The 55,643-nt window shown below is 66.7% G+C and carries 54 protein-coding genes and 1 tRNA gene (2 of these 55 running past the window's edge); 19 read left to right on the top strand and 36 right to left on the bottom strand.

What is annotated here, in order from left to right:
• The 3 genes in view from yidC to rpmH are tightly spaced (at most 41 nt apart) and all read right to left on the bottom strand, a layout consistent with a single transcriptional unit that may run on beyond the window.
• Positions 1-145: the 5' end (the start) of a membrane protein insertase YidC gene (gene yidC / locus AC6HZP_RS02155; protein ID WP_497525206.1), read on the bottom strand. It extends 1,691 nt beyond the left edge of the window; only the first 145 of its 1,836 coding nucleotides appear in the window; the start codon lies at positions 143-145; its stop codon lies beyond the left edge, outside the window.
• Entirely contained in the window at positions 142-576 is a 435-nt protein-coding gene (gene rnpA, locus AC6HZP_RS02160) for a ribonuclease P protein component (RefSeq protein ID WP_244669732.1), read from the bottom strand. Before rnpA ends, yidC begins: the two co-directional genes overlap by 4 nt.
• Before the next feature lie 41 nt (positions 577-617).
• On the bottom strand, positions 618-752 hold the full coding sequence (rpmH, locus tag AC6HZP_RS02165) for a 50S ribosomal protein L34 (RefSeq protein WP_201401895.1): 135 nt from the start codon (positions 750-752) through the stop codon (positions 618-620).
• Positions 753-1,030: 278 nt separating this feature from the next.
• Here rpmH and AC6HZP_RS02170 point away from each other — a divergent pair, with 278 nt between their 5' ends.
• Positions 1,031-2,551: a sensor histidine kinase gene (locus AC6HZP_RS02170; RefSeq protein ID WP_201401896.1), complete on the top strand. Its 1,521-nt coding sequence runs from the start codon at positions 1,031-1,033 to the stop codon at positions 2,549-2,551.
• A gap of 141 nt (positions 2,552-2,692) precedes the next feature.
• Positions 2,693-2,769: transfer RNA gene (locus tag AC6HZP_RS02175), tRNA-Arg, on the top strand.
• Positions 2,770-2,852: 83 nt separating this feature from the next.
• Here AC6HZP_RS02175 and AC6HZP_RS02180 read toward each other — a convergent pair.
• A complete protein-coding gene (locus tag AC6HZP_RS02180; RefSeq protein ID WP_497525207.1) occupies positions 2,853-3,761 on the bottom strand; it encodes a LysR family transcriptional regulator in 909 nt (302 codons plus the stop codon).
• 157 nt (positions 3,762-3,918) lie between these two features.
• On the opposite strand from AC6HZP_RS02180, the gene AC6HZP_RS02185 reads away from it, so the two are divergent.
• From AC6HZP_RS02185 to AC6HZP_RS02220, 8 genes are all read left to right on the top strand, one after another.
• The gene (locus tag AC6HZP_RS02185; RefSeq protein WP_497525208.1) at positions 3,919-4,755 is read left to right on the top strand and encodes an MBL fold metallo-hydrolase; all 837 of its coding nucleotides are present in this window, start codon (positions 3,919-3,921) and stop codon (positions 4,753-4,755) included.
• A complete protein-coding gene (locus AC6HZP_RS02190) occupies positions 4,752-5,702 on the top strand; it encodes a carbohydrate ABC transporter permease (protein ID WP_497525209.1) in 951 nt (316 codons plus the stop codon). The genes AC6HZP_RS02185 and AC6HZP_RS02190 overlap by 4 nt, the downstream gene beginning before the upstream one ends.
• Entirely contained in the window at positions 5,699-6,544 is an 846-nt protein-coding gene (locus tag AC6HZP_RS02195; RefSeq protein ID WP_497525210.1) for a carbohydrate ABC transporter permease, read from the top strand. The genes AC6HZP_RS02190 and AC6HZP_RS02195 overlap by 4 nt, the downstream gene beginning before the upstream one ends.
• A 25-nt stretch (positions 6,545-6,569) precedes the next feature.
• A complete protein-coding gene (locus AC6HZP_RS02200) occupies positions 6,570-7,847 on the top strand; it encodes an extracellular solute-binding protein (protein ID WP_497525211.1) in 1,278 nt (425 codons plus the stop codon).
• Positions 7,848-7,857: 10 nt separating this feature from the next.
• Positions 7,858-8,985: an ABC transporter ATP-binding protein gene (locus tag AC6HZP_RS02205; RefSeq protein WP_497525212.1), complete on the top strand. Its 1,128-nt coding sequence runs from the start codon at positions 7,858-7,860 to the stop codon at positions 8,983-8,985.
• Positions 8,982-9,635, top strand: a complete 654-nt coding sequence (locus tag AC6HZP_RS02210) for an HAD family hydrolase (protein ID WP_497525213.1) — start codon at positions 8,982-8,984, stop codon at positions 9,633-9,635. The genes AC6HZP_RS02205 and AC6HZP_RS02210 overlap by 4 nt, the downstream gene beginning before the upstream one ends.
• A 26-nt stretch (positions 9,636-9,661) precedes the next feature.
• On the top strand, positions 9,662-10,327 hold the full coding sequence (locus AC6HZP_RS02215) for an HD domain-containing protein (RefSeq protein WP_497525214.1): 666 nt from the start codon (positions 9,662-9,664) through the stop codon (positions 10,325-10,327).
• Between the two features lie 75 nt (positions 10,328-10,402).
• Positions 10,403-12,670, top strand: a complete 2,268-nt coding sequence (locus AC6HZP_RS02220) for a glycosyl hydrolase 2 galactose-binding domain-containing protein (RefSeq protein ID WP_497525215.1) — start codon at positions 10,403-10,405, stop codon at positions 12,668-12,670.
• Here the strand turns inward: AC6HZP_RS02220 and AC6HZP_RS02225 are convergent.
• Positions 12,667-13,089: an Rrf2 family transcriptional regulator gene (locus tag AC6HZP_RS02225; protein WP_497525216.1), complete on the bottom strand. Its 423-nt coding sequence runs from the start codon at positions 13,087-13,089 to the stop codon at positions 12,667-12,669. The genes AC6HZP_RS02220 and AC6HZP_RS02225 overlap by 4 nt on opposite strands.
• A gap of 200 nt (positions 13,090-13,289) precedes the next feature.
• Here AC6HZP_RS02225 and AC6HZP_RS02230 point away from each other — a divergent pair, with 200 nt between their 5' ends.
• Positions 13,290-14,261 (top strand): alpha/beta fold hydrolase, encoded by a 972-nt coding sequence (locus AC6HZP_RS02230; RefSeq protein WP_497526720.1) that lies wholly within the window; start codon positions 13,290-13,292, stop codon positions 14,259-14,261.
• Between the two features lie 10 nt (positions 14,262-14,271).
• Here AC6HZP_RS02230 and AC6HZP_RS02235 read toward each other — a convergent pair whose 3' ends face one another.
• Positions 14,272-15,108: an N-acyl homoserine lactonase family protein gene (locus AC6HZP_RS02235; RefSeq protein ID WP_497525217.1), complete on the bottom strand. Its 837-nt coding sequence runs from the start codon at positions 15,106-15,108 to the stop codon at positions 14,272-14,274.
• Between the two features lie 84 nt (positions 15,109-15,192).
• Here AC6HZP_RS02235 and AC6HZP_RS02240 point away from each other — a divergent pair, with 84 nt between their 5' ends.
• Positions 15,193-15,774 carry a TetR/AcrR family transcriptional regulator gene (locus tag AC6HZP_RS02240; RefSeq protein ID WP_497525218.1) on the top strand — a complete coding sequence of 194 codons (582 nt, stop codon included), beginning with the start codon at positions 15,193-15,195 and terminating at the stop codon, positions 15,772-15,774.
• A 47-nt stretch (positions 15,775-15,821) separates the two neighbouring features.
• Here the strand turns inward: AC6HZP_RS02240 and AC6HZP_RS02245 are convergent, their stop codons facing one another.
• Positions 15,822-16,520, bottom strand: a complete 699-nt coding sequence (locus tag AC6HZP_RS02245; RefSeq protein ID WP_497525219.1) for a M15 family metallopeptidase — start codon at positions 16,518-16,520, stop codon at positions 15,822-15,824.
• 229 nt (positions 16,521-16,749) lie between these two features.
• Between AC6HZP_RS02245 and AC6HZP_RS02250 the strand changes: the two genes are divergently transcribed.
• On the top strand, positions 16,750-17,889 hold the full coding sequence (locus AC6HZP_RS02250; protein WP_497525220.1) for an acyltransferase family protein: 1,140 nt from the start codon (positions 16,750-16,752) through the stop codon (positions 17,887-17,889).
• 61 nt (positions 17,890-17,950) lie between these two features.
• Here the strand turns inward: AC6HZP_RS02250 and AC6HZP_RS02255 are convergent, their stop codons facing one another.
• A complete protein-coding gene (locus AC6HZP_RS02255) occupies positions 17,951-19,717 on the bottom strand; it encodes a thiamine pyrophosphate-dependent enzyme (protein WP_497525221.1) in 1,767 nt (588 codons plus the stop codon).
• A 336-nt stretch (positions 19,718-20,053) separates the two neighbouring features.
• Here AC6HZP_RS02255 and AC6HZP_RS02260 point away from each other — a divergent pair, with 336 nt between their 5' ends.
• Complete coding sequence (locus AC6HZP_RS02260) at positions 20,054-20,425, top strand: DoxX family protein (protein WP_497525222.1); 372 nt, start codon at positions 20,054-20,056, stop codon at positions 20,423-20,425.
• Between the two features lie 62 nt (positions 20,426-20,487).
• On the opposite strand, the gene AC6HZP_RS02265 is transcribed toward AC6HZP_RS02260, so the two are convergent.
• The 4 genes from AC6HZP_RS02265 to AC6HZP_RS02280 all read right to left on the bottom strand — a co-directional run bounded on the left by AC6HZP_RS02265 (position 20,488) and on the right by AC6HZP_RS02280 (position 23,171).
• A complete protein-coding gene (locus AC6HZP_RS02265; protein ID WP_201402030.1) occupies positions 20,488-20,832 on the bottom strand; it encodes a DMT family transporter in 345 nt (114 codons plus the stop codon).
• A complete protein-coding gene (locus AC6HZP_RS02270; RefSeq protein WP_497525223.1) occupies positions 20,829-21,398 on the bottom strand; it encodes a TetR/AcrR family transcriptional regulator in 570 nt (189 codons plus the stop codon). Before AC6HZP_RS02270 ends, AC6HZP_RS02265 begins: the two co-directional genes overlap by 4 nt.
• A gap of 164 nt (positions 21,399-21,562) precedes the next feature.
• Entirely contained in the window at positions 21,563-22,063 is a 501-nt protein-coding gene (locus AC6HZP_RS02275; protein ID WP_497525224.1) for a DUF2165 family protein, read from the bottom strand.
• Between the two features lie 184 nt (positions 22,064-22,247).
• Positions 22,248-23,171: an SDR family oxidoreductase gene (locus AC6HZP_RS02280; RefSeq protein ID WP_497525225.1), complete on the bottom strand. Its 924-nt coding sequence runs from the start codon at positions 23,169-23,171 to the stop codon at positions 22,248-22,250.
• 73 nt (positions 23,172-23,244) lie between these two features.
• Here AC6HZP_RS02280 and AC6HZP_RS02285 point away from each other — a divergent pair, with 73 nt between their 5' ends.
• Positions 23,245-23,817 carry a TetR/AcrR family transcriptional regulator gene (locus AC6HZP_RS02285; RefSeq protein WP_497525226.1) on the top strand — a complete coding sequence of 191 codons (573 nt, stop codon included), beginning with the start codon at positions 23,245-23,247 and terminating at the stop codon, positions 23,815-23,817.
• A 115-nt stretch (positions 23,818-23,932) separates the two neighbouring features.
• Positions 23,933-24,727, top strand: a complete 795-nt coding sequence (locus tag AC6HZP_RS02290) for an SDR family NAD(P)-dependent oxidoreductase (RefSeq protein WP_497525227.1) — start codon at positions 23,933-23,935, stop codon at positions 24,725-24,727.
• Between the two features lie 79 nt (positions 24,728-24,806).
• Here the strand turns inward: AC6HZP_RS02290 and AC6HZP_RS02295 are convergent, their stop codons facing one another.
• The gene (locus tag AC6HZP_RS02295; RefSeq protein WP_201402036.1) at positions 24,807-25,001 is read right to left on the bottom strand and encodes a hypothetical protein; all 195 of its coding nucleotides are present in this window, start codon (positions 24,999-25,001) and stop codon (positions 24,807-24,809) included.
• Positions 25,002-25,139: 138 nt separating this feature from the next.
• Positions 25,140-27,188 carry a M3 family metallopeptidase gene (locus AC6HZP_RS02300; RefSeq protein ID WP_497525228.1) on the bottom strand — a complete coding sequence of 683 codons (2,049 nt, stop codon included), beginning with the start codon at positions 27,186-27,188 and terminating at the stop codon, positions 25,140-25,142.
• Positions 27,189-27,329: 141 nt separating this feature from the next.
• Here AC6HZP_RS02300 and AC6HZP_RS02305 point away from each other — a divergent pair, with 141 nt between their 5' ends.
• Positions 27,330-28,265 (top strand): carbohydrate kinase family protein, encoded by a 936-nt coding sequence (locus tag AC6HZP_RS02305; RefSeq protein WP_497525229.1) that lies wholly within the window; start codon positions 27,330-27,332, stop codon positions 28,263-28,265.
• Between the two features lie 56 nt (positions 28,266-28,321).
• Here the strand turns inward: AC6HZP_RS02305 and AC6HZP_RS02310 are convergent, their stop codons facing one another.
• The 4 genes from AC6HZP_RS02310 to AC6HZP_RS02325 all read right to left on the bottom strand — a co-directional run bounded on the left by AC6HZP_RS02310 (position 28,322) and on the right by AC6HZP_RS02325 (position 34,864).
• Entirely contained in the window at positions 28,322-30,715 is a 2,394-nt protein-coding gene (locus AC6HZP_RS02310; protein WP_497525230.1) for an aldehyde dehydrogenase family protein, read from the bottom strand.
• An 11-nt stretch (positions 30,716-30,726) separates the two neighbouring features.
• On the bottom strand, positions 30,727-31,725 hold the full coding sequence (deoC, locus tag AC6HZP_RS02315; RefSeq protein ID WP_497525231.1) for a deoxyribose-phosphate aldolase: 999 nt from the start codon (positions 31,723-31,725) through the stop codon (positions 30,727-30,729).
• The gene (locus AC6HZP_RS02320) at positions 31,715-32,716 is read right to left on the bottom strand and encodes a sugar-binding transcriptional regulator (RefSeq protein WP_497525232.1); all 1,002 of its coding nucleotides are present in this window, start codon (positions 32,714-32,716) and stop codon (positions 31,715-31,717) included. Before AC6HZP_RS02320 ends, deoC begins: the two co-directional genes overlap by 11 nt.
• Before the next feature lie 1,149 nt (positions 32,717-33,865).
• Positions 33,866-34,864 carry a nucleoside hydrolase gene (locus tag AC6HZP_RS02325; RefSeq protein ID WP_497525233.1) on the bottom strand — a complete coding sequence of 333 codons (999 nt, stop codon included), beginning with the start codon at positions 34,862-34,864 and terminating at the stop codon, positions 33,866-33,868.
• 322 nt (positions 34,865-35,186) lie between these two features.
• On the opposite strand from AC6HZP_RS02325, the gene AC6HZP_RS02330 reads away from it, so the two are divergent.
• A complete protein-coding gene (locus AC6HZP_RS02330; RefSeq protein WP_497525234.1) occupies positions 35,187-36,296 on the top strand; it encodes a hypothetical protein in 1,110 nt (369 codons plus the stop codon).
• A 71-nt stretch (positions 36,297-36,367) separates the two neighbouring features.
• Here AC6HZP_RS02330 and AC6HZP_RS02335 read toward each other — a convergent pair whose 3' ends face one another.
• From AC6HZP_RS02335 to AC6HZP_RS02355, 5 genes are all read right to left on the bottom strand, one after another.
• The gene (locus tag AC6HZP_RS02335; protein WP_201402044.1) at positions 36,368-37,180 is read right to left on the bottom strand and encodes a carbohydrate ABC transporter permease; all 813 of its coding nucleotides are present in this window, start codon (positions 37,178-37,180) and stop codon (positions 36,368-36,370) included.
• A 9-nt stretch (positions 37,181-37,189) separates the two neighbouring features.
• Entirely contained in the window at positions 37,190-38,092 is a 903-nt protein-coding gene (locus AC6HZP_RS02340; protein WP_497525235.1) for a carbohydrate ABC transporter permease, read from the bottom strand.
• 103 nt (positions 38,093-38,195) lie between these two features.
• Positions 38,196-39,416 carry an ABC transporter substrate-binding protein gene (locus AC6HZP_RS02345; protein ID WP_497525236.1) on the bottom strand — a complete coding sequence of 407 codons (1,221 nt, stop codon included), beginning with the start codon at positions 39,414-39,416 and terminating at the stop codon, positions 38,196-38,198.
• Between the two features lie 115 nt (positions 39,417-39,531).
• Complete coding sequence (locus AC6HZP_RS02350) at positions 39,532-40,401, bottom strand: sugar phosphate isomerase/epimerase family protein (RefSeq protein ID WP_497526721.1); 870 nt, start codon at positions 40,399-40,401, stop codon at positions 39,532-39,534.
• A 91-nt stretch (positions 40,402-40,492) separates the two neighbouring features.
• A complete protein-coding gene (locus AC6HZP_RS02355; RefSeq protein WP_497525237.1) occupies positions 40,493-41,515 on the bottom strand; it encodes a Gfo/Idh/MocA family protein in 1,023 nt (340 codons plus the stop codon).
• Between the two features lie 229 nt (positions 41,516-41,744).
• On the opposite strand from AC6HZP_RS02355, the gene AC6HZP_RS02360 reads away from it, so the two are divergent.
• On the top strand, positions 41,745-42,782 hold the full coding sequence (locus tag AC6HZP_RS02360; RefSeq protein ID WP_497526722.1) for a substrate-binding domain-containing protein: 1,038 nt from the start codon (positions 41,745-41,747) through the stop codon (positions 42,780-42,782).
• Between the two features lie 58 nt (positions 42,783-42,840).
• Here the strand turns inward: AC6HZP_RS02360 and AC6HZP_RS02365 are convergent, their stop codons facing one another.
• From AC6HZP_RS02365 to AC6HZP_RS02425, 13 genes are all read right to left on the bottom strand, one after another.
• Positions 42,841-43,614: an SDR family NAD(P)-dependent oxidoreductase gene (locus tag AC6HZP_RS02365; protein ID WP_497525238.1), complete on the bottom strand. Its 774-nt coding sequence runs from the start codon at positions 43,612-43,614 to the stop codon at positions 42,841-42,843.
• A 63-nt stretch (positions 43,615-43,677) separates the two neighbouring features.
• Positions 43,678-44,682: an ABC transporter ATP-binding protein gene (locus AC6HZP_RS02370; RefSeq protein ID WP_497525239.1), complete on the bottom strand. Its 1,005-nt coding sequence runs from the start codon at positions 44,680-44,682 to the stop codon at positions 43,678-43,680.
• Positions 44,683-44,703: 21 nt separating this feature from the next.
• Positions 44,704-45,534 carry a carbohydrate ABC transporter permease gene (locus tag AC6HZP_RS02375; RefSeq protein ID WP_201402050.1) on the bottom strand — a complete coding sequence of 277 codons (831 nt, stop codon included), beginning with the start codon at positions 45,532-45,534 and terminating at the stop codon, positions 44,704-44,706.
• Positions 45,535-45,536: 2 nt separating this feature from the next.
• Complete coding sequence (locus AC6HZP_RS02380; protein ID WP_201402051.1) at positions 45,537-46,409, bottom strand: carbohydrate ABC transporter permease; 873 nt, start codon at positions 46,407-46,409, stop codon at positions 45,537-45,539.
• A 114-nt stretch (positions 46,410-46,523) separates the two neighbouring features.
• Complete coding sequence (locus AC6HZP_RS02385; RefSeq protein ID WP_497525240.1) at positions 46,524-47,837, bottom strand: ABC transporter substrate-binding protein; 1,314 nt, start codon at positions 47,835-47,837, stop codon at positions 46,524-46,526.
• Positions 47,838-48,111: 274 nt separating this feature from the next.
• Positions 48,112-49,068 carry a sugar-binding transcriptional regulator gene (locus AC6HZP_RS02390; protein ID WP_201402053.1) on the bottom strand — a complete coding sequence of 319 codons (957 nt, stop codon included), beginning with the start codon at positions 49,066-49,068 and terminating at the stop codon, positions 48,112-48,114.
• Entirely contained in the window at positions 49,065-49,739 is a 675-nt protein-coding gene (locus AC6HZP_RS02395) for an HAD family hydrolase (RefSeq protein ID WP_497525241.1), read from the bottom strand. Before AC6HZP_RS02395 ends, AC6HZP_RS02390 begins: the two co-directional genes overlap by 4 nt.
• Positions 49,740-49,909: 170 nt before the next feature.
• Positions 49,910-50,122 (bottom strand): hypothetical protein, encoded by a 213-nt coding sequence (locus tag AC6HZP_RS02400; RefSeq protein WP_497525242.1) that lies wholly within the window; start codon positions 50,120-50,122, stop codon positions 49,910-49,912.
• Positions 50,123-50,189: 67 nt separating this feature from the next.
• The gene (locus AC6HZP_RS02405) at positions 50,190-51,182 is read right to left on the bottom strand and encodes a GntR family transcriptional regulator (protein WP_497525243.1); all 993 of its coding nucleotides are present in this window, start codon (positions 51,180-51,182) and stop codon (positions 50,190-50,192) included.
• A gap of 135 nt (positions 51,183-51,317) precedes the next feature.
• Positions 51,318-52,847 carry a sugar ABC transporter ATP-binding protein gene (locus AC6HZP_RS02410; RefSeq protein WP_497525244.1) on the bottom strand — a complete coding sequence of 510 codons (1,530 nt, stop codon included), beginning with the start codon at positions 52,845-52,847 and terminating at the stop codon, positions 51,318-51,320.
• Between the two features lie 2 nt (positions 52,848-52,849).
• On the bottom strand, positions 52,850-53,815 hold the full coding sequence (locus AC6HZP_RS02415) for an ABC transporter permease (RefSeq protein ID WP_201402057.1): 966 nt from the start codon (positions 53,813-53,815) through the stop codon (positions 52,850-52,852).
• Positions 53,812-54,906, bottom strand: a complete 1,095-nt coding sequence (locus AC6HZP_RS02420; protein ID WP_497525245.1) for an ABC transporter permease — start codon at positions 54,904-54,906, stop codon at positions 53,812-53,814. The genes AC6HZP_RS02415 and AC6HZP_RS02420 overlap by 4 nt, the downstream gene beginning before the upstream one ends.
• Positions 54,907-55,079: 173 nt before the next feature.
• Positions 55,080-55,643 carry the 3' portion of a substrate-binding domain-containing protein gene (locus AC6HZP_RS02425; protein ID WP_201402058.1) on the bottom strand. 483 nt of this gene lie beyond the right edge of the window, so the window shows 564 of its 1,047 coding nt (coding positions 484-1,047); the start codon falls outside the window, past its right edge; its stop codon occupies positions 55,080-55,082.

The following is a 55,643-nucleotide window of genomic DNA, read 5'->3' on the forward strand; positions in this document are numbered from 1 at the left end:
CGTCATGACCGGCCTGCTGCTGCTGTTGTGTCAGCGCGGCCTGGTGGGTCTGTTCCAGCTTCGGCCCAGCGACGAAATACTGCCATCCGAAGACCACCGCCACGGACAGGACGACGGCTAGGATCAGATTGCGGTTGTCGGTCATCGTTCACGTCTTTCGGGTGAGGTCGCTTGGCCCGGCGGCCGGGCTTGTTCCTTGCCGCGCTCGTGCGGTCGCGGCGCGGACTTCGGGCGCTTCAGCGCGTCGAAGCCCGAGATAAGGTCTGACACGAGAAGATCGAAGGGCTGCGACAGAGCAGCGCGGCGGCCGATCAGGACATAGTCCGTGCCGGCGACGGCATGCTGGCCCGCGGCGCGGATCGCTTCGCGCAGTCGGCGCCGGATCCGGTTGCGCTCGGGCGAGTTGCCCATCTTCTTCGTGACGGTATAGCCGATGCGCGCCACGCAGTCCGGCGCATCGGCGGCCGGATCGCGTTTCTGCAAGACAAAACCGCGCCGGGAGGCGCGAGCCCCTCCGGCGACGGCGAGAAATTCGGCGCGTTTCTTGAGACGATCCATGGTCTTCATCCGATCCATGGGAAGCCTTTCCGGGCGCCGGCCGGCTATCCCTCCGCCAATCAGGCAGTGAGCTTCTTGCGGCCCTGGGCGCGACGGGCTGCGATGACCTTGCGGCCGCCGACAGTCGCCATACGGGAACGGAAGCCGTGGCGGCGGGCGCGAACGAGCTTGCTAGGTTGATAGGTGCGCTTCATGCGTCGTCACCGCGCGGGGCGGCCCCTCGAATTCAATGTTTATCGTTCGGATGAGCGAGCCGTCCCGGCGATAAAATCCTCATGTCCATGGCCGGAACCAAGGCATGACGGGAAGCGTGCTCTCGTGAGCCCGGCTTATACGGACTAGGTCCACCCAAGTCAACGCGAGTCCGCCACGTCGCGCGAACGGCATTGCGCGCCCCGGCCGGCCGTGGTTTGACGCAGCGGGGCGGGTCGGCGCATCATGGCCCCTGTCATCGGCCGTGAGGGAGCGCCGATTGAACGACAGCAATGTGACGAGCCTCAGTGCAAAGCGTGGTCGATCCGGCGTCATCGAGCAAGCCGCCGTGCCGGATGTCGCGCCCGCGCGCCCGGGTCGTCACGCCTTCGGACTTTCGCTCAAGCTCATCCTTCTGACGGCGATCTTCGTCATGGTGAGCGAAGTGGCGGTGTTTGTCCCGTCAATTTCCGGCTACCGCGTCAGCTTCCTGGAGGAGCGCCTCGCCACCGCCGAGGCGGCGAGCGTGCTGCTCGGCTCCTCGGCGTGGAGCGATGTGCCGCGCGGCGTCCAGGACGACCTTCTGGCTTCCGTGGGCGCGACGGCGATCGTGCTGCGGACCGGCGACGTCACCCGCCTGCTCGCGGCGGTCGAGATGCCGCCGACCGTCGACGAGGTCGCCGATCTGCGCCGCACCGACATGTTCGGATCCGCCGCCGCCGCGCTCTCGACGCTGGTTGCCGGCGAGCCCAGAACCTTGCGCGTCATCGGGCCGGTGAAGAATGGCCGAAGCCTCGAGCTGGTCATCAGCGACCGGCCGCTCCGCGCGGCGATGGTGCACTTCGCGACGAACACGATGATCATCTCCGCCTTGATCTCGATCCTGACGGCCTTCTTCATCTACATCAGCCTGCAATACATGCTGATCCGGCCGATGCGGCGCCTGGCCCAGGCCATGGTGCGCTATTCGGAGGATCCGGAGGACAAGGCGCGGATCATCGAGCCGAGCGGCCGCTCGGACGAGATCGGCATCGCCGAGGACAAGCTCGCGGCCATGCAGATGCATCTGACCGAGACGCTGGCGCAGAAGCGCCATCTGGCGGATCTCGGGCTCGCGGTGTCGAAGGTCAATCACGACCTGCGCAACCTTCTCGCCTCCGTCCAGCTCTTTTCCGATCGCATCGCGGCCTTGCCGGATCCGGCGGTGCAGCGCTTCGCGCCGAAGCTGATCGCCACCATCGGTCGCGCCATCGACTATTGCCAGACGACGCTGGCCTATGGGCGCGCCCGCGAGCGCGATCCGCAGCGGCGCCTCATCGCGCTGACGCGCATTGCGCATGATGTCGCAGAGGTGCTCGGCCTCGACCAGCACCCGACCATCCGCTTCGAGAGCCGGATCGAGCCGGGCTTCGAGGTCGACGCCGATCCGGACCAGCTGTTCCGGGTGATTCTCAATCTCTGCCGCAACGCCGTGCAGGCGATGGACGGCGAGACCGAGGCCGCCGTTGTGCGCCGGCTGTGGATCGAGGCGATCCGGCAGGGATCGGTGGTCACGATCCGGATCTGCGACACCGGGCCCGGCGTCTCGCCCAAGGCGCGCGAGCACCTTTTCCAGGCGTTTCAGGGCGGCGTTCGCTCGGGCGGAACGGGGCTCGGCCTCGCGATTGCCTCCGAGATTATCCGCGCCCATGGCGGCACCATCCTGCTGGTCGACCACGACGGTCCGGGCGCCGCGTTCGAGATCGCGGTTCCCGACCGGCCGATCGCCTTCGATCTCGCGGCGCGCGCCAGGGTCGGCTAGGCGAAAGAAACGATGTCCACAGGGACCTCGAAATCGACGCTTGCAATCGGAAGAACGAGGCTGTAGCAATCCCCTCGTCGACGGCCTCAGCGGCCGGCGCGGCTCCCCGGGGTGTTGCTCCGAGGCAGTCGAAATCGGCAGGCGCCCGTAGCTCAGCTGGATAGAGCACCAGACTACGAATCTGGGGGTCAGGAGTTCGAATCTCTTCGGGCGCGCCATTTTCCCAAACAAAAACAACATAATGCGGCCGAAGCCGCTTGGCGTCTGCCTAGCGAGATCGCGCTTGGCCGCGACCTGGACCCTATCCCGATCGCGCGCATTCCGTGGCGACGCGCTGGAAATTGCGCAGATAGGGATTCCGGTTTTCCGGCGACCAGAAGAGCGCGAGCGCATGCGTGCAGAGCTCGGGCTTCGTCGGTTTCAGGACGAGGTCCTCGGGAATGGGAACCGTGCCTTCCGACAGCAGGCAGGCGCCGAGGCCGGCCGACGTCAATCCCATCTGCGACTGAACCGTGCTGACATCGGTGCGCACCAGGCGGGGATCAAATCCGAACGACTTCAGCGATGCCAGCTGGTTGTCATAGTGCGAGCGATGATACTCGCGCGGGATCAGCACGAAATCGAGCTGGCGGAGATCGTCCGCGGTCAGATAGGGGCGCGCGGCCAGCGCGTCCTGCTTCTGCAGGCACACCAGCAGCGGCGCTTCCCAAATCGTCTGCGAGGCCATCGTTTCGTCGAGCCGCGTCGGCGTCGGCAGCGACAGGAAGCCGATGTCGATCTCGCCTTCGTTCAGCATCAGGCTCATTTCCTCCGCCGGCAATTCGGCGAGATAGGTGACGACGCCCGAATTGCTCTCGCGAAAGGCACGCAGGATGTCGCTGACGATGGGGTAGGACATGTAGCCGGGAATGCCGACGCGTAGCGTCGCCGTCTGCCGCTCGCCCGACAGCATGTCGATCGTGTCGCCGAGCAGGGTCAGTATCTTGCGGCTGCGCTCCAGCATCAGCCTGCCGTCGTCGGTCAACTTCAGCAGCCGCGGACCGCGCTCGACGAGCTCCACGCCGAGAATCTCCTCCATCTGCGCAATCTGCTGGCTCAGCGTCGGCTGGCTGATGGCGAGCGCGGTGGCGGCGCGGCTGAAACTGCCGTGCCGATGCAGTTCCTGCAGATAGAGGAAGTGCCGCAGCGTCAGCCGTCGCATCTTCCGCATGGCCGACAAGCTAAAAGTCGCATTGGCCATCTCGGATCCCGTCCAGGTTGCCGTTTCTATAGATGATGTCTATAGTTCTATCAGCAATATAATGAACCCGTCACGTTCATTATAAGAAACGGCAATATAAGCTCCCTCGTGAAACATCGAGGGCGCCATGTTCAATCGCTTGTCCATTCTCGGCTCGTCGGGCGGGTTTCCCGTGCTCGGCCTGCCCTGTTCGGGGTACCGGCTGCGGGCCGGCGGACGCGATATCCTGATCGATTGCGGCCCCGGCGTCGCCACCGCCTTGTTCGCCGAGCAGGAAACCTGCCCGCTCGACGCGGTGCTGATTTCCCACATGCATCCCGATCACGTGCTCGACCTCATGCCGCTCGCCTATGCACTGATGACGGAGTGGGCAACGGCAGGGCGTGCCACTCCCTTGCCGCTGCGTGTCCCCGAGGGTGGACGCGCCTTCCTCGAACGCTTTTCCGATCTCTTCGGCCATCGCCATTGGCGCTTCGGGCCGGCCGAGCGTGGCGCGGGCTATGCGCGGCTCCGCGAACGCGGCATGCAGGGCGAGGACTGGTTTTTCACGGTCTTCGACGTCCAGGAATTCCGCCCCGGCGACGGCTGGCGCGAGGGGGAGGGGCTGACGGTATCGACCGCGGCGGCCGACCACGCGATCCCGACGGCCGCCTTCCGCTTCGATTTCGACGGCGGCGCGATCGCCTATACCGGCGACACGCGCTGGAAGCCGGAGCTTGCCGATCTCGCCGCGGGCTCCCGGCTCCTTCTGGCCGACGCGCATCTTTCGGGCCCGAGCGCGCCCGGCGGCGCCCATATGACGCCGGCCGAGGCGGCGCGGCTGGCCGAGGCGGCGAACGTCGACGCGCTCGTCCTCTGTCATCTCGGCTCGCCTACCGACGGCGACAGCGCCCTTGCCGAGGCGCGCGCCGTCTTCGGCGGCCGGGTCCATCTGGCGGTCCGCGAGCGCGAGTATCGTCTATGAGCAACGCCGTCCTGGACGATCATCCCCATCGCGCGCAGGCGGTGCTGACGCCTCTGCCGCCATTTGCCCGCCCGTCCATCGGCCATCGCGCGGCGCCTTACGCGCTGGTCGGTCCGCTGATGCTCTTCCTCGCGGTCTTCACGCTGCTGCCGTCGGTGCTGACGCTGGTGCTTTCCTTCTTCAACATCGACATCCTGGCCGGGACCTACCGCTTCATCGGCCTGTCGAACTTCCGCAAGGCGATCAGCCACGGCGAGCTTCTCAACAGTATCAAGGTCACCTTCCTCTATATCCTTCTCACCGTGCCGCCTTCGATGGTGTTCGGCCTCCTGGCAGCGCTTGCCATCCATGCGCTGAAGCGAGGCGCCGGCTTCTGGCGCGCCGTCTACTTCCTGCCGGTCGCCGCCACGCTGGTCGCCATGTCGATCGTCTGGCGCTGGATGTTCCTCGCCAACAAGGGCGTCGTCGATCTGGCGCTCGAGCGCTGGACCGGGCTTTCCGACTGGCTGAACAGCCCGGCCTTGGCGCTGCCGGCAGTGGCGATCGTCGGCAACTGGCAGCAGATCGGCTTCGTCGCCATCCTCTACCTCGCCGGCCTCGCCAGCGTTCCGAAGCACGTGCTCGAAGCCGCCCGCGTCGACGGCGCCGGCGCCTGGAGCCGCTTCTGGCACGTCACCTGGCCGTCGCTCGGGCCGACGACGGTCTTCGCCGGCATCATCTCCAGCATCGGCGCGCTGCGCGTGTTCGACACGATCGCCACCATGACGGCCGGCGGCCCGTCGCAACGCACCGAAACGCTCGCCTATCTCATGTGGCAACGCGGCATCTACTTTTTCGACATCGGTGGCGGCGCCGTCGTCGCCCTCGTCCTCCTGGCGCTGGCGCTCGTCGCCACGGCCATCCAGCGCCGCATGACGGCAAGGCTCGAAAGAGCGGGATCTCGATGATGCGGAACGCCTCCAACCGCCGTCCCGCTGCCGGCCAGATCGCGCTGCATGGCGCGCTCGCCCTCGGCGCCGTCTTCATGCTCCTGCCGTTCTGGCTGATGCTGCGCACCTCGTTCACGGCGCCGGACGACATCTTCTCCGGCGGCATGCTGGCGCTGTCGCATCCGACGCTCGAGAACTACCTGCGCGTCTTTCAGGACGTGCCGGTGCTGCGCTACTACCTGAACGGCATCGTCGTCGTCGTCACCATTTTCCTCGGCCAGCTCGTGGTCTGCGTGCCGGCGGCCTACGCCCTGTCGCGGCTGCATTTCGCCGGCCGTTCGGCGAGCCTGTGGCTGGTGCTCGGCGCCATGATGGTGCCCTACCAGGTCACCGCCATCCCGGTTTACGTGATCCTGTCCGGCCTCGGCCTCATCAACGGCCTCGGCGCGTTGATCCTGCCTTTCGTCGGCTCGGCCTTCAGCGTCTTCCTGCTGCGGCAGTTCTTCCTGACGATCCCGGCCTCCGTCTTCGAATCGGCGCGGCTGGACGGCGCCTCGCCACTACGGGTGCTGACCTCGATCGTGCTGCCGATGGCCCGGCCGGCGATCACCACCTTCGGCATCTTCAGCTTCGTCTCGCACTGGAACGACTATTTCTGGCCGTCCTTCGTGCTGCGCACCGATGCCGCAGCCACCGTGCCCTTCGGCATCGTGCGCTTCCTCGACCAGGAGCTCGGCTCGGAATACGGGCCGCAGATGGCGGCGGCGACGCTGACCGTTCTGCCGCTGCTGATCGGTTTCCTGCTTGCCCAACGACAGTTCATCAACGGCATGGCCATGAATTCCGGCCAGGTCGACTGACAATGACAACCCTTTGGAGAGTCACATGAAAAGTTCCGTTTCGAACCTTTCTGCGCTGCTGTCGGCCCTGCTGTGCGCCACCGTCGCCTCGACGCTTTCGCAGCCCGTCCGTGCCGCCGAGCCGATCCGCATCGTGTCGGGCCAGGAAAAGCAGAACGGCGACGTGCTGAAGACGATCTTCGGCGAGTTCAACGCGCAGAACCCGAACGCCCCGGTCAATCTGGAGCTGGACAACAAGTCGGACGTCGACACCACCCAGAAGGTGCTGGCCGACATCGTCGCCGGCAGCGCCCCGGACGCCGTGCGCGTCACCGGCGCGGTGCTGCGCGCCTATGTCGACTCCGGCCGCGCCCAGCCGCTCGATTCTTGCCTCGCCTCCCGGCCGGAACTCGCCGCCGAGCTCGACAAGAACCTGCTGGAAGGCTTCAAGGTCGGCGGCAAGCTCTCGGCCATGCCCTGGTACACCACGCTGCCGGCGCTCTTCATCAATGCCGACGCCTTCCGCGCCGCCGGCCTCGATCCCTCCAGGCCGCCGCAGACATGGTCGGAGCTGGAGGCGGCCGCGGCCAAGCTCACCAGCAAGGACGCCCATAAATACGGCGTGCTGATGTATATGCCGAACACCTATGTCTACGAGGCGCAGGTCAAGTCGGCCGGCGGCCAGATCGTCGGCGCCGACGGCAAATCGGCCGTCGCCGGCCCGGAAAGCGTCGCGGTCATGGCCTTCGAACGCGGTCTGGTGGAAAAGGGCTACATGCCGGCGATCGCTCCCGGCGCCTTCTGGGGCCAGTTTGGCGCCATGTTCCAGTCCGGCAACGTGGCGATGCTGCTGGTCGCCTCTTCCGCCTATCCGCAACTGACCAAGAATGCCAAGTTCGACGTTGAGCTCGCGCCGATGCCGGTGCGTGACGGCGGCACGCGCATCACCGCCGCTTCCAGCAACGGCTTTGTCATGCTGGCGACCGATCCGGACCGTCAGATGGCCACCTGCAAGGCGCTGCTGTCGCTGGTGACGCCCGAAGCCGTCGCCCTGACCGTGAAGGCGACCGCCTCCTCGCCGCACAACACGGCCGCCGCGACCAACCCGGCGCTCCTCGGCGACTACTACAAGGCCCACCCCTCGCTGCTGTCGATCAACGCCCAGCCGAGCGCGCCCTGGTACTCGGTGCCGGGCAAGGCCAATTCCGAGTTCCAGTCGAACTTCGGCGACATCCAGTACGAGATCCTGACCGGCGTCGCCACGCCGCAGGAAGGACTTGCCAGGCTCGCAGACAGCATGAACGCCCTCCTCGAAGCCAATTGAGGGCGGTTCGGTGAACATCCAAGCGAACATCGCCTCCGCGCCGCCGGCCGCCGCTCTCGCACCGCCGCGGGTCGTCGTCGACAGGGTCTTGAAGACGCATCCGGGCGCGACGCGCCCGGTGCTGAACAACCTCAGCATCGAATGCCCTGCCGGCAAGGTGACGATCATCGTCGGCCCGTCGGGCTGCGGCAAGACCACGCTGCTGCGCAGCCTCTGCGGCCTGGAGACGATCGACAGCGGCGCGATCCGCTTCGACCAGACCGAGGTCACGCATGTCGACGCCCAGAGGCGCGGCGTCGCCATGGTGTTCCAGAACTACGCCCTCTATCCGGCCAAGACGGTGGCGGAGAACATCGCCTTCCCCTTGCGTATGGCCGGTGTCGACGCCGCCGAACGAGCCAGGCGGGTGAAGGCGGCGGCGAGCCTCGTCCGGATCGAGGCGCTGCTGGAGCGCATGCCGGCGCAGCTTTCCGGCGGCCAGCGCCAGCGCGTCGGCATCGCCCGGGCGATCGTGCGCGGTCCGCGCGTGCTCCTGATGGACGAGCCGCTATCCAACCTGGACACGAAGCTGCGCACGGAAATGCGCATCGAGCTGGCGACGCTGCAACGCCAGCTCGGCGCGACCACCGTCTACGTCACCCATGACCAGTCGGAAGCGCTGGCGCTCGCCGATCATCTGGTCGTGCTGCGCGAAGGCGTGGTAGAGCAGTGCGGCGCGCCGGAAGCCATCTTCCGCCGGCCGGCGACGGCCTTCGTCGCCGATTTCCTCGGCTCGATGAACATCGTTTCCGGCACGCAGCAGGCGGAGCGCTTCGTTCCGATTGAGGGCGGCGAGATGGCGTTGCCGGCTACCGTCGGGAGCGTCGCCGAAGGGCCGTTCTCGGTCGGCTTCCGTGCCGAAGAGGTCCGCCTCGGCACGCCGGATGCGGCAAGCCTCTGCTTTTCCGCGAGGGTCGTCCGCTCAGAACTGCTCGGCACTGACAGCCTCGTGCACCTGTCGCTCGGCGCCGCGAGCCTGAAGGCGAGGCTCGCCGAGACGCTCAAGGCGGGCGACGTCGTGCCGCTGAAAGTCGCGGCGCGCCACCTTCACCTTTTCGACACCGGCGGCCGCCGGATTTCGGCCGGAGACATCGCATGACGCACTACACCCACGCCATCTGGGACTGGAATGGCACGCTCCTCGACGATTTCGAGATCACCGCCCGCATCACCATCGACGCGATGGCGGATCTCGGCGTTCCCGGCATCACGCCGGAGCAGGTGCGCCACGAATACCGCCGGCCGCTCAAGGCGTATTTCTCCAGCCTCCTCGGCCGAGAGGCGGACGCGGCGGCGCTCGCCCATCTCGGCGGGCGCTACGACATCATCTATGGCGAGCGCATGCACGCCCAGCCGCTCGCCACCGACGCGATCGACGCGCTGGACGCCATCGGCCAGGCTGCGACGCAATCGCTGCTGTCGATGGCGCCGCATGCGCAGATCGACGCGCTGATCGACCATCACGACCTGCGCGGCCATTTCGTGCTGGTTCAGGGCTTCGCCGGCACCGGCCATCCGACCAAGCACGAAAGCCTGCTTTCCCATTGCGCGGCACTCGACCTGCCGGTGGAGGGCTGCTGCCTGATCGGCGACACGGTGGACGATTTCGAGGCGGCGTCCGCCGCCGGCATGGGCGCCATCCTGGTCGCCACCGGCATGCAGTCGCGCGCCAAGCTCGAGGCGACCGGCGCACCCGTCACCGGCACGCTGCGCGAGGCCGCCTCCCTGTTCATCGGCCGGCCGCTGTGAGCAGCCCGAAAGACGAGACGACGAACATGCACAACGCCACTGAGGTCGATTGCCTGACCGCGGCGCTCGAGTTTGAATTCGCGGGCTTTGCCGGCGCCGACGCCAGCCACGACGTCCATCATGCGCGCCGGGTGAAGCAGGCCGCGCTCGAGATCGCCGACATCGAGGACGGGGCCGCGGATCGCCGGATCCTGGTCGCGGCCGCCTATCTGCACGACATGGTCAACCCGCCGAAGGATTCGCCCGACCGCGCCAAGGCTTCGGCGCTGTCGGCGGAGGCGGCCGGGCCGGTGCTGGCCCGCCTCGGCTTTGACGACGCCGAAATCGCCGCCGCCCGGCACGTCATCGTCGCGCACAGTTTCTCGGCCAACATCACACCGGAAACACTGGAGGCGCGCATCCTCCAGGACGCTGACCGGCTCGATGCTCTCGGCGCGATCGGCATTGCCAGAACCTTCTATATCGCCGGCCAGCTGTCGTGCTCGCTCTTCGACGGCGACGATCCCTTCGCCGTCTCCCGGCCGCTCGACGACCGCCGCAACGCGCTCGACCACTTCAAGGTCAAGCTTCTCGGCCTTGCCGACCGCATGACCACGGCCGGCGGGCGGCGCCTGGCCGAAGCCCGCGTCGCGGTGATGCAGGATTTCCTGAAGGCGCTCGGGACCGAGCTCGGCCATCCGTCGCCCTGGTAGCCCGCCTCCGGGCGAGGCGCGGCCGGCCACCCGATCCAAAGATCCAGAAACAAAACAAGCAGGGAGCAGCCTTCGTTGGACAACAGCCAGACGCCGATCGAAACGGCCATCATCGACAGCAGCGCGCCGTGGGTCGTCGACCTGTCCGGCCTTTGGCATTTCCGCCCGGATCCAAAGGCTCTCGGCGAGCATTATCGGGAGCAATTGCACTATTCGCACGCCGATGACGCTCGCTGGATGGAGCCGGAGAATCCGATCGACCGCTGGTCGACCCTCCGCGCGCCGGGCGGCTGGGCCGCGCAAGGGCATGCCGGCCTGACGATCGGCTGGTATCGCCGCAGCTTTTCCCTTCCGCCGCGCCAGGCCGCCTCGCGCTATCGCCTCGATTTCGAAGGGGTCGACTACAACGCCGACGTCTGGCTGAACGGTCGCTATCTCGGCTCGCACGAGGGCTATCTCGGACGCTTCGGCTTCGATATCGGCGAATGGCTGGACGAGGGCGAGAACGTGCTGGTCGTGCGGGTCGAGGCGCCCGACGACGTGCTCGGCGAGGAGAGCGAATTCGGCCAGCTGAAGACCCTCTTCAAGGGCGCGCTCGGCCGCTGGGACATGAACGACCCCGAATCGAAGCCGGCCGGCATCTGGGGCAAGGTGACGGTTCGCCATACCGGCGGCGCGCGGATCGAGGCCGTCCGCATCACGGGCGAGCCGCTCCGCCTGCCGCCGCGCGGGCAGCCGGACGCCAGGGTTCCGGTGCAGGGCGTCGTCGAGGTTGCGCTGACCCATGCCGGCGAAGCAACGCAGCCGACGCGGTTGCGCTGGTCACTCGCCGCGGCCGGAGGCGGCGCCGTCGTCGCCAGCGGCGAGACCGCGCTCGTTCTGATCGCCGGCGAGCGCCGGGTCAGCCTGGATTTCAGGATCGAGGCGGCCGGCCTCTGGTGGACGTGGGATCTCGGCCCGCAAAATCTCTATGAGCTCAGCGTCGTTCTGGAGCGGGAGGGCGGCGTCTCCGACGAGGCGCGGCTGACCACCGGCTTTCGCAGGCTGGAGCTTGGCGAGGGGTGGGATCTCCGGCTGAACGGCGTCTCCTTCTTCCAGCGCGGCGCCAACTATCTGTCCGACCTCGATCTTTCCTCCATGACGGCGGCTCGATACGAGCGGGACGCCGAGCTTTTCCGTCAGGCAAACCTGAACACCGTTCATCCCTTCTGCCTGATGGAGAGGGACGAGTTCTACCAGGCCTGTGACCGGAGCGGGTTGCTCGTCTACCAGGACTTCCCGATCTGGACGACCGGCGGCATCACGAGCGATTTCGCGCGCGCCTCGGTGCGCCAGTTCGACGAGATGCTCGACCGTCTCCAGGCCAATCCCTCGGTGGCGATCTGGAATTTCGGATCGCAACCGAGCGTCGCCAATTTCGAAAAGCACTGTTCGGCGCTGGTCGAGCGCGCCCGCGCCCGCGATCCGCAGCGCATCGCCCATTACGGCAACGCGGCGATCTCCTACGATCCGGCCGACCGGGTCCATCCGGTCGAATCCTTCTTCTGGTCGGAAGAGCAGGCGAAGCGGCTGGAGGCGAAATATGGCTGGCGGCGCGACTGCCATATGTATCCGGGCTGGTATTTCGGTGCGATCGAGGACATCGCCAAGGCGCCGGAAAGCCACTTCGGCCTCGTTTCCGAATTCGGCGGCCAGGCGCTGCCGGGAGCCGACGATCTCGCCGCATTCCTCGACCTGTCGGCGGACGCCATCGACTGGCCGGCGCTGGCGCGACGTTGCGCCCAGCCGGCGCTGATGCGCCGGAATTTCGGCGACATCGAGGGCCTGCGCGAACTGATCGAGCGCAGCCAGGACCATCAGGCCCGGCTCCTGAAGCACCACATCGAATTCATTCGCTCCAGGAAGGGCGATCCCTGCCGCGGCCTGCATGTCTTCGCCTTCAATGATTGCTGGCCGGCCGTCACCTGGTCGATCGTCGGCTATTCGCGCACGCCGAAGAAGGCCTATTTTGAGGTCCGGCAGTCGATGGCCCCGGTGCAGGCTTTCTGGAACGGCTGGACCGCCGAGCGCCCCGCCGGCCAGCCCGTGCTCCTCGACTTCTCGCTCGTCAATGACGGCGCGGAGCCGCTGCACGACGGAAGACTCGAAATCATCATCGAGGCGCCGGACGGCTCGCGATCCTCGACTGTGGAGACCATCGAAACGCTCGGCACGGAGGCGGCCGCCAAATACCAGTTGGAATGCCTTCTGCCCGAGGTCGGCGGGGAATGCGTCCTGACCACGCGGCTGAATTTCGCACGCGGGGAGACGGTGACGAACCGCTATGTCTTCGGCGTCATCTAGCCGGGGGCAGGACTGAACTCGCGGGCGATATCGGCCAGCGAGATCTTCCCGAACTCCTCGGCGAGAAGGGCCTCCGCCTTTTCCATCGCGCCTGTGAGCCTCGCATTGACCGCGCGCTCGACGGGGCAGGAAGGATGGTCCGAGGAGGGGCTCATCGTGAAGACCGGGGCGTCGGTGATGGCGCGCAGGATATCGAGCACGGTCACGTGCTCGGGATCCCGCACCAGCCGCCAGCCGCCGCCCGGTCCGCCCTCCGACGACACGATGCCCTGCTGCTTGAGCTTGGCCATCGTCCGGCGCACCACTACGGGGTTGGTGTTCAGCATCAGGGCGATTGTTTCCGACGTCTCGGTCCCGCCCAGCAGCTGCATGTGAACGAGAACGTGGAGCATCCGGGGCAGGCGGCTGTCGCTCGGCAAGGCGAAGTCCTCGGGATCTGACCGTAACTTTCTGTGTTACGGATTATTGACGCGATCGAATGCGTAACTTATACAGTTTCGCATTCGAGAGGCTCAAAATGTTGAGGCGCACATTCCTGGCCGGTTTCGCCGGCGCGATCGGCTCGCTCGCCGCGACGCCGCCGCTCCTTGCCGGTGCCCTCAACAGCATGGAGATGGAAATGCAGTATCGAAGCATCGATGCGAACGGCATTCGTTTCAATGTCGCGGAGCAGGGCGAGGGTCCGCTCATCCTGCTTTGCCACGGCTTTCCCGAAACGTCCTATGCCTGGCGGCATCAGATGACCGCGCTGGCGGCGGCGGGATTCCGCGTCGTCGCCCCGGACATGCGCGGGTATGGCAAGACCGACAGCCCCGTCGACCCCGAAGCCTTCACGCTGTTTCATCTCGTCGGCGACATGGTCGGCATTCTCGACGCGCTGGGCGAGAAGACCGCGATCCTCGTCGGCAATGATTGGGGTGCGAGCGTCGCCTGGCAGGCTGCCCTGATGCGTCCCGACCGCTTTCGCGGCGTCGTCGCGATCGGCGTGCCTATGATGGGGCAGCCGCCGGTTCCGCCGACCCAGATCTTTCCGCAGACGCCGGATGCACTCTTCTACACGCTGTATTTCCAGCAGCCGGGCGTTGCCGAGGCTGAATTCGAGCGGGACGTGTCCGTCACGCTGCGCAAGCTTCTCTACGCGGCGTCGGGCGATGCGGGGCCGCGGGCGCCTGGCGACGGGCCGCCCAATCCCTTCAGCATGGTCTCGCGGAAGGACGGCCTGCTGGCGCCCCTGCCGCTTCCGGCCGCGCTGCCCGATTGGCTGCGGCAAGAGGATCTCGAGGCCTTTGTTGATGCCTTCACCCGGAGCGGGTTCCGCGGCGGGCTCAACTACTACCGCAATCTCGATCGGAACTGGGCCCTGCAGGCTTCGCTGAAGGGCAAGACGGTCGATGTTCCCGCCCTCTATCTTGTCGGCGATCGTGATGTCGGGCTGAGCATGCCCGGAATGCGCGACATCATTGCCGCCATGCCGACGCTCGTCCCCCAGCTGCAGCCGCCGGTCTTCCTGGAGAACTGCGGCCACTGGGCTCCGCAGGAACGGCCCGACGAGGTCAGCGCCGCGATCGTCGAGTTCGCCAAGCGACTCTAGGGCCGCCCGATCAGAACGCTTCTTTGCTGGCCAGTCGCCTCGGCCCGTCCGGATCGTGCGCGGGAAGGACGACCGTGGGCTCCTCGGCAGCGAACGCCTTGATCGCGCGCAGCGTGCGGACCGAGAGGGCGGGGTCGAAGGTGACCCCGTCCGCCTTCTCCGCCCGCAGATTGGCATCGTCATAGGTCGCGTCGCCGGCAAGGAAATAGGTGACGTCCTCGGCGCGCACCACGACGGAGACGTGGCCATTGGCATGGCCCGGGGTTGGCACCAGGAAGATGCGCCCATCGCGGGTGATCGGATGGGAGGCAGGGAAGGGGCCGACCGCGGGGCCGTCCATCTCTACCAACTCCGGCTTCAGCCAGATCGGCCAGCGCTGGGGCAGGCAGCCTGCGAGACTGCCCCTGAAGCCGCGCGACGCGTCATAGCTTTCGCGCGAGGCCACGATGCGGTTGTGCGGGAAGTGGTCGAGCCCGCCGGTGTGGTCGTGGTGGAAATGCGTCAGGATCACCGCCGCGATGTCGTGCGCGGGATCGAGGCCGAGCGCCTGCAGGCGAGGGCCGATCTCCTCGCCCGGGGCGACCTTGATCACGACTTCCTTGGTGAAGAACGGATTCCAGCGCGGCAGATAGCCCGGGACGGAATTGCGCCAGGTATCGCCGGTGTCGACTAGGAAGCGACCCTCTGGGTGATCGATCAGGAAGCAGAAGATCGGCAGCGGATCGACCCAGTCGGGATCCCGGAAGATGTCGATCTTGCGCCCGATGCCGCCGCGTCCGTCCCGGCCGGTCCGCTGCGCCGTCTTCATCCGCGCCTTGCCCGTCTCGATGGCTGTCACTGTGATCATGTCAGCTCTCCTAAAACGAATGACCGTTCTTTATACCCGGAGTGACCTCTTGTAAAGAACGGTCGTTCGTTTTAGGAAATGGGGATGCCCAAGATCTCCGATGAAGCCCGCGAAGCCCGCCGTCTCCAGATCCTCGACGCTGCCTGGCGATGCTTCGACAAGGAGGGGCTGCACGCGACGACGATGCAGGACATCATCGGCGTCAGCGGCCTGTCGGCGGGCGCCGTCTACAGCTATTTCAAGAGCAAGGACGAGCTGATCTTCGCCGCCGTCACAACCTCGCTCGACCGGCTGAGCACGCTGCTTGGCGAGGCGATCCGCGAGGAGCGGCCCGCATCGGCGCCGGAATTGGCCGGTCTGCTCTTTCCCGTGATCGAACGTTTCGCGGTGCGCGACGGCTATGATCTCCGCCGGATCGCGCTTCTCGGCTGGAGCGAGGCGCAGCGCAACGCCCGGCTCGGCGCGGTGATGCGGGGCTATTACGCGGCCTTCCGTGACGAGCTCGGCAGGCTCGCGGCAGGCTGGGGCCTGCGCTCCCCCACTGAGGCGGACGCCGTCGCCAAGCTGTTCCTCTCCGTCCTGCTCGGAACCGTCGTCCAGTCGGCAATCCTGGAGGATGTGCCCGGCGAAGACATCGCTCTTGGGCTCTCTCTACTGGCACGATAACGGGAACTGGGCCGCCGATCGGCAACCCGCCAGGGCGGCCGCCGCGCCTATTTCGGCGCGTTGATCAGGGTTTCGGCCCAGACCGGGCGGTCCAGCGGATTGCTGGCATCGCCGACCGTGACCTTGGCGAAATGCATGAAATCCGGGTTCTTCTCGATGCCGCCCCAGGCCCAGCCATGGCGCATGAAGATCTCGACGACCTTCGAATCGGCCGTGATCAGCCCGGGTGCGACGCGGCTGCGGTCGCCGTCCGATCCCGCCGGCCACCAGCCCTCCTTGGGATCGTGGAACGGGTTGGTCTTCGCATTGAGGTCGACGGCCAGCCCATAGGCATGCCAGCTGAATTCGTCCGGATCGTCCTGGGCCGGCCGACAATAGAAGCCGGCCGTGTCGTTCGCGGCGGCATATTGCGCGATCGCGAAATCCTCATAGGGCTGCATCCGCTCGATCTGGAAACCGGCATCGAACAACTCGCCGAAGATGGCGACGATCTCTTTCGCCAGGCGCTGGTGGACGACGAGGACGCCGTCATGCACCGCGTTGTCGAAGCCGATATAGCGCAGCCTTATGGCGGCGAGGTCCTCCGGCGCCACCGGGCAGCCTTCCTTCCAGGAAACGCCGATCATCTTGTCTCGCTGCGCCGGCGAAATGGCGCCGATGCTGGCGACAAAGGTTCGGGGCGGCGTGGTCTCCGCGAGGGCGAGCGTCGAGGCGAGGCAACCGCAGATGAGGATTCCAGCGCGCATGGTTCCCGCCCTCCGCCGCGCGGCAATCCCTGCCTCGCGCGAAGAAGCGTAGCAGGATCGCGATAACGCGTCGGTCAAATTGACGTAACGGGATGCGCGTCTGGCTGTGGTGACGAGGTCCGCCCGTCTCGGGCCGTCAATCACGCAGTCGCTGGCGGAGCTCACGGGCGTGGACTTCTTCTTGCTAGTTGTGGAGTATGAACAACGCAACCAATAGGGGAGGGCGGGAATGGACCACAAGCCAGTTTCGGCGACGGCTTCCTATGTCTATCGGCCGTTCGGGGCGTTCCGCCTGCTTCTGGCATTCCTCGTGATGATCCAGCACTTCGGGGCGGACCTGGCGCCGGAGGCGCTCCGCGCCGCGCTCGCGCCCTACTACATGGGCGACATGGCGGTGCTCGTGTTCTTCGCCCTGTCCGGCTTCGTCATCGCCGAGGCGATCGACTGTATGTATCGGAACCGGCCGGGCGCCTTTCTGGAGAACCGGTTTCTTCGCATCGCGCCGCATTTCGTGCTGGCGGTAGCCCTGTCGATGCTGGCCCATCAGGCATTTCGGACGTTCGGTGGCGAGATCCTGTGGAGGTCCCAGGCCGACTTTCCCGCCGATGCCTTTGAAATCAAGAATGTCATCTTGAATTTCGTCGGGGTCTTTCCGCTCGTCGATCGCTTCATCCGCTACAATTTTCTGGATATTACCTGGGCCGTTCGGGTCGAGGTGGCGTTCTACCTCGTGATGGCGGCGTGCCTGTTCCTGCAGGCGAGGGTAGGGCCGAAGGCGGGTTTCGCCCGCGTCGCGGCTTGGATGATCGTTCCCTTTGCGCTGGCGTTCGGCCTGGCGATGGCGGGTCGCGCTCCCGGAATGTTCGGCTTTCTTCCCTACTTTGTGTTTGGCGCGGCCTGGTACTATTGGCGTCGGGGGAGTGCTGCAGCCCTTTTCCTGGCGCTGATCGCCGTCCCGGCCATGATCTGGCACAGCTGGAGCCAGGTCGAAAAACACGCGCTCGACGTCGGGCTTCAGGCGCTGGCCTGGAGCAATCTCGGTTTGTTTTTCGTTCTGCTGGCGCTGATGGTCTTGCTGAGTTTCGGCAAGCCGGGACGCTGGACAGGCCTGGACCAGAGCCTGGGGGCGCTGACCTATCCCCTTTACCTCTACCACGAGGTGATCTTCGTCGGCGTCATGACGTTCGCGACGGGCTACAGCTATTGGACGCTCGCCGCCTCGATCCTGCTCAGCCTGGCCCTGTCCGCCGTGATGGTGGCGCTGGTGGACCGGCCGATCAATCGGGTCCGGGACCGAATTCGCGGCAGGACCGCGAAGTTCACGCCGCATGCCGAGCCCGCGCTGTCCGAGAAGGTTCGGGAAGCGTGAGCGATACTCCGTTCCGGCGGGTCCCCGCTTCGCGAGGAGGCGGGGACCTTGAGGGGCGATGTCAGATCAGCGGCGGGATGGTTGCCGCGATCGGCACTTCCAGAACCGTCGGGCCCTTGCGGGTGAACGCCTCGGCGCAGACGGCCCGAACCTCGTCTAGCGTTTCCGCGCGGACGGCGGTGCAGCCATAGCCCTTGGCAAGTGCCACGATGTCGAGGCCGGGCAGGTCGAGGCCGGGGACGCCGGGCGTCTCCTCCAGCACCGCGAAGGATTTCAGGATGCCGTATTCGCCGTTGCGCGGCACGACATAGAGGATCGGCAATCCCTGCTGGGCGGCCGTCCAGAGGCCCTGGACCGAGTATTGCAGCGAGCCGTCGCCGATCACGGCGAGGACCGGCCGGTTGCGGCCGCTGTCGCGCTCGGCCAGCGCGATGCCGACCGCCGCCGGCAGGTTCCATCCGAGACTGCCGGAGGCGAAGGTGTAGAACGAATCCGGCAATTCGATCGGCCAGGCGGTGTGCAGATCGCCGAGATTGGACGGCGATTCCTCGACCAGCACCGTCTCACGGGGCGTGGCGGCGCGGAGCGCGCGGAAGAGCTCGAGGGCGCTCAGCTCGTCCTCGTCCGCCGGCTGCGGCCGGGCGCCATGCGGCGCCCGATCGACGGGTCTGGCCGCCGGCCGGTCCTCGACGTCGAGAGCGAGCGCCAGCTCGGCTTCGGCCGGGGCGGCCGTCTTCAGGAGCCGATCGAGGGAAGCCGATGCGCCCGCTGACTTCGCGCTGGAGGCAGGATGCGGCGCCATGTTGTGCGGCTCCTTGACGACTGTTCTGACCGCCGGTCGCGCCGCGACCGCCCGGGTGAGCGCCTCGATCGCCAGCACCGCGTCGCAGAGCAGGCTGTCGCCAACCGGCGCGCGTCCGGCCTCGGCCGGGTCGTCGGTGACGTGCAGCAGACGCAGCCCTTCCGGCAGATAGGATCCCGCCACGTAGGGATAGTAGCGGAACACCGGCGCGCCGATCACGATCGCCAGATCGTGCCCGGCCAGCTTCTGCGACAGCGGGCCGATCGCGAAGGGTAGTCCGCCGGCATAGAGCCGGTGGTTTTCGGGGAATGGCGTCCGCTCGGAGGCGGGCGCCGCCCAGACCGGCGCGTCGAGCTTCTCGGCCAGCGCGATCGCCTGCGGCCATCCCTGTTCGCGGGCGATTGCCGCGCCATAGATCAGCACCGGGTTCTTCGCCTTGGAGAGGGCCTCGGCGAAATCGGCGATCCGCGCCGGATCCGGTCCGATCCGCGACGCGACCGAGCGCAGGACGGGGACGCCCTCGAACGGCTGATCCCAGTCGTCGAGAGGGATCGACAGGAACACGGGGCCCATCGGCGGCTGCGTCGCGATGGCATAGGCGCGCATGAAGGCGGCCGGCACATCCTGGGCGCGCACCGGCTCGTAGCTCCACTTCACCCAGGGCTTGGGCATCAGAGACGGCTGGACGTTGGTCAGCCACGGCTCCATCAGCAGCATGTCGCGCGTCTGGTTGCCGGCGGTGATGATCAGCGGCGTCCGGTTCATGAACGCGGTCAGGACGTTGCTCATCCCGTTGCTCAGGCCGGCCGAGGTGTGGACGTTGACCAGAGCGGGGCGCCGCATTCCCTGCGCGAAGCCATCCGCCGCGCCGACCGCCGACGCTTCCTGCAGCGTCTGCACGTAGCGGAAATCCTTCGGGAAGTTCTTGAGGAAGGTCTCCTCTGTCGAACCGGGATTGCCGAAGACCGTCGTCAGGCCGAGCTTCCGAAGAAGCTCAAAAGTCACGTCGCGAACCGTTTGGGGCAATCCAAGCTCTCCTGGTTTCAGGCCCTGAATTCGGGCCGAAACCATGTGCAGCAGATTCGGGCCCGTCCGCACAAGTGCTCGGTTGCGCAGTGCGTCTTCACTCCGTCTGCGTTGTATTTTGGCAGATCGACAGGGGAGTGGCGGTGGGCAGTCCGCTTCTGGCGGGGGCTGCGCGTTGCCCGGAGGGATGCGTTCGCTTGGCGGCCGCAGCTCGCTCTCGTCCGTGCCCTGGAGCCCATTTTCCAGGGGTTGTGGCCCGGCGGCGCTTGCGGCGGCCGCCAAGGTTCTGTCCTATGGACACCACATCCGCTTGTTCAAGGCGGAGTGGGGGAAATCATGACACTCGCAGCGACACTGATCCTGATCGGCCGCATCCTGCTCGGCCTCTTCTTCGTCATCGCCAGCATCCGCAACTTCCTGAATTTTGCCCAGGCGAGCCAGTCCGAGACCAATTACGGCTACAAGCTGCCGGCGCCGCTGGTGGCGCTTGGCTTCGCCTCGCAGCTGGTCGGCGGTCTCTCCGTCGCGCTCGGCATCCTGCCGGCCTGGGGCGCGCTGCTGCTGATCCTGTTCCTGATCGGCGCAACGTCGCTCTTCCATAACTTCCTGCTGTTCCAGGGCGATGCGCGGAAGCCGCACCTCTACTTCACGCTCGTGAACGGCGCGCTCATCGGTTACTGCCTGATGGTGATCGGCCTCGCTCTCTGAGCGAGGCTTGTCGCGAGGGCGCGGCCGCCGCGCCCTCGTCGTTTCGGCCCTTCTCCGGCGCCTCAGTGCGAGACCGAGCTCGAGAAGACGTTGACGATGATGACGCCGACGATGATGAAGCCGAGGCCGATGATGGCGGCGAGGTCGAGCGTCTGCCGGAACAGGAAGAAGCCGATCGCCGAGATCAGGACGATGCCGAGCCCGCTCCAGATCGCATAGGCGATGCCGACCGGCATCGAGCGCAGCACGAAGGTCAGGAAGTAGAAGGCGCCCGCATAGCAGAGCGCCATGCCGATCGTCGGCAGCGGCCGGGTGAACTGCTGCGTCTGCTGCAGCAGCGTGGTGCCGATCACCTCGAGGCTGATGGCGACGCCGAGCGCGGCGTAGGTTGCGAGGGCCGGGTTCATGGCCTGTCTCTCTGTGTCATGTCGATGAGGGTGTCGCGCAGCGCGCCGCGGTCCATCCGCAGCGCCTTGTCCACGTCGGTAAGGTCGGCCAGCCAGACGCCGTCGGCGGCATAGCGGACGATTTCCAGCGCCGGATCCGAATCGGTGTCGGCATGCCGGATCAGCCGATCGCGCAGCCAGTCCGACCAGAGCCGGCGGAGATTGGCATCGGTCATCATCGAGATCGATAGCGCCCCCCAGGGGCTGGGCGCCTTCGATTCCATCAGACGCATCGCGGAATCGACATAGGCGCGGGTGAAGCGGCCGCAGCGAATGGGGTCGCGCGCCAGCAGGGTGTCGATCTCCGCGTCGAGCTTTTCCAGAAGATCGACGAATACGCCCTCGATCAGCTTCTCCTTGCTGGGGAAGTGATGAAACAGGCCGCCCTTGGTGACGCTCGCCGCGTCGGCGACGGCCTGGATGGTCAGCGCCGAAAGGCCGATCTCGACGGCCAGCGTCGCGGCGCAGTCGAGCAACTGGCGGCGAACCTGTTCGGGCTGCTTCTTGCGGGCGTAGGCGTTGTTCATCGCTCGAACATACCGAACGGTCGGTATTTTTGAAAGGACAGCTTTTGCCCTTGCCATCTTTCCTGACGGGCGGGGCGCCTGCCCCTGGCCGAAACGAAAACCCCGGCCGGAGGGTCCGGCCGGGGTTGAATATCAGGTCTCTATAAAGGCGAGGCGACGCCGGTTCAGGCGTCCAGTTCGGTATCCGGCATCGAGACGAAGATCAGGACCGCGATGATCGTGATGAAGAAGCGGAAGGCGGATTCGATGCCATTCCAGGTCTGCGACATCCACATGCCGAACCACTCGCCGCCGACCGACAGGAAGGCGACCTGCCAGACCAGGAAGCCAAAGGCGAGGCCGCCGATCGCCCACTTCTTCGACCGGTTGAACGAGCGCGCGTCGGCGCCGAGACGGCCGAGCATGGCGAAGGTGCCGATCCAGCACAGGACCGCCGTCAGCGTCTCGGCCGCGATGATCAGGATGTAGAACGCATGGTGCAGCGTCGGATTGGTGATCGCGCGGTAGTGGATCGTCGCATTCGGGAAGATGGTGTCCATCATCAGGACATGGCGCACGAACTCGAAGTTGGATCCGTAGTCCGTGATGTTGCCGAACGCCACCAGCGTGGCAAAGAAGGCGATGGATGCGACGAGCGCGGTCTTGCTCAGGCGGGTGATCTGCATCGTGTTTCCTTTCGTTTCCTCCTGCCCAAGAAAACACGAAGTCTCTACCGATCTGTAAATGCTGAGAGTTTAGAGTAATTCTTGATGTCTACATGAGGTGGTCTTCGGCTATCTTTACCGGGGACGGGCAGGGGCTCTGCCGGGATGCCGGCCAGCACCCTGCCTTTGGCGGTGTGTCGAGCCGCTAGCGGTAGCCGGTGGTGTCGGCAGGCTTGCCCGTCTCCTCCACCTCGACGAGGTAGCGCCAGGCGTCCGGCTGCGAGCCGTCGAGGTCGGTGAAGCCGTAGACCTGCGCCAGGCCGCCGCTCGACAGCGACTGCCCGTTCCAGCGGGCGCGGTCGGGATCGGCGGCAAGCGCCGCGACGGCGCGGCCGACATAGCGGGGCGTTTCCGAGATGGCGAAATGCGGCGTCGCCGCGATGGCGTCGCGCCAGTTCTCCTCGCGCACGCCAAAAGCCTCCAGCATCATTTCCGAGCGCAGCCAGCCTGGCGTGAGGGAGACGGAGGTTGCGCCATGTGGCGCCAGATCCCTGGCATGCGACCAGCCCATGCGGTTCACGGCGGTCTTGGCGAGGTCGTAGAAGGGCGACAGCCGATAGCGCGTAGCGTTGTACTCGGCCGTGCCGTCGGTCATCTCGACCAGCAGCCCGCCGGGATTTTCGATCAGCAGCGGCAGGGCGAAATGCGCGGTGATCAGATGGGTGTCGATGCCGAGGCGGAGCAGGCGCAGGCCGTTCTCGAGATCGTGCTCCCAGACCGGCTTGTTCCATTCGAACAGCTTTTCGCCGCCCCAGATGTCGTTGACGAGGATGTCGAGGCGGCCCGCCTCACGTCGGATGCGCTCGACCAGGGCCTGGACCTCGCCCGGCACGAGATGATCGGTCGGGACGGCGATGCCTTTGCCGCCGAGCGACGTCACCAGCTCGGCCGTATCCTCGATCGTCTCGGGACGCTGGTATTCGGAGGCGTGCTCGCGCGTGGTGCGGCCGGTGACATAGACGGTCGCGCCGGCGGCGCCGAGCTCAGCCGCGATGCCGCGTCCGGCGCCGCGCGTCGCTCCGGCGACGAGCGCCACTTTTCCCTGCAGCGGCCTGGCCTGGTCGGTCATCTCACGGTTTCCTGCTGTTCAAATCGTTCGCTTCGATTTATAAATGATCGTTCGTTTATAAATGGGAGTCAACATGGCTCGTCGCAAGACGCTTTCCGATGAGGCCGTGCTCGAGGCGGCGCTGGCGATCGTCCAGGCGCAGGGACCCGAGGCGCTGACCTTCGAGAGCCTGTCGCGCGCCTGCGGCCTGTCCGGCTCGACGCTGGTCCAGCGCTTCGGCAGCAAGGCGGCCCTGAAGCAGGCGGCGCTGTTGCAGGCGTGGGACGGGCTCGACGCCCGGACGGAGGCGCTTGCCGCCGCCGTGCCGCGCACACCGGCAGGCGCCATCGCGCTTCTCGTCGGCCTTTCCGACTATGGCGAGATCGAAGCCTACGCCGAGGGCCTCTTGGTGCTGCGCGAGGACCTGCGCGATCCGCTGCTGCGGGCGCGGGGGACGCGCTGGAAGAAGCAGCTCACCGACGCGATCGAGGCCTGCTTCGCCGACACACCGCAGGCGCCGAAGGACATCGGCCTGCTGATGGCGTCGCAATGGCAGGGTTCGCTCCTCTGGTGGAGCTTCGATCCCGAGGGCGACGTGGCCGAATATGTCCGGCACGGCCTCGTTCGCCTCGTCGCGGTTCTGCTGGCCAAGGATGCAGCCGCCTGAGCCGTCTCGAAGGTCATGGCGCTTGCCGCGTGACGATGGCAGGGTACCGGCCGTGAGCCGCCGCGCGATTCCGGGCCGAGCCACACAACAAGAAATGATAGCGGGAGCGAGACGAATGGCGGAATTGGCGGGCAAGGTGGCGATCGTGACGGGCGGCGCCACCGGCATCGGTTTTGGCGGTGCGCGGGCCCTGGCAGCGGAAGGTGCGACTGTCGTGCTGTTCGGCCTCGACAAGGGGGCGCTGGACACGGCCGTGGCGACGCTCGCGGCGGAGGGTGGTACGGCGCACGGGATCGTCGGCGATGTGTCGACCGACGCCTCGGTCGCGGCGCTGGTGGCCGAGACGGCGGCAAAGTTTGGCCGCATCGACATCATCGTCAACAGCGCGGCGATCCAGCCCTATGGCACCGTTGAGACGATGGGCGAGGCCGATTGGGACCGCGTGCTCGGCGTCAATCTGAAGGGCACCTATCTGACCGCCCACCACGCCATTCCGGTGATGCGCAAGACCGGCGGCGGCGCGATCGTCAACATCGCCTCGGTGCAGGGCATCGCCTGCCAGACCAATGTCGCCGCCTATGTCGCCTCGAAGGGTGGCCTGCTGGCGCTGACCCGCGCGATGGCGCTCGATCACGCCAAGGATGGCATCCGCGTCAACGCGGTCTGCCCCGGCTCGATCGACACGCCGATGCTGCGCTTCGCGGCGAGCGAGAATCTCGACGGCAAGACCGAGGACGAGGTGATCGCCTCCTGGGGCGCCGCGCATCCGATCGGCCGCGTCGGCCGGCCCGAGGATGTGGGCGCGATGATCGCCTTCCTGGCCGGCCCGCGCGCCGCCTTCTGCACGGGCGGCGAATACAAGGTCGATGGCGGCCTCTTGGCCAAGATCGGCGTCGTCCTGCCGGACTGATCGCCGTCCGAACCACCAATGAAAAAGCCCCCGGCGGATAACCGCGCGGGGGCTTTCTTGTTGGATGTCGCGGACGCGATTACTCGGCGTCGGCGCGCAGCAGGCCGATGCCGTCCTCGGTCAGCACATAGCCGTTGACGCGGGTCTTCACGAGGCCGAGCTCGATCAGCTTCTGCACGGCCTTGCCGTTCAGGCCGACATAGGGGCCGGGACGCGAGACGCGGGCGAGCGTCTTCAGCTCGATTTGGGTAAGGTCGGTCTTGGAAACGGCCATGGCGCTGATCCTCTTGAGGTTTGGCCGCGGACAATAGCGATAATTCCGGTCAAGGCCAGCGCCGCGCCGAGAATTCGGCGTGGCGCGGGCCTATTGTCGAGAGATCGCGGGCCAACGGAGCGGGTTGTGCGCGGCGGATTACTCCGCCGCTTCGAGCAGGCCGCGCTTCTTCAGGAGCGCGGAGGGTTCGGGGTCGCGGCCGCGGAAGGCGCGATAGGCCTCGTCGGGCTTGCGCCGGTTGCCGGCGGCATAGACGAAATCGTGCAGCTTCGTGGCGACCGCCGGGGCAAAGATGTCGCCCGCCTCCTCGAAGGCGCCGAAACCGTCGGCATCGAGCACTTCCGACCACAGATACGAGTAGTAGGCCGAGGAATAGCCGTCGCCGGCGAAGACGTGCTGGAAATGCGGCGGGCGGTGCCGCATCACCATCGCCTCCGGCATGCCGATCTCGCCGAGGATCTTCGCCTCGAACGCGTTGGCGTCGAGGCCCTCGGTCGAGGTCAGCAGGTGGAATTCGAGATCGACCAGCGCTGACGAGACATATTCGACGGTAGCAAAACCCTGGTTGAAGGTGCGGCTCGCCGTCAGCCGGTCGATCAGCGCCTTCGGCATCGGTTCGCCGGTCTTGTAGTGCAGCGCGAAGCGCGCCAGCACCTCCGGCTGCTCGAACCAGTGCTCGTAGAGCTGCGAGGGGAACTCGACGAAGTCGCGCGCGACATTGGTGCCGGCGAGCAGCGGATAGGTGACGTCGGAGAGCAGACCGTGCAGGCCGTGGCCGAACTCGTGGAACAAAGTCCGCGCATCGTCATAGGAGAGCAGCGTCGGCTGGCCCTCGGCCGCCTTGGCGAAGTTCATCACATTGACGATGATGGGGCGGATGTCGCCCGACAGCCGCTCTTGGCCGCGATATTCGCTCATCCAGGCGCCGGAGCGCTTCGAGGAACGGGCGAAATAGTCGCCGAGGAACAGGCCGACCGGCTTTCCGTCGCGGTCCTTCACTTCGAAGACGCGGACGTCCGGATGATAGACCGGCACGTCGAAGCGCTCGGTGAAGGTGACGCCGAACAGCTGCGTTGCCGTGTCGAAGGCGGCTTCGATGATCTTGTCGAGCTGCAGGTAGGGCTTCAGCTGGCTCTCGTCGAGATCGAACTCGGCCTTGCGGCGCTTTTCGGAATAATAGCGCCAATCCCAGGCGGCGATGTCGAAATTGCCGCCTTCGGATTGCGCCAGCGCCTGCAGGGCGTCGCGCTCGGTGATTGCCCGGGCGCGGGCGGGCGTCCAGACCGAACGCAGCAGCTCCATCGCCGCTTCCGGCGTCTTCGCCATCGAATCGTCGAGGCGATAATGCGCGAAGGTCTCGAAGCCGAGCAGCTTCGCCCGCTCGGCGCGCAGCGCCACGGTCTCGGCGATGATGGCGCGGTTGTCGGTCTTACCGGCCTCGCCGCGCGCGACCCAGGCGGCGAAGGCCTTCTCGCGCAGATCGCGGCGGGCGGAGAACTGCAGGAACGGCTCGATCGACGAGCGCGACAGCGTGATGACATGCTTGCCGTCGAGGCCGCGATCCCTCGCTGCCTGGGCCGCCGCGTCGCGCAGGAACTCCGGCAGGCCGGCCAAATCCTCTTCGCCGTCGAGCGTCAGGCTCCAGCTCTTCTCGTCGGCGAGCACGTTCTGGCCGAAATTGGTGCCGAGCGTGGCGAGGCGTTCGGCGATGGCGCCGACCCGCGTCTTCGCTTCGGGCGACAGCCCGGCGCCGGCGCGGACGAAGGCGGTGTGATAGCGGTCGAGCACGCGCGCCTGCTCGGCGTCGAGGCCGGAGGCGCCGGCCTTGACCAGCGTATCGATCCGCTCGAACAGCCTGGCGTTCTGGTAGATCGCGTTGCTGTGGCGGGCGAGCACTGGCGCCAGATCCAGCTCGATCGTCTCCAGCTCGTCATTGGTATGCGCGCCGGTCAGGTTGAAGAAGACGCTGGCGATGCGGTCGAGCAGCCGGCCGGCGCGCTCCATGGCGGCGATGGTGTTGTCGAAACTCGGAGGTTCCGGATTATCCGCGATGGCCGCGATCTCGGCATTGTGCGCGGAGATCGCCGCTTCGAAGGCGGGCGTGTAGTGCGCCGGTTCGATCGCGGCGAAGGGCGGCACGCCGAAAGGGGTGTTCCAGGTCGCGAGCAGCGGATTGTCGGCGGTCATGCGGGCCTCGATGCGATGGGGGCGGATGCCAGACATGGAGGGTTTGGCGGCACGGTTCAAGCTTAATGCCGGCGGCATTCCTCTCTATAGGAGAGAGATTGAGCCGCTTTCCGATTCGAGTCCGTCATTTCGAGCTTTGCCATGTCCGCCACCGTTCCGCCCCGCCCTCGCATGCTCGTCATTGGCGACGTGATGACCGATGTCATCGTGCGGCCGGACGGGCCGCTGGTCGTCGGTTCGGATCGGCGCGCCAAGATCGGGCTCTATCCCGGCGGTTCCGGCTGCAACCAGGCGGCCTGGCTGGCGCATTTCGGCATTCCAGTCGCCTTCGCCGGCCGCGTCGGCCGCCGCGATCTCGCCGAGCAGGAGCAGGCTCTGCGCGACGTCGGCGTGGTGCCGGTCCTTTCCGCCGACGAGACGCGCGCGACCGGCATGCTGATCGCCATTCTCTCCGAGGGCGGCGAGCGCAGCTTCCTGACCGATCGCGGCGCCAATGACACGCTTTCGGCCGACGACCTGCCGTTCTCGATGCTGAACCAGCTCGATCTCGTGCACGTCTCCGGTTACGCGCTGTTCACGCCGGGTCCGCGCGCCGCCGTGATGGCGCTGATGGCGGTGGCCCGCGCGCGCGGCATCACCGTCACCGTCGATCCCGCTTCGGTGAGCTTCCTTGAGGAGGTCGGTCCGTCGAACTTCCTCGGCTGGACCAGCGACGCGTCGATCATCTTCCCGAATGCCGAGGAGGCCGCCTGCCTGACCGGCACGCGCAACGAGGCGGCGCAGATCCGCTTCCTGACCGCGCGCTATGATCTTGCCGTGATCAAGCGCGGCGCCGGCGGGGCCGAGGCGGCGACGCAGGCGATCCGGCTGAAGGCGGCGGCGCCGCAAATCGAGGTCGCCGATACCACCGGCGCCGGCGACGCTTTCCTCGCCGGCTTCCTGGCGGCGCGGCTCGCCGGCAAGCCGCTCGACATCTGTCTCAATCGCGGCGTCGCGGCCGGCGCCGCCGCGACCACCATTCTGGGCGGCCGCCCGACCGCCGAAGTATCGCTGGCGCCCGCCGAGGACGAGGCGTAACCGCTTCGGTTTTCAGGGGAATCCTCCGCCTCCCGAGGGACGCGGAGGAGCGCCGTCTACTCTCCGTAGGGGACCCAGATGTTCTTGACCTGGGTGGCGCGGCGGAGGAACTCGCGGCCCTGCGCCGAAGCTTCATTCCAGCGGCGCGGAATGCCCTGGTTGGCCCAGACCGGCTTCAGATTGCCGGACGAGGCCTTCTCCACCATGGCGCTGCCGGCCTTGGAGCCGAAATACCAGAGCGCCGCGACATCATCGTGCTCGGCCAGCGTCTTGGCGAGCGCGTCGCGTTCGCCGGTGACGATGTTGACCACGCCGGCCGGAACATCCGACGTATCAAGGACTTGGTAGAAATCCGTCGCCGCCAGCGGATGGCTGGAGGAGGGGACGACGACGACCCGGTTGCCCATGGCGATCGCCGGCATCGCCAGCGACACGAAGCCGAGCAGCGGCGCCTCGTCCGGGCAGAGAATGCCCATGGTGCCAAAGGGTTCGTTCATGGCAAGCGTCACGTGGCGCGACTTGGTCGCATGCACGGCGCCGTCGAACTTGTCGGCCTGGGCCGCGTACCAGAAGGTCCGCCGGATCGCGACCGCCACCTCTTCCGCCGCCGCCTTGGCCGAGGCGCCGGTCATGGCGATGATGCGCGCCTCGAACTCCCTGGCGCGAGAGGAGAGATTTTCCGCAACGTAATAAAGCACTTGCGCGCGGTTATGCGCCGTGGCACCGCCCCAGCTTCCGGCCTTGCCGGCCGCCTCGACGGCGTTGCGGATGTCCTTGCGGTTGCCGAGCCCGGCCTGGCCGACCGGACGGCCCTTCGGATCGAGCACCGAATAGGAATAGCCGGAATCCGGCCGCGCCTGCTTGCCCCCGACATAGAGTTTCGCGGTCCGATCGATCGACGGCAGGCCCGAGATTTCCTCGTCGGCGACGGGCAGCGCCGACAGCTTGGTGGCGATTTTCTCGTCTGCCTTCAAGGGCTTGTCGCCGACCGGCTTCAGATATTCCGCCATGCCCTCGCGCCCGCCCTCGCGGCCAAAGCCGCTCTCGCGATAGCCGCCGAAGCCGGCGGCGGCGTCGAACATGTTGGTGCCGTTGATCCACACCACGCCGGCCTTCAGCTTGGCGGCGACATCGAGCGACAGGTTGATGTTCTCCGACCAGACCGATGCCGCGAGGCCGTAGCGGCTGTTGTTGGCGAGCGCCACCGCCTCGTCCGGCGTGCGGAATGTCATGCCGGCGAGCACCGGTCCGAAGATCTCGACCTCGGCGATGGTCGACGCCGGGGCGACATTGGTGAAGAGCGACGGCGGGAAGAAACAGCCCTTCGCTGGTAACCCTTCGTTAACCTGGAAGAGCGTCGCGCCCTCCGCTTCGCCCTTCGCCACGAGCTCGCGGATGCGTTTCAGCTGGACCGGGTCGACGATGGCGCCCATGTCGACCGACTTGTCGAGCGGATCGCCGACACGGAGGTTGGCCATGCGGCCGCGGAGCTTGGCATAGACCTGCTCGGCGACGCCCTCCTGCACGAGGAGGCGCGAGCCGGCGCAGCAGACCTGGCCCTGGTTGAACCAGATCGCATCGACGACGCCCTCGACCGCGCCGTCGATGTCGGCGTCCTCGAAGACGATGAAGGGCGACTTGCCGCCGAGCTCGAGCGAGAGCTTCTTGCCGGTGCCGGCGGTCTTCTCGCGGATGATGCGGCCGACCTCGGTCGAGCCGGTGAAGGCGATCTTGTCGACGTCGGGATGCTCGACGATCGCGTTTCCGGTGACGCCGTCGCCGGTGACGATGTTGACGACGCCGGCCGGCAGGCCGACCTCGCGGCAGATCTCGGCGAAGGCGAGGGCGGTGAGCGGCGTGTACTCCGCCGGCTTCAGCACCACCGTGTTGCCGGCGGCGAGCGCGGGGGCGATCTTCCAGGCGAGCATCAGCAGCGGGAAATTCCACGGGATGATCTGGCCGCAGACGCCGACCGGGCCTTCGCCGGGGAACTCGCTCTCGATCAGCTCGGCCCAGCCGGCATGATGGTAGAAGTGCCGGGCGACCAGCGGAATGTCGATGTCGCGCGTCTCGCGGATCGGCTTGCCATTGTCCATCGTCTCCAGAACGGCGAGGAAGCGCTCGCGCTTCTGGATGTGGCGGGCGATGGCATAGAGATAAACGGCGCGGTCATGGCCGGAGAGCGCCGACCACGACTTGAACGCCTTGCGCGCCGCCTTGACGGCCTTGTCGACGTCGGCGGCGCTGCCCTGGGCGACCTGGGCGAGTTCGGTCTCATAGGCCGGGTTGAACACGGCGAAGCGCTGGCCTTCCGAAGGCGCGACGAACTTGCCGTCGATGAAATGGTTGAAACCGTCCTTGTGCAGGTCGAGCCAGCCGGTGACGGGTTCGTTCACCTCGGGGGCGGGGCCGTAATCCATGCTGACGAGGATGTCCTTGACGAGTGCCATGATCGTTCCCCTCAGGCGAGCGCGTGGCGGATGGTGGAGGAATAGCGGCCGGTGACGTAGTGCTCGATCTGCCGCTCGATGTCGGCGAGCAGCGAACTCGCGCCGATGCGGAACAGGTCGGGCTCGAGCCAGCGATTGCCGAGCTCTTCCTTCATCAGGATCAGCCAGGCCATGGCGTCCTTGGCGGTGCGCAAGCCGCCGGCCGGCTTGAAGCCGATCTTGAAGCCGGTCGCCGCCTCGTAGTCGCGGATGGCGCGGCACATGACGAGGCTGACCGGCAGCGTCGCGTTGACGTCTTCCTTGCCGGTCGAGGTCTTGATGAAGTCGGCGCCGGCCTGCATGGCGACCATCGAGGCCTTGTAGACGTTGCGGAGCGTCTTCAGATCGCCGGTGGCGAGGATCGCCTTCAGATGCGCCTCGCCGCAGGCCTCCCGCATGGCGGCGACCTCGTCATAGAGCGCCTGCCAGTCGGCATTCAGCACATGGGCGCGGGTGATGACGATGTCGATCTCGTGCGCGCCCTCGCCGACGGCATAGTGGATCTCCTCCAGCCGCTGCTTCAGCGGCGTCAGGCCGGCCGGGAAGCCGGTGGCGACCGAGGCGACGGGAATGCCGGAGCCTTCGAGCGCCTTGACGGCCGGGGCGACCATGGTCGGGTAGACGCAGACGGCGCCGACAACAGGCGGATCGTCGGAGAGGCCGAGCGCCTCGACGAGATCCTCGCGGAACGGCCGCCGCGCCTTCATGCAGAGCCGGTGCACGCGGCCGGGCGTATCGTCGCCGGCGAGCGTCGTCAGGTCCATCAGCGTCACCGCCTTCACCAGCCAGGCGGCCTGGTATTCCTTCTTCACCGTGCGCCGCGTCGTCAGTGTGCTAGCGCGGCGCTCGGCGGCGGAGGTGTTGACCTGCGCGCCCTCGAACCAGTCGGTCCGCAGCGGCGTGCCGTCATTGCGCGTGAGCGTGTTCGAGAGCGGCGGAGCTTTGCGCTCCGTGGAGCCGTCAGCCGGCATGGGTTTTCTCCCGGGCTTCGGAATGGGCGATTTCGGTTAGGGCGTGAAGAGCGGTCGCCTCGTCGGTGACGAGGACGTTGATGTAGCGTGCGCGGAGCGCCGCGAGGACGACGGCATGCTTGGACTTGCCGGCGGCGACCCCTATCGCATGCGTCTTGTCGCGCAGTTTTTCGGGCGCGAGGCCGATGGTGCGGGCGTCGAGCGCCGGATCGGCGATGGCGCCGTCCGCATCGATGAAGCGGCCGAGCAGGTCGCCGACCGCATGCTTCTCGGCGAGGCCGTCGACGTCGCGGTCGGTCAGATAGCCGGATTCGATATGGACGGAGCCGGCCATGCCGCCGAGGCCGAAGCAGGCGACGGGCGCTTCCTCGGCCAGCGCCAGCACATCTGATATCACCGGGTCGGCCTCGAGCACGCTGCGCGTCTCGGCGCGGCCGACGATCGCTGGCACCGGCAAAAGCGTCGCCGTGCCGTTGCCGCTCTCGGCGAAGCGCTCGGCGACGGTGTTGGTCGCGAGCCGCGCCGACCGTGAATTGGTCGCGCCGTTCATCAGGACGATCCGTACGCCGTCGTTCCAGCCCGGCGGCAGCCAATGTGCGACGGCCGCCATGGTCCGGCCCCAGGATACGCCGATCAGGTCGGGGCGGGGGCTGAGCGAGGCGAGATATTGCCCGGCCGCCTGGGCGACCGCGTCCTGCGCCAGCGCGCCATCGCCGAGCGCCGGCACGACGATCGCCTCGCGCAGGCCGAAGGCCGTCTGCAGGCGGGATTCGAGCGCCGGCAGGCGCTGCGCGCGGGGAACGATGGCGATGCGGACGACACCGGTCTCGCGCGCATCGCGCAAAAGCCGCGCGACCTGCCAGCGCGTCAGCCCGACCTCGGTCGCGATCTCGCTCTGCGTCCGCTCGAGGTCGTAATAGAGCTTCGCGACCTGCACCATCAGATGCTCGCGCTGCTCGTCCTTCGACGGAAGGGGAATGGCGGTCGACATGTTTCACATATGTGAGTGACGATCACTTATGTGAAGGAAAGTAGGCTGTCGTTGCGGCAGAGTCAATGCAGGGGGAGGGGGAGGCGGTACCGGTCCGAATGTCGGCAACGGGGGGCCGTGTCTTCTCACCGCTCCCTGCAAAGCACCATCCTCATCATGCTGAGGAGGCCCGAAGGGCCGTCTCGAAGCACGCAGAGCGGCCGTGCAATCGACGGGCTGCACAGAGGCCGTGCGTCCTTCGAGGCCCGAGCTGCGCTCGGGCACCTCAGGATGATGGAAGGCGAGCGCCGCATACCGGTTTGACAGGTTGCGCAAAGGTCGACTGAGGCACGGGTGGGAAGTCTTCCGCCGGCCCTAGACCCACGCTCGCCGTCATCCCGGCCTCCGAGCCGGGATCCATGCAGCCGAAGCCTTGGGAAGTTTAGCCGGCTTGCGGCGCGGCTGTATGGATCCCTGCTTTCGCAGGGATGACGGCGGAGGGTGGGATGACGGTTTGGGCTGTCTGGAATGTCGGAGCCGGGTCTGTCCCTTGGGAGGGAGCTTGCGTCGGCCCTAGCCCCAAGCTCGCCGTCATCCCGGCCTCCGAGCCGGGATCCATTCAGCCGAAGCCTTGGGAGGTTTAGCCGGCTTGCGGCGCGGCTGTATGGATCCCTGCTTTCGCAGGGATGACGACGAGGGTGTGACGACGGTTTGGGCTGTCTGGAATGTCGGAGCCGGCTCTGTCCGTAGGGGAGGGAGCTTGCGCCGGCCTTTGCCCAACGCTCGCCGTCATCCCGGCCTCCGAGCCGGGTTCCATTCAGCCGAGGCGTGGGGAGGTGCAGTCGGCCGAGGCCGCGGCTGTATGGATCCCCGCCTTCGCGGGGATGACGGCGAGGGTGGGATGACGGTTTGGGCAGTCTGGAATGTCGGAGCCGGCTCTGTCCCTTGGGGAGGGAGCTTCCACCGGCCGTTGCCCCACCCTCGCCGTCATCCCGGCCCCCGAGCCGGGATCCATTCAGCCGAGGCCTTGGGAGGCTTAGCCGGCTTGCGGCGCGGCTGTATGGATCCCTGCTTTCGCAGGGATGACGGCCGAGGGTGGGATGACGGGCAGCGCGGGACGGCAGACTTCCCAGAGGACGAGAAAGGGCGGCCGGTGGCCGCCCTTCACCCTCAGGCGCGCGCGGCGGCGCCGGCGACGATCGTCTGGAAGTAGAGATCGAGGAAGCGCTTGCCGTCGACCGCGGTGCAGATCGTGTGGTCCGGCAGGCCGTCCCAGGGCGTCGGCGGGAAGCTGCGCGTCGACGGCTTCTGGATCGTCTGGCCGATGGCGATGCCTTCGGTCACCACCTTGATCGGGCCGGTGCGCGTCTTGAACAGGCTCGGATCGAGCAGGTAGGCGACGGCGGAGGAATCATGCACGAAGATGCCGTCGATGCCCGTGGCGGCGCGGTAGAAATCCTCGTAGACGCGCGAGATCTGCCAGCAGAACTCGCCCGCCTTGCCGGCCTTTTCGCGCAGGTCCTGCATATAGGCGGTGGTCATCACGCATTCCTGCGTGACGTCGAGGCCGACGACGACGATCGGCCACTTGGCCGCGAACATCTCGTCGGCGGCGTGCGGATCGCCGATGATGTTGGCTTCGGCGACCGGCGTGACATTGCCGGAATGGCCGGAATAGCCGAAGGCGCCGCCCATGATGACGACTTCCTTGACCAGCTCGGCGATGCCGGGGTCTTCGCGCAGCGCCAGCGCCAGATTGGTCATGCGGCCGACGGCGACGATGGTGACTTCGCCCGGATATTTCCGCACCGTCTCGATGATGAAGCGATGCGCCGGCAGTTCGTGTTCGGTGACCGAGAGCGTGTCCGGGATCGGCACGTCGCCGAGGCCGTTGACGCCGTGGATATGATGCGGCTCGTCGGCCGCCTCGATCACCAGCGGGCGGTCAGCGCCGCGCGCGACGGGCGCCTTGATGTCGAAATACTGCTTCAGGAACAGCGCGTTGCGCGTCGTCGTGTCGATCGAGGCGTTGCCGAGCACGGTGGTGATGCCGATCAGGTCGATCGACGGCGCATATTCGAGGAACAGCAGCGCCATGGCGTCGTCGATGCCGGGGTCGGTGTCGTAGATGACCTTCGTGGGCGCGGAGGGGGAGGCGGGGCTGGGCATGCGGGGTCCTGATGATTCCGGTCTGGCTTGGTGGCGCGACAGGATCGACCATATCGCCATGGCCGAACAGGGGCGAGCGTCGGTTGCGCCGGCAATTTCGTTCGGACGCCAGGCGAACGAACGCAGGGCGCGAAGCCGGCGCGACGCCGCCTTCGCCCGCGCGGCTTTGGAGAAGCGAGGGAAGTTGGCGATGCGGGCTTGTTCGCGGCCGGCGATCGGGCTTCCCTCTCTACCGGAGAGATTCTGTGCGCCGAGGATCGTCCCGCCAGGGCGAAACATCGGACAGCAAGAAACGCGGCAAGAAATGCGGGAAGGAAGCGGAATGAGCGACGGGCATTTTCACACGATCGAGGCGAGCGGCGTTCGCGCGACGCTCGATCTCCGGGGCGGCCATGTCCGCGTCTTCGCGACCGAGCAGGACGGCCGCAGCATCGAGCCGCTGCACACGGCGCCCTGGGTCGAGGACAGGACGATCGTCGAGGACGAGACGATCGACGCCAATCTCCGCTTCCTCTCCGGCGATTTCTTCTGCGCGCCGTTCTCGACCAGCGACGTCGAAGAGGCGCCGCCGCATGGCTGGCCGGCCAATTCGCCCTGGAGGCTTCTCGACGTCGAGCCCTTTGCCGGCGGACAGACCGCGCGCTACGAGCTGGTGAAGCGCGTGCAGGGCGCGCGGCTCGTCAAGGAATTCACTGTTCGCGACGGCCACCCCTTCCTCTATGAGCGGCACATCTTCATCGGCGGCGAAGGCCGTATTCCCGTCGCGAACCACGCCATGACCCGCTTCGACGGCGGCGGCCGGCTCTCCTTCTCGCCGAAGCGTTTCGCCACCACGCCGGAGGGCGCGATCGAATCCGATCCGGCGCGCGGCCGCTCGCTGCTCGCCTATCCCTCCCGCTTCACCGACCTGACCAAGGCGCCGCGCGCCGACGGCACCACGGCGGACCTCACCGTCTATCCGTTCGGATCGCGGCACGAGGACTTTTTGTCATTGGTCGAGGTGCCCGAGAATCCCCTCGGCTGGGCCGCCGCCATCCGCCCGGACAAGCGCGACATCTTCCTGTCGCTGAAGAACCCGGCCGATTATCCGATCACCATGATGTGGTTCTCGAATGGCGGCCGCGACTATCAGCCGTGGAACGGCCGCCATGTCGGCGTGCTCGGCCTCGAGGAAGGCCGCACCTATGCCGGCCACGGCCACAAGGCGTCGATCGCGCCGAACCCGTGGTCGGAGGAGGGCATCCCGACCTCGCTCCATCTCGATCCGACCGGCGAGGTCGACGTCCGCAACGTCATCGGCGGCCTCGCTCTGCCCGATGGCTGGACGCGCGTCGCCTCGGTCGAGGCTCGGGGCTCCGAGCTGGTGCTCACGGACGAGGCCGGCGGCAGTGTGGTGGTGCCCTATGACGCGGCGTTCTTGACGCGCGCATAAGCGGGACTCATCCGCCCCAAGAAAGAAACGAGCCCCGCTGCCTCGGATGGAGGCGGCGGGGCTCGCCGAGCCTACTTCAGCGCGCCGGCAGTGAGGCCGCTGACGATCTTGCGCTGGAGCAGCATGAACACGATGACGATCGGCGTCACATAGATGACGGCGTAGGTCATGATGCCGTTCCAGTCGGTCGTGTTCGGGCCCATGAAGTTCATCAGCCCGACGGTCGCCGTCTGCAGGTTCTCCTGCGAGATCATCGTGCGCGAATAGACATATTCGCCGAAGGACTGCAGGAAGATCAGCACCGAGGTGACGAGGATGCCGTTGCGCGCCAGTGGCACGATGATGCGGAGGAACGCGCTGAGCCGCGAGGCGCCGTCGACGCGGGCCGCCTCCTCGAGCTCCTTCGGGATCTGCATGAACGAGGTGCGGCAGAGCACGATGTAGAGCGGCAGCACCTTGGCCGTCTGCGCCAGGATGACGGCGAAGCGCGGCGTCTCGATCAGGCCGATCTGGTTGAACAGCACGAAGATCGGCGTCGCCATCAGCGAGGGCGGCAGCACCTGCATCATCAGGATCAGGAACAGCGCGACATCCATCCATACGCTGCGGACGCGGGCGAGCGCATAGGCGGCGCCGGTGCCGATCAGGGCGGCGATGACCGTGGTGCCGACCGCGACGACCAGCGAGTTCCACAGGTAGACGTCCATCTTCTTCTCGACGAAGACTTTCGCGAAGTTGAACTGCGGATCGGTCGGCCAGAAGCGCGGCGGAAAGGTGAAGGTCTCCGACGACGGCTTGAAGGCGGTCAGGTACATCCAGTAGAGCGGGAACAGGTAGATCGCGAGGAAACCGAGCGCGATGACGAGGAGTACGTAGCGTTTCATGGGTTCTCCTCAGGCCCGATGTTCCTGGCGCGTCGAGCGCACATAGAGGAAGGCGACGACGATGACCAAGCCCAGCATCAGCACCGAGACGGCGCTGCCGGTAGCGATGTCGTAGTTCTGGAACGACAGCTGCCAGGACCAGTATTGCGCGACGTTGGACGCGTTGGCGGGGCCGCCCTGGGTCAGCGAGGCGAACAGGTCGAACTGCTGCAGCGTGAAGATGATGCCGAGGCAGACGACGGCGCCGAGGGTCGAGCGCATCATCGGCAGCGTCATGTGCCAGAACCGGCGCCACGGGCCGGCGCCGTCGAGCGAGGCCGCCTCGTACATGTCCTTTGGGATGCCGGCGAGGCCGACCGAGAGCAGGATCATGTTGAACGGGATGCCGAGCCAGACATTGGCGATGATGACGGAATAGAGCGAGATCGCCGGCGTCGACAGCCAGAAGATCTTCTCGTTGATCAGGCCGGACGAGAGCAGCAGGTAATTGAGCACGCCGAAATCGCCGGCAAAGATCCATTTCCAGATCGCGCCGGCGACCAGCGCCGGGATGATCCAGGCGGCCAGGAACAGGCCGCGCAGATAGCTGGCGCCGATGAAATCCTGCTGGAAGAACAGCGCCAGGCCGAAGCCAATGCCGAGCTGGAACACGATGCACAGCACGACGAAGATCACCGTGTTGGCCATGATCGGCCAGAACTCGGGCGCCGCGAACAGGGTGCGGTAGTTCGCCAGCCCGACGAACGGCCGGATCAGGTCGCCGAGCGAGAACATGTCCACTTCCTGGAAGGACATGGCGATGTTGTAGATCAGCGGAAACGCCGAGAAGGCGAAGAGATAGGCGAGCGCAAGACAGGCCAGCGCGGCGTCGAAGCCGCGTCCGTCGCGAAGGCTGCGCAAAAGCGCCGACATGGGCGGTCTCCTTGGAGGGGCATTGGGGGCGCCGCTGAAAATCCGACGTCCGCCGTCATCCCGGGCTTGTCCCGGGATGACGGCTTTCGCCGGGCTCGAACGCCTATTTCTTGACGATGCCGTCGATCTTCGTCTGCGCGGCGGCCAGGGCCGTCTTGGCGTCGGTCTGGTGCGTCAGCGTCTGCTGGATCGCGTCCGAGATCGCCTTCGAGATCTTCGCCCATTCCGGCGACGGACCGCGGGCGCGGGCATACTTCATCGATTCCGCGAAGACCTCATACTGCGCCGGCCAGCGCGGGTCCTTGGCCTCGACCGGATAGGACGGCAGGAAGCCGAACTCGTTCCAGACGCGCGGCATCTGCGAATACATGTATTCGAGATAGAGGAAGGCTTCCTTCGGATGCTGCGTCTTGGCGAAGATCACATTGTTGCCCTCGCCGAGCGCCGAGGCGCGCGTGTCGCCAACCTTTTCGACCGGCAGCAGCGCGACGCGATAGTCGAACTTGGCGTCCTTCGCCATGCGCGGCAGCTCCCACGGGCCGGAAATGGCCATGGCGGCGTTCTGCGCGTTGAAGGTGGCGGTTGAATCGTACTGGCCGCGGATCAGCGTGTCGGGCGAGGCGAGCTTCTCGTCGAGGATCTTCTTCCAGACCTCGAGCGCGCGCACCGAGCCGTCTTCGGCAATGTGGTCGAAATCGGCGCCGGTCTGCTGCGCCCAGGGCAGGAACTGGAAGGTGCCTTCCTCGTTCGCATTGGCCGAGAAGGCGAGGCCATAGACGTTTTTCGCCGGGTCGGTCAGCTTCTTGGCCGTCTCGTAGAGCTCTTCCCAGGTCTGCGGCGGCTTGTCCGGATCGAGGCCGGCGGCCTTGAACATGTCGGCATTGTAGAACAGCGCGAGCGTGTTGGAACCGCGCGGCAGGCCGTAGATCTTGCCGTCGCGGGTGACGGTCGAGAGCGGGCCGGGGAAGATCTTCGAGGTGTCGACGATCTCGGATTCGGCGATATAGGGCGAGAGGTCGAGCAGCGCGCCCTTGGCCGACAGGAACGGCGTGTTGGGATTGTCGACATACGAGACGTCGGGCGTCGTGCCGGTGGCGACGGCGCGCATCACGTCATTCGCCCAGTCGGCGAACTCGACGCGCTTGATGTTGATCTTGATGTCGGGGTGGAGCTTCATGAACTCGTCCGCCATCACGTAGTTGTAGCCGGGGTCCGCCTGGCGATCGATCGTCCAGACGTTGAGTTCGACCGGCTCCGCCGACGCGGCGGCGGTCAGCGCCAGGACGCCGGCGGCGCCCAGCCAGTATTTCGCAAAATTCGCCATCGTTTCCTCCTTGGTGGCGAGCAATCGAACCCACGCTCCTCCCGCGTGGCGGGGCCTTCGCCCCGGCAGTCCCCGCCGGAGCCCGGCGGGGTCGTGATGTCCGGCCGACGAGGGATCAGGCCGGGTTGGCGACGAAGGCGAGGCCGCCGCGGGCCTCCTTCAGATGGTTCAACGACTTGACCTGGCCGGTGATCTCCAGCGCGTTGCGGTAGACCGGGTCGTGCCAGCCCTCGATGTCGATCGTGCCGGTGTAGCCGGCGAGGCGAAGCTCGCTGATGATGCGGGTCCAGTCGCTGTCGCCGAAGCCGGGCGAGCGCATCTGCACGAAGGGATATTTGCCGAACACGCCGCTCTCGCGGATGACGTCCCAGCGGATGGTCGCGTCCTTGCCGTGCACGTGGAAGATCTTCGGCGCCCATTTGCGGATCTGCGGGATCGGGTCGATCAGATAGACCATCTGATGGCACGGCTCCCATTCGAGGCCGATATTGTCGTCCGGCGTCTCGTTGAAGATCAGCTCCCAGGCATCGGGATTGTGGGCGATGTTCCAGTCGCCGGTCGCCCAGTTGCCGTCCATGGCGCAGTTCTCGAAGGCGAGGCGCACACCCTTGTCGGCGGCGCGCTTGGCGAGATCGCTCCAGATTTCCTTGTAGCGCGGCAGGCTTTCCTCGATCGACTTGCCGCGGATGCGGCCGGTGAAGCCGGCGATCGTCTTCGCGCCGAAGAGATGGGCGTTGTCGATCAGCGTCTTCCAGCCCTCAAGCGTCTGCTGGTCGATCTCGGTGGTCTCGAGCGGATTGCCGAACATGCCGAGCGTGTCGATCACGACGTCGGCGTCGCCGATCGCTTCCTTCAGCTCGGCGGCGAGCTTCGGAATGTCCTTGCCGCCCAGCGTCTGCCAGAAGAACGGCTCGATCGATTCGAAGCCGAGCGGCAGGATCTGGCGGACATAGGCGGCCGGGTCGGGCAGGTTCGCCCGGATCATCGTGCCGATGCGGATGTCGAGAAGCGGATTGGTGGTCAAGGCATCATTCCCTGAAGCGATTTCAAACGAAGGCGGCGCGATCCGACAAAATTCAGATCGTGATCTCGACGCGACGCCCGGTCTCGGCGCTCTCGATCGCACCGAAGACCATGGCGAGGCTCTTGATGTTCTGGTGGCCGACCGTCTCCGGCTCGGGCCCGCCGCGCGTCGCGGCGATGAAGTCCTGCACGACACCGAGGTGGCCGCCCGTCAGGTCGGACGTTCCGAGGGGAGGAATCCCGGTGGCGGCCACCTCGGAGAAGAGGCCGGAGATCGCTTGTCCCGCGATCTCGGCGCGAAGGTCCTGATGCCCGTCCCAGACGAGCGTTCCCTGGGTCCCGACGATGCGCCAGGCTGATTCCCAGCTCGTCATCAGCCCGTCGGCGCACCAGCTGCCGCGATAGTTGAAGATGACGCCGTCGCCGAGCTCGAAGATCGCGGCGGCGGAGGAGCCCTGTTTGTACCAGGAGTTCTTCGGGTTCCATTCGCGGCAATAGACGGCTTCCGGCGCGGTGCCCGACATGAAGCGGGCGGCGTCGAAAGTGTGGATCGCCATGTCGAGCAGCAGCACATGATCCATTTCTTCGCGAAAGCCGCCGAAATGCGGGGCGAGGAAGAAATCGCAATGGATCGAGGTGACGTCGCCGATCGCGCCCTCGTCGATGGCGCGGCGGATGCGGCGCACGCCTTCGAGATAGCGGCGGTTCTGCACGACGACATGCAGCTTGCCGGCGGCCTTGGCGCGCTCGATCAGGTCGCGCGCCTGGTCGAGCGTTTCGGCCATCGGCTTTTCGGAGAGGACGTGGCAGCCGGCGGCGAGCGCGGTCGAGACGATGTGGTGGCGGGCCGAGGGCACCACGACGTCAAACAGGATGTCGGGCTTCGCCTTCTCGATCAGCTCCTCGACCGTCGTCGCGATGACGATGTCGCCGAGCTCGAATTCGGCGGCGCGGGCCCGGGCCGCGTCGGGATTGATGTCGGCGAGGCCGACGATCGTCAGGTCATCGATGGTCTTGGCGGCGGCGAGCCAGGCACGGCTCATCGCTCCGCAACCGATCAGGACGGCGCGCTGCATTCCAAACTTCCTCCCACGGCCCATTATCCTCATACGTTGCGCCGCAAACGTTTACGGTGCGACGCAACAAGGCCGTAAACGTTTACGATGACATCGTATTGAGGTACGCTTGTCAAGATCCCGGGAGGCGGCGAACGACAGGCCGCACGCGTGGAGGTGGTGCACGCGGCGTCACAAATGATGTACGCAAGGCGGCCGTTGGGGCAGCGCGCGGGCAAAGGGAGGCAGACTGGTGAGCATCAAGGCGCTGGCGCAGCACCTGAACATCTCGATCGGCACGGTGTCGCGCGCCCTGAACGGCCGTGCCGACGTCAATCCCGAGACCCGCAAGCGCGTGCTCGCGGCGGCGGAGGCGCTCGGCTATGTGCCGAACCAGTCGGGCCGCAGCCTGCGCCAGGGCACCACCAACGTCATCGGCTTCACCATCGAGACGAATATCGAGACGACATCGCAGGGCGATACCTTCTTCATGACCGTTTTCGACGGCGTGCAGACCGTCTTCGCCCAGCACAAGCTCGATCTCGTCGTGCTGCCCTGCTCGTCGGAGGACGATCCCTACGACCATGTCCGCCGCGTCGTCTCGCGCCAGTTCGTCGATGGCCTGCTCATCTCGGCGACCCAGCGCATCGACCCGCGCATCGATTTCCTGATCGAGCGCGGCATTCCCTTCGTGACGCTCGGGCGCAGCGAGTCGGGCGGCGACCATTCCTGGATCGACGTCGATTTCGAAGGGGTCGCCGCGGGGGCGGTCGCCCGGCTGGTGGCGCGCGGCCATCGCCGCATCGCGCTCGCCAATACGGCGAGGGGCATCAATTTGAGCTACATCTTCGAGGATGCCTATCGGCGCGCCCTGACCGATCACGGCATCGCCTATGATCCGGATATCGCCATTCGCGGCGAGATCACCGAGCGCGGCGGCTATGAGATCTGCGACCGGCTGCTGTCGCTGCCGGACCGCCCGACCGCCGTCGTGCTGGTCAACGAAAACCTGGCGATCGGCTTCTATCGCCGCCTGCATGACGCGGGGCTGATGCCGGGCCGCGACATGGCGATCATCGGGCTCCGGCAGAGCCCGCAGGCGCGCTTCCTGTCGCCGACGCTGACCTGTCACCGCCTGTCGCTGCACGATGTCGGCGTCGAGCTGGCGCAATCGCTGCTCGCCATGATGCCGGCCTACAAGGACCAGTATCCGCAAGGGATGGTGCAGAAGATCTGGCCGATGGAGCTCGTCCCCGGCGAAAGCGACCCGCCGCTCGGCGCCGGCTGAAACGCGAAAGCGCGCCGGTGGCGCGCTTTCCTGTCGATCCGGGTGGAAGGTTAGCGAGTTACCAGCAGGTATAGCCGCCATCGGCCGAGACGATCGCGCCGGTCATCAGGCTGGCGGCGTCGCTGGCGAGGAAGTGGACGACCGAGGCGATCTCGTCGGTCTCGCCCATGCGGCCGATCGGCGTGCCGCCGATCCAGGCGTCCCACATCTTCGGATCGTCCTTCACGAAAGCGGTCAGCGGCGTGTTGATATAGGTCGGCGCCACCGCGTTGACGCGGACCCCGCGCGCGCCCCACTCGGCCGCCAGCGACTTGGTCAGGTGGTGCACGCCCGCCTTCGACGCGTTGTAGAAGGCCTGCTCCTGCGGCTTGTTGACGATGAAGCCGGACATCGAGCCGATGTTGACGATCGAGCCGCTGCCGGCCTTCAGCATGTAATTGCCGAAGGCCCGGCAGCACCAGAAGGTGCCGTTCAGATTGACGTCGATGACGTTCAGCCAGTGCTCGTCGGTCACCGTCTCGGCCGGCGTCATGCTGCGGGCGATGCCGGCATTGTTGACGAGGATGTCGATCCTGCCGTGTTTGGCGACGACGTCGTCGGCGACCTGGTTGACGCGGGCCGAGTCGGTGACGTCCATCACCACTACGTCGACGTCGTAGCCCTTCGCCTTCAGGCTGGCCTGGCCGGCCCGCGCCACGGCCTCGTCGCGATCGGCGATGATCACCTTGGCGCCGGCCTCGGCGAGCGCTTCGACGGTGGAAAGGCCGATGCCCTGGCCGCCGCCCGTTACCAGGGCGACCTTACCATCGAGGCGCAGCTTTTCGAGATACATGGGGGTTTCCTCCGCGTGTTGTTCTTGGTGTTTTTCTTGGTGTCGTTCTTGGGCGCTGTCAGGCTACCGAACGATCGCCGTTCCGTCGCGGTCGAACCGATGGATATGCGCGGAATCCGGTATCAGAAAAACACGCGCCCCCGGCTTCAGCGCCAATTCGCCGACCGCCCGCACGGTGATGTCGCCGATCTCCGGCACCGTGACATAAAGGAAGGTGTCGCTGCCGACATGCTCGGCGACGCTGACGACGCCTTCCCATTCGCCCGAGGTCTGCGAGGTCGCGACATGCTCCGGCCGGACGCCGATGGTCACGGCGCCGTATTTCTCCGCCGCCGCGCCGGTGATGAAGTTCATCTTGGGCGAGCCGATGAAGCCGGCGACGAACAGGTTGCGCGGATGCTCGTAGAGCTCGAGCGGCGAGCCGACCTGCTCGATCTGGCCGGCATTCAGCACGACGATCTTGTCGGCGAGCGTCATCGCCTCGATCTGGTCGTGCGTCACATAGATCGCCGTGGTGCCGAGCGAGTTCTGCAGCCGGGCGATCTCGAGCCGCATGTTGACGCGCAGCGCCGCGTCGAGATTGGAGAGCGGCTCGTCGAACAGGAACGCCTTCGGCTCGCGCACGATGGCGCGGCCGATGGCGACGCGCTGGCGCTGGCCGCCGGAAAGCTGGCCCGGCCGGCGGTCGAGATAGGGCGTCAGGTTGAGCACGCCCGCCGCCGCCTCGACCTTCTGCGCGATCTCGGCCTTGGGCATGCCGGCCATCTTCAGGCCGAAGCCGATATTGCTGCGCACGCTCATATGCGGATAGAGCGCGTAGGACTGGAACACCATGGAGAGGCCGCGCTTCGACGGCGGCAGGTCGACGACGTTGAGCCCGTCGATGCGGATGATGCCGCCGGTGACATCCTCGAGGCCGGCGATGAGGCGGAGCAGCGTGGACTTGCCGCAGCCGGACGGGCCGACGAAGACGACGAACTCGCCGTCCTCCACCGTCAGGTTGACATCCTTGATGACATTGACGTTGCCGAAGGTCTTCTCGACGCCAACCAGTTCGATCTTGCCCATGGTGTTGTTCCCGTAGCCGGATTACTTGACAGCGCCGAAGGTGAGACCGCGGACCAGCTGCTTCTGGCTGAACCAGCCGAGCACCATGATCGGCGCGATGGCGAGCGTGGAGGCGGCCGAGAGCTTGGCCCAGAACAGCCCTTCCGGGCTCGAATAGGAGGCGATGAACACGGTCAGCGGCGCCGCGTTGACGGTGGTCAGATTGAGCGTCCAGAAGGCTTCGTTCCAGGCGAGGATGATGTTGAGCAGCACCGTCGAGGCGATGCCGGGGATCGCCATCGGCGCCAGCACATAGATGAGTTCCTTGCCGACGGTGGCGCCGTCCATGCGCGCCGCCTCGAGGATATCCTTCGGGATTTCCTTGAAATAGGTGTAGAGCATCCAGACGATGATCGGCAGGTTGGCCATGAACTCGACGAAGATCAGGCCGCCATGCGTGTCGAGCAGGCCGGTATCCCGGAAGATCAGATAGATCGGCACCAGCACGCCGACCGGCGGCATCATCTTGGTCGACAGCATCCAGAGCAGCGTGCTGCGGGTCCGCTTGGTCGGCGCGAACGCCATCGCCCAGGCGGCCGGGATGCCGATCAGGAGGCCGAGGGCGGTCGAGCCCACGGCCAGGATGATCGAGTTCATCGCGTGGTGGATGTAGTCGCTGCGGTTCTGGACGATGGCGTAGTTCTCGGTCGTCCAGTGGAAGAACAGGAACTGCGGCGGCGTCGAGAAGGCGTCCAGCTCTGTCTTGAAGCTGGTCAGCACCATCCAGAGTATCGGGAAGAAGATGATGAAGCCGGCCAGCCAGCCGCCTGCCGTGACGGTGATCCTGCGGGTGGTCGTGATGCGTCTTGCCATGATCACGCGTCCAGATTCTTGCCGATGAGGCGGACGAGGAAGATTGCGACGATGTTGGCGAGGATGACGGCGACGATGCCGCCGGCCGAGGCGCCGCCGACGTCGTATTGCAGCAGAGCCTGCGCATAGACGAGGAAGGCGATGTTTGTGGTCTGCAGGCCGGGGCCGCCGCCGGTGGTGACGAAGATCTCGGCGAAGACGGAGAGCAGGAAGATCGTCTCGATCAGGATGACGACGGTGATGGCGCGGGCGAGATGCGGCAGCGTCATGTAGATGAAGAAGGAGAGGGCCGGCGTACCGTCCATCTCGGCCGCCTCCTTCTGCTCCTCGTCCATCGATTGCAGCGCCGTCAGAAGGATCAGCGTCGCGAAGGGCAGCCATTGCCAGGCGACGATCAGGACGATCGAGAACAGCGGCACATTGGTGAACCAGTCGATCGGTTGCACGCCGATCAGCGTCGCGATCCAGGCGAACAGCCCGGAGACGGGATGCATCAGGAGGTTCTTCCAGACCAGCGCCGAGACGGTCGGCATGACGAAGAAGGGCGCGATCACCATCAGCCGGACGATGCCGCGGCCAAGGATCGGCTGGTCCATCAGGAGCGCCAGCAGCACGCCGCCGACGACCGTGATCACCAGCACCGAGCCGACCAGGATCAGCGTGTTGGCGAGCGCCGTGAAGAAGGCGGGATCGGTGAGGAAATAGCGGTAGTTCAAGAAGCCGACGAAGGTTTCCTGGCCGGGATCGAGCAGATTGTAGCGCAGGAGCGAGAACCAGATCGTCATTGCCAGCGGCACGATCATCCAGAGAAACAGGAGGATGATCGACGGCGCCGAGAGGAAGCGTCCGAGAGTGGTTGTCTGCTGGGTGGCCACGGCCTTCGCCCTCGATCCAGGTTTCAGTCAGCCCGAAAAGGTCCACCCGGCCAAGGTCGGGTGGCAGTCTTTGGGAGGCTCGGGGCCGGCCCGCGCCGCGGGCCGGGCGAGGCGCTACTTGATGTAGCCGGCCTTGGTCATTTCCCGGGTCGCTGTCGCCTGGGCGGCGGCGAGCGCCGCGTCGACGGTCGACGAACCGGCGAGGGCGGCGGAGAATTGCTGGCCGACGGCCGTGCCGAGCCCCTGGAACTCGGGGATGGCGACGAACTGCACGCCGGTATAGGGCACCGGCTTCACCGTCGGATGATCGGGATCAGCGGTGTTGATCGAGTCCAGCGTCATCTTCGCGAAGGGCGCCGCCTTCTGGTATTCCGGATTGGCATATAGCGAGGCGCGCGTTCCCGGAGGAACATTGGCCCAGCCTTCCTTCGAGGCGACGAGGTCGAGGTAGCCCTTGCTGGTCGCCCAGTCGATGAACTTCTCCGCCGCATCGACCTTCTTCGAACCGGCCGGCACCGCCAGCGACCACGCCCACAGCCAGTTGGCGTTCTTGCCGAGGCCGTTATTCGGGGCGAGCGCGAAGCCGACCTTGTCGGCGACCTTCGAATCCTTGGGGTTGGTCACGAAGGAGGCGGCGACGGTGGCGTCGATCCACATGCCGCATTTGCCGGAATTGAACAGGGCGAGGTTCTCGTTGAAGCCGTTCGAGGCCGCGCCCGGAGGTCCGGCTTCCTTCATCAGGTTGACGTAGAAGTCGAGCGTCTTCTTCCATTCCGGCTGGTCGAACTGCGGCTGCCATTTCTCGTCGAACCAGCGGGCGCCGAAGGAGTTCGACATGGCGGTCAGGAAGGCCATGTTCTCGCCCCAGCCGGCCTTGCCGCGCAGGCAGATGCCGTAGACGCCGTTGCTCTTGTCGGTGATCTTCTTGGCCGCGTCGGCGACGAACTCCCAGGTCGGCTGCTCCGGCATCTTCAGCCCGGCCTTCTCGAACAGGTCGGTGCGGTACATCACCATCGAGCTCTCGCCGTAGAACGGCGCCGCATAGAGCTTGCCGTCGAGCGACAGGCCGGCGCGGATCGCCGGCAGCAGGTCGTTGACGTCATAGTCGGCGCTGAGCTTGTCGAGCGGCACCAGCCAGCCCTTCTTGGCCCAGATCGGAACCTCGTAGGTGCCGATCGTCAGCACGTCGAACTGGCCGGCCTTGGTGGCGATGTCGGTCGTCACCTTCTGGCGCAGCGTGTTTTCTTCCAGCGTGACCCATTCGAGGTCGATGTCGGGGTTTTTCGCCTTGAAGTCGCTTGTCAGCGACTGCATCCGCACCATGTCGCCATTGTTGACGGTGGCGATGGTCAGCTTCGTGGCGGCCGCGGCTTGCCCGATGGCCAGGATGGAAGCTGCGCCCAAAAGGGCGCCGATCACAATTCTCATGTCATCCTCCCAGATGCGCTGCGAGCAATTGCTACAGCGATGATCATACGCTCAATCCGAAATCGAGGATGTGTCAATGGCAATTCGTTGCCGCAAGGCAGCGAAAGCCGGTCCGTCGCCGGGCGCGATGCGGTGGGAAAACGGAAGTCCTGAAGGGATTTCAACGGGCAGGCGGCATGCTGCGGCGCGGCATGGTCCGGACGCGGCGGCGGTCGGCTTCGGCGAGGACGGTGGCGCGGCGGCGCCGGGACGGAGGCGCGTGGAACGCGCCTGATCAGCCGAGATCGAGCAGGGTCCGCGCGGTCGTCTCGTTGGTGATCAGGCCATTGATGATTCGGCCGCGCAGCGCGCCATGGATGGCGAGCACCTTGCCGGTGCCCATGGCGACGCCGACCACCAGTCGTGTCGCCGGCACTTCGCGCGGGACGCTGGTCAGCCGGTCATTGGTGCCGCCGGCGATGATGCGGCCCTGCGCGTCGAAGGCCCAGCCCGTCACCTCGCCGACCGCGCCGAGGCGGCGCATTTCCGCCAGTTCCGGCTCGGATATGAAGCCGTCGATATAGAGCGGCGCGTGTTCGTCCATGCGGCCGATGCCGACCAGGCTGACATCGGCGGCCTCCGCCAGCTCGCGCAGGCGGCGCACCGGCTCCAGCCGCAGCATCTGATCGCGCTCGTCGCGCGACGGCATGACGACCGGCAGCGGCATCGGGTAGTGCGGCGCCTGCACGAGATCGGACAGGCGGGCGAGCACGTCGAAGAAGCTGGCCGAGCCCTCCATCGAGATGTGTCCGACCAGCGAAACAAGGCGATGCTGCGGGCAGGCGAGACGCGAGATCTGCTCGACGGCGGCGCGCAGCGTGCGCCCGGTTCCGATCGCCAGCACGATCGGCTCGACATTGCGCAGGTGCTGTTCGAGGAAGGAGGCGCTCGCCTCGGCGATGCCGACGACCGAGCTGTCGGCGGTCGGGTCCGAGGGCACGATCTGGCAATGGGCGAGGCCGTAGCGCTCGGTCAGCCGCGCCTCCAGCTCCATGCAGGCGGCGATCGGATGATCCAGGCGGAAGGTGATCAGCCGCTCGGAAAGCGCAAGCGAAACAAGGCGCTGCGCCGTCGGTCGCGACACGTTCAGCTTCTTGGCGATCGCGTCCTGGGTGTTGCCGGCGATGAAATAGAGCCAGCCCGCGCGGGCGGCGTCATCGAGGCGGGAACGTTCCGGATCGGTGGCGGTCATGGAGGAACTGCTTCTGATAGCTGCGGCAGGAGGTCCGCCATCCTCTCGACGATTCGGTCGGCGCCGGCGTCGGCGAGCATGCCGCCTGCGTTGCGCCCGGTATAGTGGCCGCCGCCGATAAATCCCCAGACCGTCATGCCGGCCGCCTTGCCGGCGAGCACGCCGCTGACGCTGTCTTCCAGCACCAGCGTCCGCGCCGGCGAGACGCCCATCCGCTCGGCGGCGAGCAGGAAGATGTCCGGCGCCGGCTTGCCGCGCGCCACCATGGTGGTGTCGAAGACGTCGGCGCCGAAGAAGGGCGCGAGCTCCGTCAGGCCCAGCGACAGGCGGATGCGCTCCGGCGTGCTCGACGAGGCGATGCAGCGCGGCGCCCTGAGGCCGTTGAGCAGCCGGATCGCGTCCGGCATGACGCGAAGCGCGGTCTGGTAGCGGGAAAGCAGCAGAGTGTTGAGTTCGGCGGCGAAGCCGGCCGGCAGCGGCGCGCCGGTGCGGCGGCGGTAATCCTCCTCGACGACGCTGAAGCCGCGGCCGAGGAAGTGCTCGAAAATCTCGTTCAGCGTCAGCGAGACGCCGTGCCGTTCGAGCGTCTCGCGCAGGCAGCCACAGGCGATGATCTCGCTGTCCACGAGCACGCCGTCCAGATCGAAGACAACCAGTTCGAATGCCGACACGATGCTGCCTGCCTCGGCCGAGAGAGGTTTGCCGTTAGCAGAGCATTAAATCAGGCGCAGAGCAATTGATCATTGCGAGGTCGGCGATGCGCCGCTTTTGGCGGCGCATGGCCCGGTTGTCTCGGGCGGATGCGTTTCAGGCGTGCCGGAGGGTAGGGGGACCAACGTCCCTAGCGCGGCGGCGCGTCGTGCCGGGTGGTTCCGGCCTTGTCCGGCTCGTCGCCCTGCTGGCGGGCGGGGTCGCGCGGCTCGGCCTGGTTCTCCGGATGGTCGCCCTGGACATCGGGCGGCCGGTGCGTGTTGCCGAAGCTGCTGTTGCCGCCGGGCTTGTCGTTGTCGTTGGGTCTCTTCTGGGGCGTCTGGGGCGTCTGGGGCGTCGACATGCTGAATCTCCTTCGCGTTGTCACGAAGAGAACCCGCTCGCGCCAGTCCGGTTCCGTTGCGAGAGGGTCAGCCGACGGCGATCAGGAAGGGGACGGGGCGGATCGGCACCAGCCATTCCGGCCGGGCCAGGCGCTGCAGATTGGTGCCGACCGACCGCCGCAGGTGCTGTTCCAGCGCCTTCTGCGCCTTTTCCGGCGCGCCGGCGATGAGGTGGTCGAAGATCTCCAGATGCTCGACCAGCATCTCGTCGAGATCAGGATGGACCAGGAAGATGTCATGCACGGCGATCAGCGGCAGCTGGCTGCGGTGGATGGCGTGGCGCAGCTGGCGGTTGGAGCATTTCAGCACGGTGTCGACATGCAGGTCGTGCTCGAGGCGGGCGAGCCGGGCGGCATCGCGCGTGCCCGACTGCACGCTCAGGATCCGCTCGCGCTTGCGGCGCAGGTCCGCCTTGTCGAGGCTCGGCCAGGCGAGCGCCAGCGCCAGCGGTTCCAGCAGCCAGCGCATCTCGAAATGCTCGCGCACCAGCTCCGGCGTCAGCGGCCCGGCATACCAGCGCTGGTTGCGGTCCTGGGTGACGAGGCCGGCGCGGTCGAGCGTGGTCAGCACCTCATGCGCCACGGTGCGGCTGACGCGATAGTGCTCGGCGAGCAGGCTCTCGTTCAGCTGGAACCGGCCATAGGGCAGGATACAGGCGACGATATGCTCGACCTCGGGATAGATCGTCGCCCGCCGGTTGCGCGTTTTCGGCTCGAGTATGCGGATGTCGGGAAGCGTCAGCCCGGCCTCGACCAGGTCGCGGCGGAGCGGCGCGGCGTCGGTGTCGTCGCCGATCATCAGCCCGCGCCCGCCGAACCGGCTGACCAGGCCCTCGTCCTCCAGCCGCTTCAGCGCCACGCCGGCCGGGATCCGGCTCGACTGGAAGGCGCGGGCCAGCGCCGTCTCGCCGACGACGAGGCCGTTCGGCAGCGCGCCGTCGACGATGTGCCGCCGCAGGACGCGGTAGATCACCTCGTAGAGCGGCAGGCTCTCGTCGTTCGGCTGCGGCTCGGTCGTCATCGTTCCGCGTTCCCGCGCGGTCGCCGCCCGGGGGCGCGACCGCCGTCCTTCCTCTCCGGTTCCGGATGGCCCGGGCGCTCAGCCAGAGAATAGCTCGCCATCGCCCGGTTCCTTCGTTCCCGCCAGGCGTCCGGCCTAGCCGTGCGCCGCGGCGGCGGCGCCCGGTTCGGTGTCGGCATGGATGAAGCCCATGATCTCGCGGCTCATCGGCTCGTAGCGGCGCGAATTCTCGATCGTGCCGGTGAGCGCGAAGTCGTTCATCACCAGGATGCGGTCGGCCAGCGTAATCATCTCCGGCATGTCGCTGGAGATCAGAAGCACCGAGAGACCCTCGCGGGTGATCTCGCCGATCAGCTCGTGGATCGCCGTCTTGGTCTTGATGTCGATGCCGACGGTCGGCTCGTCGATGATCAGGATCTCGACGCCGGCGGCCAGCCACTTGGCGATCGACACCTTCTGCTGGTTGCCGCCCGAGAGCTTGCCGACCGCCTGCTCGATCGACGGAGTCTTGACCTCGAGCTTGGCGACCAGCGGCTCGACTACCTTGCGCTCGGCCCCGCGGCTGATCAGGCCGAGATTGGAGGCGATGCGCCGCCAGACGGAGATCGCGATGTTCGAGCGGATCGGATGGGTGAGGATCAGGCCCTCGGCCTTGCGGTCCTCGGAGATGTAGCCGAGCTTGTGGCGGCGGATCGCCGTCGGCACGTCGGGGATGGTGACGGCCTGGCCGTTCAGGCGCAGTTCGCCGGCGGTGATCTTGGCGTCGCCGATGAGCGCGCGGGCGAGCTCGGTGCGGCCGGCGCCGACCAGGCCGTAGAGGCCGAGGATCTCGCCCTTGTGCAGCTGGAAGCTGATATCGCGATGGCCGAACGAGGTGCCGAGGCCCTTCGCCTCCAGCACGGTCTTCGAGCGGTCGATGTCGCGCTTGCCCATCTCGGCGACGCGCTCCTCGCGGCCGATCATGGCGGAGACGATCTTGCCGCGATCCATCTCGGCTATCGGCCGGCCGGCGGCGGCGATGCGGCCGTCGCGCAGCACCGTGACGCGATCGGAGATCGCCATCACTTCTTCCAGCTTGTGGCTGACGAAGACGATCGCCTTGCCCTCGTCGCGCAGGCGGCGGACGACGGCGAACAGCGCATCGGCCTCATGGCCGGTGATCGAGGCGGTCGGCTCGTCGAGCAGCAGCACCTGCGCTTCCAGCGACAGCGCCTTGGCGATCTCGACGATCTGCATCTGCGCCACCGAGAGATGGCGGACCTCGGTGCGGGTGTCGATCGTCGGGTCGATCATGTCGAGGAATTTGCGCGCTTCGGCATGGACGCGGTCGAAGTCGACGACGCCGTTCCGGGTCGGCGGCCGCTCGATCATGATGTTCTCGCCGACCGTGAAGCGCGGGATCAGGTTGCGCTCCTGGTGCACGGCCGAGATGCCGGCGGCGATCGCGTCGCGCGGCGAATGGAAGTCGACGGGCTTGCCGTCGACCAGCAGGCGGCCGCGATCCGGCCGGTACAGGCCGGTGATGATCTTGATCAGCGTCGACTTGCCGGCGCCGTTCTCGCCCATCAGCGCGTGGGTTTCGCCAGGCAAGATCTCGAACGAGGCGCTATCGAGCGCGGTGACGCCCGGAAAGTCCTTGCCGATGCCTTCGATGGTAAGACGCATGATCAGGCGCCTCCGGCGCGGACGGCGCGCAGCCGGTTCAGGCCGACCGCGGCGAGGATGAGGGCGCCGAGCAGGAACTGCACCCAGTAAGGGTCGACCTTGGCCAGCACCATGCCGTTCTGGATGATGACGATCAGCACGACGGCGAGCGCCGTGGCGGCGACCGAGATGTGGCCGCCGGTGAGCGCGGCGCCGCCGATGATCGGGGCGGCGAACGACATCAGCAGCCAGTCGACGCCGATCGAGGGCTGGGCCGAGCCGAGCTGGGCGACGGCGAGGATGGCGGCGGCGCCGGCGAGCAGGCCGGACAGCGTGTGCGCCAGGATGATGACGCGGTCGCGCGGGATGCCGGAAAGCTCGGCTGCGTGCGGATTGCCGCCGACGGCGAGCAGCTGCCGGCCGGGCACGGTGCGGGCGAGGAAGAAGGTGAGCGCGAGCGCGATCAGCACCGGCGGCAGCAGCAGGTAGGGCAGGGCGTAGAAGCGCTCGGTGCCGAAAGCGACGAAGCTCGCCGGCAGATTGTAGAACGGGATCGATTCGGTGATGCCGAGATTGATGCCGGTGAAGGCCGAGGCGGTGGCGAGCGTGATGATGAAGCCGTTGATGCCGGTGCGGACCGTCAAGAGGCCGTTGATCAGGCCGCCGGCGGCGCCGATCGCCAGGCCGCAGAGGATCGCGACCGGAACCGGGAAGCCCCACCGCTCCATCATGCCGCCGACGGCGATGGCGACGAGGCCGCCGAGCGCGCCGACGGAAAGGTTCATGTGGCCGACGGCGAGCGTCAGCATCTGCGCGAAGGCGACGATCAGCACGACGCAGAAGGAGCGCAGCATCACATAGACGTTGAACTCGGTCAGGAAGGCCGGCGACAGCGTCGCCAGCGTCACCAGGCCGATGGCGATCGCGAGCGCGAGCGCCGACCATTCATTGGCGAGGAACCGTTGGCCCAGGGTCATGTTGTTGCTCATGCGCTGCGTCCTGAAGTGTGAGCGGAGCTCTTTTCGCCCGCGGTCTTGCCGGCGACATCCTTGCGACCGAGGCTGCGGCGCTCGGCATAGACGCCGCGGTAGCGGTCGGCCATGACGGCGAAGAGCAGGATCAGACCGAGGAAGAGCTGCAGCCAGAAATTGCCGACCTGCATCACCAGGAGACCCGAACGGAGGGTGGTGACGAGCAGGGCGCCGAGGATGGTGCCGACGACGGAGACGAAGCCGCCGGCGAGCAGCGTGCCGCCGAGCACCGGCGCCAGGAAGGACGGCAGCAGCCAGTCCTGCCCGATCGACGGCATGGCGGCGCCGAGGCGGAACACCAGCATCAGGCCGGCCGAGGCGGCGAGCGCGCCCGAGAGCGTATGCGCGATGATGATGGCGCGGCCGACCGGTACGCCCGAAAGCTCCGCGGCGCGGGCATTGGCGCCGGCGGCGAGGATCTCGCGGCCGAGCGCTGTGAAACGGAACAGGATGATCAGCGCGGCGCCGATGGCGAGGGCCACGAACAGGAGCGGCGAGACGAAGCCCCAGCGCATGCGGCCGAAGGCGGCGATCTCCGGCGGCAGCGCGTTGAAGGTCTGCGCCTTGGAGAGGATCAGCATGCCGCCGAGGAACAGGCTGGCGCTGGCCAGCGTGATGATGAAGGAATTGACGCCGGAGCGGACGATGGCGAAGCCGTTCAGCCAGCCGAGGAAGGCGCCGAGCAGCAGCGCCAGCGCCATGGCGACGGGGATCGGCAGGCCGAGCGTCTGCATCAGGTAGCCCGATGCCATGACGGCGCAGACGCCGATCGACCCGATCGCCAGATTCATGCCGCCGGTCGCCAGCACGACCATGGTCGAGAAGCCGATGACGATGTCGACGGCGAGCGAGCGCGACAGGGCGAACAGGTTGAACGAGGAGACGAAGCCGGGGGCGAGGCTCGTGAACAGGACCCAGAACAGGATGATGATGGCCGCGAGGCCGATCAAGTTCGACTGTTCCGCCAGCCAGGACGGCCGCGCGCGGGTATCGGAGGAGACGGATAGGGTCATGACGATGCCATGTGTGAGGTCGGCGAGACGCTGCAAGGGCGGCGCCTGGGCCGGATTGCGATCATCATCATCCCGAGCTGCCTCGCGCGGGCGAAGCCTCGATGGATGATCCAGAGAGCGCGGCCAGTTCGGGCCTCTACGAGGCCGCTTCGCAGCACCTCAGGATGATGGCAGCGCGCGGAGCGCCGCCATCATCGCGAGTGGTGCGCTTACTTGCAGTCCAGGTACTTGTCCTTGAACGACGCCTGGATTTCGGACGTGACCTTCTTCAGGTCGTCCTTGTAGGTCGCGACATTGGCCGCGTTGATCAGCAGCGTGCCCGAATCGATGAAGCGCTCGGTCTGCGGCGTCTTCACGAACGGAGCCTCGGCCTTGACCGTGCAGGTGCCGCTGGCGAGCAGGTCGAGCACATAGGCGCCGACATAGCCCTGGCCATAGGGGTTCTGCGCCATCGTGCCGGCGGCGAAGCCGTCCTTGATGGCGTCGAGGACGATCTGGTCGTCATCGATGCCGACGAGCTTGATGCGCTTGTCGCCGAGGTTGCGCAGCGACTTGGCGGCGACCACCGACGGGATGTAGGCGGTGGCGATCATGCCGTCGATCTGGTCCTTCTGCGCGCCGAGCAGAGCGTTGATCTTCTGGTCGGCGGCTTCCTGCGCATCGGTATCGGTGATGTGCTGGATGACGGTCACGCCGCCATTGGTCTCGGCCGCGGCCTTTTCGACGGCGTCCATGCGCAGCTTGGTGTTCGGGTCGACCAGCAGGCCGGCCAG

The organism is Kaistia sp. SLG-1, assembly GCF_059699055.1.

Excerpts from the sequence above, each read along its gene's own strand:
- AC6HZP_RS02390 (WP_201402053.1), bottom strand. The coding sequence starts at position 49,068 with ATGACCGCCACCGATCCGGAACGTTCCCGCCTCGATGACGCCGCCCGC.
- AC6HZP_RS02230 (WP_497526720.1), top strand. The coding sequence starts at position 13,290 with ATGCAGTATCGAAGCATCGATGCGAACGGCATTCGTTTCAATGTCGCG.
- AC6HZP_RS02405 (WP_497525243.1), bottom strand. The coding sequence starts at position 51,182 with ATGACGACCGAGCCGCAGCCGAACGACGAGAGCCTGCCGCTCTACGAG.
- AC6HZP_RS02275 (WP_497525224.1), bottom strand. The coding sequence starts at position 22,063 with ATGCAGATCACCCGCCTGAGCAAGACCGCGCTCGTCGCATCCATCGCC.
- AC6HZP_RS02355 (WP_497525237.1), bottom strand. The coding sequence starts at position 41,515 with ATGCAGCGCGCCGTCCTGATCGGTTGCGGAGCGATGAGCCGTGCCTGG.
- AC6HZP_RS02180 (WP_497525207.1), bottom strand. The coding sequence starts at position 3,761 with ATGCGGAAGATGCGACGGCTGACGCTGCGGCACTTCCTCTATCTGCAG.
- AC6HZP_RS02265 (WP_201402030.1), bottom strand. The coding sequence starts at position 20,832 with ATGAACCCGGCCCTCGCAACCTACGCCGCGCTCGGCGTCGCCATCAGC.
- AC6HZP_RS02195 (WP_497525210.1), top strand. The coding sequence starts at position 5,699 with ATGATGCGGAACGCCTCCAACCGCCGTCCCGCTGCCGGCCAGATCGCG.
- AC6HZP_RS02290 (WP_497525227.1), top strand. The coding sequence starts at position 23,933 with ATGGCGGAATTGGCGGGCAAGGTGGCGATCGTGACGGGCGGCGCCACC.
- AC6HZP_RS02345 (WP_497525236.1), bottom strand. The coding sequence starts at position 39,416 with ATGGCGAATTTTGCGAAATACTGGCTGGGCGCCGCCGGCGTCCTGGCG.
- AC6HZP_RS02410 (WP_497525244.1), bottom strand. The coding sequence starts at position 52,847 with ATGCGTCTTACCATCGAAGGCATCGGCAAGGACTTTCCGGGCGTCACC.
- deoC (WP_497525231.1), bottom strand. The coding sequence starts at position 31,725 with ATGCCGGCTGACGGCTCCACGGAGCGCAAAGCTCCGCCGCTCTCGAAC.
- AC6HZP_RS02340 (WP_497525235.1), bottom strand. The coding sequence starts at position 38,092 with ATGTCGGCGCTTTTGCGCAGCCTTCGCGACGGACGCGGCTTCGACGCC.
- AC6HZP_RS02370 (WP_497525239.1), bottom strand. The coding sequence starts at position 44,682 with ATGGGCAAGATCGAACTGGTTGGCGTCGAGAAGACCTTCGGCAACGTC.
- AC6HZP_RS02235 (WP_497525217.1), bottom strand. The coding sequence starts at position 15,108 with ATGATCACAGTGACAGCCATCGAGACGGGCAAGGCGCGGATGAAGACG.
- AC6HZP_RS02215 (WP_497525214.1), top strand. The coding sequence starts at position 9,662 with ATGCACAACGCCACTGAGGTCGATTGCCTGACCGCGGCGCTCGAGTTT.
- AC6HZP_RS02190 (WP_497525209.1), top strand. The coding sequence starts at position 4,752 with ATGAGCAACGCCGTCCTGGACGATCATCCCCATCGCGCGCAGGCGGTG.
- AC6HZP_RS02365 (WP_497525238.1), bottom strand. The coding sequence starts at position 43,614 with ATGTATCTCGAAAAGCTGCGCCTCGATGGTAAGGTCGCCCTGGTAACG.
- rpmH (WP_201401895.1), bottom strand. The coding sequence starts at position 752 with ATGAAGCGCACCTATCAACCTAGCAAGCTCGTTCGCGCCCGCCGCCAC.
- AC6HZP_RS02250 (WP_497525220.1), top strand. The coding sequence starts at position 16,750 with ATGGACCACAAGCCAGTTTCGGCGACGGCTTCCTATGTCTATCGGCCG.
- AC6HZP_RS02210 (WP_497525213.1), top strand. The coding sequence starts at position 8,982 with ATGACGCACTACACCCACGCCATCTGGGACTGGAATGGCACGCTCCTC.
- AC6HZP_RS02185 (WP_497525208.1), top strand. The coding sequence starts at position 3,919 with ATGTTCAATCGCTTGTCCATTCTCGGCTCGTCGGGCGGGTTTCCCGTG.
- AC6HZP_RS02375 (WP_201402050.1), bottom strand. The coding sequence starts at position 45,534 with ATGGCAAGACGCATCACGACCACCCGCAGGATCACCGTCACGGCAGGC.
- AC6HZP_RS02415 (WP_201402057.1), bottom strand. The coding sequence starts at position 53,815 with ATGAGCAACAACATGACCCTGGGCCAACGGTTCCTCGCCAATGAATGG.
- AC6HZP_RS02350 (WP_497526721.1), bottom strand. The coding sequence starts at position 40,401 with ATGATCCGGGCGAACCTGCCCGACCCGGCCGCCTATGTCCGCCAGATC.
- AC6HZP_RS02300 (WP_497525228.1), bottom strand. The coding sequence starts at position 27,188 with ATGACCGCCGACAATCCGCTGCTCGCGACCTGGAACACCCCTTTCGGC.
- AC6HZP_RS02260 (WP_497525222.1), top strand. The coding sequence starts at position 20,054 with ATGACACTCGCAGCGACACTGATCCTGATCGGCCGCATCCTGCTCGGC.
- AC6HZP_RS02240 (WP_497525218.1), top strand. The coding sequence starts at position 15,193 with ATGCCCAAGATCTCCGATGAAGCCCGCGAAGCCCGCCGTCTCCAGATC.
- AC6HZP_RS02330 (WP_497525234.1), top strand. The coding sequence starts at position 35,187 with ATGAGCGACGGGCATTTTCACACGATCGAGGCGAGCGGCGTTCGCGCG.
- AC6HZP_RS02385 (WP_497525240.1), bottom strand. The coding sequence starts at position 47,837 with ATGAGAATTGTGATCGGCGCCCTTTTGGGCGCAGCTTCCATCCTGGCC.
- AC6HZP_RS02320 (WP_497525232.1), bottom strand. The coding sequence starts at position 32,716 with ATGTCGACCGCCATTCCCCTTCCGTCGAAGGACGAGCAGCGCGAGCAT.
- AC6HZP_RS02335 (WP_201402044.1), bottom strand. The coding sequence starts at position 37,180 with ATGAAACGCTACGTACTCCTCGTCATCGCGCTCGGTTTCCTCGCGATC.
- AC6HZP_RS02305 (WP_497525229.1), top strand. The coding sequence starts at position 27,330 with ATGTCCGCCACCGTTCCGCCCCGCCCTCGCATGCTCGTCATTGGCGAC.
- AC6HZP_RS02295 (WP_201402036.1), bottom strand. The coding sequence starts at position 25,001 with ATGGCCGTTTCCAAGACCGACCTTACCCAAATCGAGCTGAAGACGCTC.
- AC6HZP_RS02325 (WP_497525233.1), bottom strand. The coding sequence starts at position 34,864 with ATGCCCAGCCCCGCCTCCCCCTCCGCGCCCACGAAGGTCATCTACGAC.
- AC6HZP_RS02245 (WP_497525219.1), bottom strand. The coding sequence starts at position 16,520 with ATGCGCGCTGGAATCCTCATCTGCGGTTGCCTCGCCTCGACGCTCGCC.
- rnpA (WP_244669732.1), bottom strand. The coding sequence starts at position 576 with ATGGATCGGATGAAGACCATGGATCGTCTCAAGAAACGCGCCGAATTT.
- AC6HZP_RS02400 (WP_497525242.1), bottom strand. The coding sequence starts at position 50,122 with ATGTCGACGCCCCAGACGCCCCAGACGCCCCAGAAGAGACCCAACGAC.
- AC6HZP_RS02270 (WP_497525223.1), bottom strand. The coding sequence starts at position 21,398 with ATGAACAACGCCTACGCCCGCAAGAAGCAGCCCGAACAGGTTCGCCGC.
- AC6HZP_RS02310 (WP_497525230.1), bottom strand. The coding sequence starts at position 30,715 with ATGGCACTCGTCAAGGACATCCTCGTCAGCATGGATTACGGCCCCGCC.
- AC6HZP_RS02285 (WP_497525226.1), top strand. The coding sequence starts at position 23,245 with ATGGCTCGTCGCAAGACGCTTTCCGATGAGGCCGTGCTCGAGGCGGCG.
- AC6HZP_RS02200 (WP_497525211.1), top strand. The coding sequence starts at position 6,570 with ATGAAAAGTTCCGTTTCGAACCTTTCTGCGCTGCTGTCGGCCCTGCTG.
- AC6HZP_RS02280 (WP_497525225.1), bottom strand. The coding sequence starts at position 23,171 with ATGACCGACCAGGCCAGGCCGCTGCAGGGAAAAGTGGCGCTCGTCGCC.